The sequence below is a fragment of the Vibrio pacinii DSM 19139 genome (genome assembly GCF_000711795.1).
Taxonomy (GTDB): domain Bacteria; phylum Pseudomonadota; class Gammaproteobacteria; order Enterobacterales; family Vibrionaceae; genus Vibrio; species Vibrio pacinii.
In genome coordinates this window covers 1-57,671 of record NZ_JONH01000014.1, presented here as the reverse complement: position 1 = coordinate 57,671, position 57,671 = coordinate 1, and the positions used below count along the sequence as shown (strand labels likewise).

Genomic DNA, 57,671 nt, shown 5'->3' with positions numbered 1-57,671 from the left:
AATGGTGTCGTCGACACGGATGTAGTCTTCGGTTGAGCCGTCTTGATCAATGTCGCTGCGGCCAAATTGTGGGTAGTAAGGAATTTGACCATTGGCCGCTTTCGCATCTGACTCAACGTATAGGCGGCGCTGTGCGTTCTCGGTACTTTGCAGTTTTGCCAGTTCAGAGCCTGCGGCAAAGTTCTGGTTTGGCTGCATGCTGATACGACCTTGTGCCAATACCATGTTGTTGCGACGCGACGCGTAATCGTAGCCGAAAGTGCGAGTGACGCGCATATCAAGCGCCTCTGTCGTACGGACTAACATCCCTTCGTAGCGCTCTAATGTGCGATCAAAGTTGCTATCGGTCGCGAGCAGTTCAATATCGGTTGCGCTTGGCGCTGCTTGCTCGCCTTGCTTAAGCCATTGGTTATTTTCAGCTTTTAGCTGTGTATGATTGTAGTATTCCTGCACTTTACCTTTCACACACACCACATCACCCGCTTGTAGCTCAGAGCTCGATTGATTAGTGTGGACGAACAAACCTTCAGAGGTCTCTGGGTTGTAATCATCGGTCATTGCTTGCAGGTAGAAACCTTTGGTTAAGCCTGTTGTCACGGCACTTACGACGCCTTTAACAAAGAACTCTTGATCGGTGATGTATGGGTAACCACTGATGAAGGGCGAGGTATCCCCTGTACCTTGAATATCTTGAATTGAAGTAAAGGTTGGCGTTTGGCCATCTTGAGTACAAGCAAACGGCTCGGGCGCAGTGCCGCCATCGAGTGTGCCTAAACCTTCAATGCTGTCTTTAGCCAATGATGACCATTGCGCTAGATTGTGAGAAGAAGAAGGGCTCATCGCATCTGAATTACGCACGAGCGTGGTGTCTTTAGCGAAATCCACCCCGCCCATATCACCTAACAGGTCATGCACTGCGCCATCTTTGAGCAATGCCACCGGATCATTGCCGTTAAAACCAGCCACTGCACCATTGAGTATATCGGCCACCGCTTTGATGTCATCATTGGCGCTGGTGTGCGCTACAACCAGCACACTTTGCGCTGCCAAAACTTGACCATTGAGCGACAACTTACTGCCCCACTCACCGTTACCATTGGTCGATTTAGCCAGCTCATAGCCATCAAGAGAGACCGAGCTATCACCCGTATTGGCAATCTCAACCGCTTTGTTGTTGCTGCCACCTTCTACATATTGAGAGATGATGATGTCCGCCATTGCTGGAGACGAAAGCGCACCGGCGATCACTGCCGCGAGTAGCGTTGGAGTTAATTTTTGTTTCATGTTATCCACCCTGCATCGCTTCCAATGTTGAACAACAACCAGAAAGCGTGTTCCAAATCACTTTTCGTGTGATTACTTATTAAAAAACCATGCACAGTGTTGATGTTTTTTATGAAACTAAAAATTACATTCAGTGACAGTGAGATTTCGATCTCATAGATATGGTGAATAATTGAAGCGTGGTCAAATTTTCAACATTTGATGATAACAGAAGTATTAAATTTAAGACTATCACCTTGAATTAATTAAGCTTTAGCTAATAAATAGAGTCTTTACTCAGTCTGTGGTTTTATTCTCGCGATCAAAAAAGGCGCATACAATGCGCCTTAAATGACCAGCAGAAATTATCGACTAGTTTAAGCGGTTACGCTCATCGTCGTCTTTATCTTTATGCTCATACTCCCCTTCAAAGGTCGACCCTTGATTGGAGTTATCACGATCAAATGGGTTTTGTTCAAACGGACGTTGACCAAATTGCTCACCATGAAAGCTGCCGTGAAAACCACCACCGACCGATTTCACCACCATTTTACTCATCAAGTATTTGGCGATCGCGGCGCGAGGTGCTGGCAGTAGCACTAACATACCCAATGCATCAGTCATAAAACCTGGCGTAAGCAGTAACACACCAGCCACCGCTAACATCACGCCTTCAAAGATCTGCTGCGCGGGCAACTCCCCTTGCTGCATCCGAGTTTGTACCGACATTAAGGTTTGCAAGCCTTGGCTGCGGACCAACGACGCACCGGCAAACGCCGTGAGCAAAACTAAAGCGATGGTAGGCCACAGCCCCAAATAACCACCGACTTGAATAAATAGACCTATTTCAATGATAGGAACGAAAATAAATAGCAGAAGTAAGATAGGAAACACACGCCCTCCTTTGTTGAACTCAGTGTACGTGCTCTGGGTAATGAGCTCAAATTAAAGCGGTAAAAATTCGTGTCGACAACGCAATCATAACGTTCGACATGAGTACCACTAAAGAGTTATTTGTACCCTGTTCATAGTTTGCAAATCTTTCACTAAATAAAAGCAAAAAAGGTGATCAAGTTACTATTTTTATGCGCTAGGTACAGTATTATGTGCCACATAAGTCAGGACGGATTATACAGCCAAAAATTCTGCCGAATGGATTCTTAAACTACAGAATGGCTAGAAGCAAACCTTAATATCAGAATAAATCTCTAAGGATCCTGTATGGCTACCCTAACTGATGCCCCTAAAACGGCGAATCAAGCGACTCGTATTGAAGAAGACTTACTCGGCCAACGTCATGTCCCTGCTGACGCTTATTACGGCATTCATACGCTCCGCGCGATGGAAAACTTCAATATCTCCAACATGACCATTTCCGATGTACCGGAGTTTGTCCGCGGCATGGTCATGACCAAAAAAGCGGCTACGCTGGCAAATAACGAACTCGGCGTGATCCCAAAAGATGTCGCTCATTATATTCTTGAAGCGTGTGACCTGATGCTTGAAACAGGTAAGTGCATGGATCAGTTCCCTTCAGACGTTTTCCAAGGCGGCGCTGGTACTTCGGTCAACATGAACACCAACGAAGTCATTGCGAACCTAGCACTTGAGCTGATGGGCAAAGAAAAAGGCCAATACCAGTTCATCAACCCCAATGATCACGTCAACAAAAGTCAATCAACCAACTGTGCTTACCCAACTGGTTTCCGTATTGCGGTATACAACAGTGTCGCCACACTGATTGAAGCGATTGAATACCTTAAAGGTGCTTTCGAACTGAAAAGCCAAGAATTTAAAGGCATCTTGAAGATGGGTCGTACTCAGCTACAAGATGCTGTGCCTATGACCGTTGGCCAAGAGTTCCACGCTTGGGCGGTGACTTTAAACGAAGAGATTCGTGCCCTTGAATACACGTCAAAACTACTGCTTGAAATCAATCTAGGTGCAACAGCAATTGGTACTGGCTTGAATGCGGCGCAAGGTTACCAAGCCGCGGCCGTCAAACATCTTGCACAAGTCACTGGCTTAGATGTGGTCCCTGCAGAAGATTTGATTGAAGCGACATCAGATTGTGGCGCTTACGTAATGACCCACGGCGCACTAAAACGTCTCGCGGTAAAACTGTCTAAAATCTGTAACGACTTGCGCCTACTCTCTTCAGGTCCTCGCGCGGGTCTCAACGAACTCAACTTGCCAGAACTGCAAGCCGGTTCTTCTATCATGCCTGCCAAAGTCAACCCTGTGGTTCCTGAAGTGGTGAACCAAGTGTGCTTTAAGGTTTTGGGGAACGACAACACAATTTCATTTGCAGCTGAAGGCGGTCAGCTCCAGCTTAACGTGATGGAACCTGTCATTGCGCAAAGCATGTTTGAGTCGATCTCAATCCTATCGAACGCTTGTGTCAACTTACGTGACAAGTGTATCGACGGCATTACCGTTAACAAAGAAGTGTGCGAAAACTACGTTTACAACTCTATCGGTATCGTCACTTACCTTAACCCGTACATTGGCCACCACGAAGGTGACATTGTCGGCAAGATCTGTGCTGAAACGGGTAAGAGTGTACGTGAAGTGGTTTTAGAGCGCGGCTTACTGACGGAAGAAGAACTCGATGAGATCCTTTCCGTTGAGAACTTTATGCACCCAACCTACAAAGCGAAACGCTACGAGTAATTGTACGGCTTGGTTAAAAGGGTCCTTGCGACCCTTTTTTAAGCGCCAAGGCGATTAACCACGCTCATGACATGGCTTTAGTTTTGCCATTCCTATTATCTAACTATTTAGCTCCTGAATGGTTAGATAATCAGAATCACAATTCACATCGAGAGGTATCAATATGGTTGCAATCGAACTCATCGTCGTTCTGCTCTTTATCTATTTAGGAGCAAGAATTGGCGGCATTGGCATTGGCTTAGCAGGTGGCGCTGGGGTTATCGCCCTATCTTTGGTTTTAGGCGTACCGACTAGCCAAGCGTTTATTCCGGTAGACGTTATTCTTATCATCATGTCTGTAATTACCGCGATTGCCGCAATGCAAGTGGCCGGTGGTATGGACTGGTTAGTTCAACTGGCAGAAAACTTCTTGCGTAAGCACCCCGAGCGCATCACCTTTTATGCGCCGATTGTGACTTTCCTAATGACGTTAATGGCGGGCACAGGCCACACTGCGTTTTCAACCCTACCTGTCATAGCCGAAGTAGCAAAAGGCCAAGGCGTGCGTCCTTCTCGCCCATTGTCGATAGCGGTTGTCGCTTCACAAATCGCGATCACCGCTTCGCCGATTTCTGCCGCTGTGGTTGCTTTTGCTGCGATGCTGGCACCAATGGGTGTCGATTACTTAACCCTACTTGCCGTGTGCATCCCTACCACTTTTATCGCTTGTATGATCGGGGCCTTTGTTGCCAACTTCATGGGCGGTGAGCTTAAAAATGACCCTATCTACCAAGAACGTCTGGAACAAGGCTTAATCAAGTTAAGCACTCAAACTCAGCGTGAAATCTTACCAAGCGCAAAAACAGCGACTTACATCTTCTTAGCCGCAATCGGTTTTGTTGTCTGCTACGCGGCAGCGATTTCAGGTTCAGTCGGCCTAATTAAAGATCCCGCACTCGGTCGTAACGAAGCCATCATGACGGTAATGCTCGCCGCTGCCGCCGCGATTGTGCTATTTACCAAAATTGATGCTGCCAAAATACCATCAGCGGCGACGTTCCGTTCAGGCATGACCGCTTGTGTCTGCGTACTTGGTGTGGCTTGGTTAGGCTCAACGTTTGTCAATGCACACGTTGATAGCATCAAAGAGGTTGCAGGTGAACTACTGTCTGACTACCCGTGGATGCTCGCCATGGTGCTATTCTTTGCGTCAATGTTGCTGTACTCGCAAGGCGCAACCACCGTTGCTTTAATGCCAGCAGCACTGGCGATTGGAGTGGCTCCCCTCACTGCCGTCGCCTCGTTTGCCGCGGTCAGTGCGCTATTTGTATTACCAACTTACCCGACTCTGCTCGCCGCAGTAGAAATGGACGACACGGGATCAACTCGTATTGGCAAATACGTATTTAACCACCCATTTTTTGTTCCTGGCGTGGTCACCATCGCTTCAGCAGTCGCGCTAGGCTTTGCTTTTGGCGGCCTTTTAATCTAGTCACAAAGAGTAGTAACACAAATAAAACCTAGGGAGCTTCGGCTCCCTTTTTATTTTACCAAATTAAATAAAACCCAGCTCACAGTCTATTTTTGACTTTAATCAATAAAGTGGCCAAAAGATTTTTATGCATTTAAATTCCCGGCTTTGAATAAAATTCCGCATAATTTTCACCTGCGCGAAAATCGTGTATCAAAACCTAGTAACTAGGTATTTTTGTGGAATATTAATCCGTCTATTTCAAACAAATAATCGCTGTATTTATCACCACTACTTCTTACCTAAATCCAGTACTTATTTTTTGTGAAGATCACCAAAGTTACGTACCTCGCATTGCTTTTAAAATAGAGTCAAAGGGTGATTAAAACCCCAACAATTAATCCCTAATACCAATAACTTACTCTACAACGAGTTATTTATTTTATAACTATTAGTCGCTGATTCACTTTTATTTATTGGTATATAGATAAAAGTAAGGAGATCGCTATGACAACTCAAACTGTAACGACCGAAGAGAAAAAAGGCGGCTTCTTTGCCAACTTTAAGTTCCCTTCAGCCTACACCATTCTTTTTGTTCTGATTGCGCTAGTCGCAATGCTGACTTGGATTGTTCCCGCAGGTCAATATGACCGTGTGATGAACGAAGATCTAGGCCGTGAAGTTCCTGTAACCGGAACCTACCAACCTGTTGATGGCAACCCTCAAGGTGTTATCGATGTCCTGCTCGCCCCCATCGATGGTTTCTATGACCACAATAGCTACGAAGCCGCAGCTATTGACGTTTCACTGTTCATTTTGATTATCGGTGGCTTCCTTGGCCTAGTGACGAAAACCGGCGCTATCGATGCTGGTATCGAACGTGTCACGGATCGACTCAAAGGTCGTGAAGAGTTGATGATCCCGATTCTAATGGCGTTGTTTGCCGCCGGTGGTACCGTTTATGGTATGGCGGAAGAGTCCCTCCCTTTCTACACCTTATTAGTGCCTGTGATGATGGCGGCTCGATTTGACCCTCTGGTCGCGGCAGCAACCGTGTTACTTGGCGCAGGGATTGGTACTCTGGGCTCAACCATCAACCCATTTGCAACCGTCATTGCGGCTAACGCAGCAGGTATCCCTTTCACCGATGGTATCGTACTGCGTGTGATTGCCCTTCTGATTGGCTGGGTTATCTGTGTCGCTTACGTCATGCGCTATGCCCGCATGGTTCGTCAAGATCAATCTAAATCGGTGGTTTACGACAAGTACGAAGAGAACAAAGCGCACTTCTTGGGCAACCAAACTGGCGAACGTCTTGAGTTCACCGCAACACGCAAACTGATCCTGAGTATATTTGGCGCCTCTTTCGCTGTGATGATTTACGGTGTATCGGTTGCTGGCTGGTGGATGGCAGAAATTTCAGCCATGTTCCTCGCGTCAACCATCATCATAGGTTTAGTCGCTCGAATGAGCGAAGAAGACTTTACCAACAGCTTTATTGATGGCGCTCGCGACCTATTGGGGGTAGCACTGATCATTGGTATCGCGCGTGGTATCGTCGTGGTAATGGATCGCGGCATGATTACCGACACTATCTTGTTCTCAGCAGAGCAAATGGTTACTGGTTTATCGTCGGTGGTGTTCATCAATGTGATGTTCTTCTTAGAAGTACTGTTATCGTTCCTTGTTCCTTCAAGTTCAGGCCTAGCGGTACTGACAATGCCAATCATGGCTCCCCTCGCGGACTTTGCTGGCGTTGGTCGTGACTTAGTCGTCACAGCGTACCAATCTGCATCTGGGCTAGTGAATTTGATCACCCCGACGTCCGCTGTCGTGATGGGTGGCTTGGCTATCGCCCGCGTTCCTTACGTACGTTGGGTCAAATGGGTCGCACCGTTACTGGCTATTTTAACGCTGTTCTGTGTTGCAATGCTTAGCGTTGGTGCACTTCTCTAAAGCGATTCTTTTCCTAACCCTAGCTCACAGGAAGTGAGCCCTTTCAAAGCCGCCTAGTGCGGCTTTTTTGTGTTTAATGCATCGAGATGCGAGATGCGAGATGCGAGATGCGAGATGCGAGATGCGAGATGCGAGATGCGAGATGCGAGATGCGAGATGCGAGATTATTGTGTCTTTTTAAGGGCGTATTCTGTCAACAAAATAACGTTTTACAATGTCGATAAATAAATCAACTCCCATTCTAATTAGAAAAACTATCTTTGCTAATGAATTATATTAATCAACTCACTTTAAAATATTTAATACCGACAAATATTAATATGTGACCTAGACAACAATTATTACCAATTGTTTTGTTACCAAACGATTAATTCGCCCATCAAAATCACTTATCTAGGGAGTTTGAGTGCATATTTCCATTTTATTAAGTCTATTGTTAGTGCTTTTTTATTGAATATTCTTCCTTCGTTTTATTATTTAACTAGGCCAATGCATATTTCGCTGCATAAACTTCCACAACAAACGGCTAATTAGGGGTTTTACAGCAAAATAACAACTGCATAGATATTGTTAAAACCCTTACACAGCAAGGGCTGAGGCTTAAAAAACGTTCTGTGATTGACCTCTAAGATTCCCTCACCAACAAGCGTAATATGAATTTCAGACACAAAATAAGTGAATAAATAAATTCACGCTAATATTCCCTACAAATTAAATATTAGTTTTTTTAAAAAAATAAAACTGATTATAAAATAAGAGAGATACGATCATGAGTAAGTTATACGTAGGTTCTGAAATCGGTCAATTACGTCGCGTTCTGGTACACCGTCCTAGACGAGCTCTGACTCACCTAACCCCATCTAACTGTCACGATCTGCTATTTGATGACGTATTGGCAGTTGAACGTGCAGGCGAGGAGCACGACGTATTCACTCAAACTCTGCGCGACCAAGGTGTCGAAGTCTTACTATTAACTGACTTGTTGGCAGACACGCTCGCCGTCGCCGAAGCCAAAGATTGGCTACTTAACCAGCAAGTCTCTGATTACCGTTTGGGCAAAACGTTCGCGAACGATGTGCGTTGTTACCTAGGTGACTTACCTAACCTAGAGCTGGCTAAAATCCTTACTGGCGGTCTTTCATACGCTGAAATGCCAATGAAATCTTCTTCTATGATGCAAGGTTTACACGCTCCAACCGACTTCATCATTGAACCACTACCAAATCACCTATTTACACGTGATACCTCATGCTGGGTTTACGGTGGGGTTTCTATCAACCCAATGGCAAAAGCGGCTCGTCAACGTGAAACCAACCATGTTCGCGCTATCTACCGCTGGCACCCAAGCTTTGCTGGCCAAGACTTCATTAAGTACTTCGGTGACAACGAGCAAGTGAACTACGACAACTCAACCATCGAAGGCGGTGACGTACTGGTTATTGGTAAAGGCGCGGTTCTTATCGGTATGTCTGAGCGTACAACGGCACAAGGCGTTGAGCACTTGGCATCAGGTCTATTCAAACATGGTCAAGCCAAACAAGTGATTGCCATGGAGCTACCGAAACACCGCTCTTGCATGCACTTAGACACAGTAATGACGCACATGCGTGAAGATACTTTCTCTGTATACCCTGAAGTAGTGCGTAAAGATGTTAAATGCTGGAGCCTAACTGGCGATCAATCTGGCGCAGTCAACGTCAAAGAAGAAGGCTACTTCGTGACTGCGATTGAAAAAGCACTCGGCGTCGACAAGCTAAACCTCATCACCACTGGCGGTGACAACTTCAACGCAGAACGCGAGCAGTGGAACGATGCAAACAACGTTCTCACCGTCAAACCAGGTGTGGTTGTCGGCTACGAGGGCAACACTTACACCAACGAAAAATACGACAAAGCAGGCATCACAGTACTTCCTATCCCAGGTGATGAGCTAGGTCGCGGTCGCGGCGGCGCTCGCTGCATGAGCTGCCCAATCGAACGTGATGGTATCTAATTAAGTACTTATTAGGCTGGAGCGACCATAGTGCCTGCTCCAGCCCCTGTAGAGAGATTCAAACAATGACTAAACAAACTGTAGTTGTCGCACTAGGTGGTAACGCTTTGCTTCGCCGTGGTGAGCCACTTGAAGCTGAAGTACAACGCCAAAACATCGAAGTCGCCGTCAAAACGATTTCTGAAATCGCGAAAGAATACAACGTGGTACTGGTACACGGTAATGGTCCACAAGTTGGTTTGCTTGCCCTGCAAGGTTTGGAATACAAGAAAGTCGCGCCATACCCGCTTGATGTCCTTGGCAGCGAAACACAAGGCATGATCGGTTACATGCTGATGCAAGAGTTTAAAAACCAGATGCCAAACGTCAACGCGACTTGCATGTTGACGCAAATGACCGTCGATCCTAATGATCCCGCGTTTGCAGACCCAACCAAACCCATTGGTCCTATTTACGAAGAAGCGGAAGCTCGCGAGTTGGCAGAAAAGTACCACTGGACAATCAAGCCAGACGGCAAACACTTCCGCCGCGTGGTCCCAAGCCCACAGCCAACGGGCATCATCGAACACGATGCGATCACTAAATTAATTGATGCCGGCCACCTTGTTATCTGTACTGGCGGCGGTGGTATTCCGGTGAAACGCGAAAACGGCAAACTGGTGGGTGTTGAAGCGGTGATCGACAAAGACATGTCGGCTGCATTCCTCGCCAAACAGCTCGATGCTGATGCTCTGCTAATCCTCACTGACGCAGACGCGGTTTACCTTGATTGGGGCAAGCCAACACAGCATGCCCTGCGCAGCACAACGCCAAGCGAACTGGCGCAGTATCAGTTCGATGCAGGCTCTATGGGACCAAAAATTGAAGCGTCCTGCGAGTTTATCAAGCAAGGCGGCAAAGTTGTCGGTATCGGCTCTTTGCAAGATGGTCTGCGTATTCTGCAAGGCACAGCGGGTACCAACATCACTAAAGGTTAATGACAACGTTAAGCAATACCAATCATTCAATTTAACAGCGCTTTCTTATTTTCTTTTCCCTGCAACCAAGAAAGCGCCAAACGATAAAAAGGAAAACACCATGGCTTTTAATCTACGTAACCGTAACTTCCTAAAACTACTAGACTTTACTCCACGTGAAATTCAACACATGTTGGATCTTTCAGCGGAACTGAAAAAAGCAAAATACAACGGCTATGAGCAACCTCGTCTAAAAGGCAAAAACATTGCGCTAATTTTCGAGAAGACCTCTACTCGTACACGTTGTGCATTTGAAGTTGCGGCTTTTGACCAAGGCGCTCAAGTCTCTTACTTAGGCCCATCGGGTTCTCAAATCGGTCACAAAGAGTCAATGAAAGATACAGCACGTGTGCTTGGCCGCATGTACGATGGCATCGAATACCGCGGTTTCGGTCAAGAGATCGTAGAAGAGCTCGGCGCCTACGCTGGTGTGCCAGTGTGGAACGGTCTAACCGACGAATTCCACCCAACTCAAATCCTCGCGGACTTCCTAACCATGACCGAACACGGCCGCGGCAAACAACTACACGAAATCAAGTTTGCTTACTTAGGTGATGCGCGCAACAACATGGGTAACTCCTTGATGGTAGGCGCTGCGAAAATGGGCATGGACATCCGTCTTGTCGCACCTAAAGCGTTCTGGCCAGAAGAAGCATTAGTGGCACAATGTCGTGATATCGCCGCAGAAACTGGGGCTAAAATCACCCTAACTGAAGACGTACAAGAAGGGGTTCAAGGCTGTGATTACCTCTACACTGACGTATGGGTATCAATGGGCGAAGCGAAAGAAGCATGGGCTGAGCGTATCAATCTGATGATGCCTTACCAAGTCAACATGGACATGATCAAAGCCACAGGCAACCCAGATGTGAAATTCATGCACTGCTTGCCTGCTTTCCACGGCGAAGATACCACGGTAGGCAAACAGCTTGCGGCAGATTACCCGCAACTTAAAGATGGCGTTGAGGTAACCGATGAAGTGGTTGAATCTAAGCACTCTATCGTATTCGATGAAGCAGAAAACCGAATGCACACAATCAAAGCCGTAATGGTCGCAACACTAGGCGACTAAATTATCGAGTCTTCATGGCCATTTGCCAAACAGGAAATGGCCAACAAGATTACTCTCGATTGCCAGCACAATAAGTGACAACCGATGAGTATTTTTGCAGGGAAATGCGGGTGGCGTTCAGCGACGTACAAAAACGTACTGAATAAAGCCCGCATTTTTTTTCATCACTTAAAAGCCAAATTCATCCCTCAAACGCTCCGAAGCAAGATCTGACAACGGTTGAAAAGTCATAGCTAAAATCAGCTAAAATCGCATAAAAATCCAATTCATGGATAGTTTCCGCAAACGCTTGCGTTGGTGATTTTTGTCCGTATAATCCTCGGCAATTTGTCTAGGAGTACATCAATGTCGCAGCCATTAGCAACCTATCGTTGTTACCTAACGCGCCCTAAATCAGGGACGTTCGCTGTTTCATTTTTCTCCACCGATCCTTTACTAGCCTCCTATTTTTAGGGGGCTTTTTTTTGTCTGTCATTTACGACGAGGAATACAGCTATGGCGCATTCGTTATTTAACAAGCACATTATCTCTATCCCAGAGCTCAGCCGTGAAGAGCTTGAGCTTATTGTTGACACTTCTGCACGCTTAAAAGCAGAGCCGAATCCGGAGCTACTGAAAAATAAGGTTGTTGCCAGCTGCTTCTTCGAGCCGTCGACCCGTACTCGCCTCTCTTTCGAGACCGCAGTACAGCGTTTGGGCGGCACAGTGATTGGGTTTGATAACGGCGGCAACACATCCCTAGCGAAAAAAGGCGAAACGCTGGCCGATTCGGTTCAAGTGATCGCTTCGTACGTAGATGCATTCGTGATGCGCCACCCACAAGAAGGCGCGGCGCGCTTGGCTTCTGAATTCTCAAATGGCGTACCGATTGTCAACGGTGGAGACGGTGCAAACCAGCACCCAACTCAAACGTTGCTCGATCTGTTTTCGATCTACGAGACTCAAGGCACACTCGACAACCTCAACGTCGCCTTCGTGGGTGATCTGAAATATGGCCGCACTGTGCACTCACTCACTCAAGCGCTAGCAAAATTCAACAATGTGCGTTTCTTCTTTATCGCCCCAGAAGCCCTCGCGATGCCAGACTACATCTGCGAAGAGTTAGAAGAGGCAGGCATTGCGTTCAGCATGCACAGTAACATCGAAGAAGTCGTTCCTGAATTGGATGTTCTTTACATGACACGCGTACAGAAAGAGCGCTTTGACGAGTCAGAATATGCCCATATCAAGTCAGCGTTCATCTTAACGGCGGCAACGCTGAGCGAAGCGCGTGACAACCTCAAGGTGCTTCACCCACTTCCTCGTGTCGATGAAATCACCACTGATGTTGATAAAACCAAGCACGCTTACTACTTCGAGCAAGCGGAAAATGGCGTCTACGCACGTGAAGCGCTACTCGCCCTTGTCCTTAATGACACACTTTAATTAGCAGGAGAATCATCATGGTGAAACAAACTCAACTTCAAGTAGAAGCGATTCGTAACGGCTCTGTTATCGACCATATTCCTGCCAATATTGGGATTAAAGTGCTTAAACTGTTCAAAATGCACAAAACCAATGAGCGCATCACAATTGGTCTTAATCTGCCATCTTCCGCGCTTGGCGGCAAAGATTTGATCAAGATTGAAAATGTCTACCTGACCAAAGAACAAGCCAATCAATTGGCACTGTATGCACCCAAAGCGACGGTCAATCAGATTGAAGAGTACAAGGTAGTCAACAAGCTTAATCTTGCACTCCCAGAAACGATTGCCAGCGTATTCGAATGCCCGAACAGCAATTGTATTTCTCATGGCGAACCGGTAGAAAGCAAATTTAAGGTGCAGCAAAAGCAGGACAATGTGCAGCTAAAATGCCACTACTGTGAAAAAGTATTCTCACGCGAAATCATGACCGAAGCGCGCTAGCCCACAAGCGCTTGCGTCCCTCCTAAATCTGCAATTCATGACTGGATATTTATTCTTATTGCGGAATAAATATCCACTTTCACTCAGCATTTATATCTAACAAAACAATAGATAACTAGTTGTTTGTTTGGCGATCGCTTTCACAAAGCCACATAAGATTTGGTGTTATTATGCGAAGACTTAAAAATCACCGCAGAAGTGATACCAATTAGACCCAGTCAATACACGTTTAGATTGGTATAAGCGCTCAAAATCCCACAGCATTTATATGGAGTTATGTGCTGATAGTTACATGGACGAATCATCCTACGTCATGTTTTATTGAGGAGTTCCAATGAGTGAAACTCTAAACGCAACCACCGTTGATTATAGTGAAGACAAAACACTCACAGCGGCCTGTAAACGTCTACTGCAACAACAGAGCTTTAGCACTCAGAACGAGCTACGCGAAGCCTTGGTCAATATTGGTTTTGAAGGCATTAGTCAGTCCACCGTATCTAGATTGCTCTCGCAGCTGGGAGTGATTAAGGTACAAAACGCGTGCGGCAAAAAAGTCTACTGCATTACGGTTGAAACCGCCCCGGTGCGAGTCGGCTCTTCGATCTCGTCACAAATCGAATTTATTACCCACAATCAAGCGATGGTGGTAGTAAAAACGCACCCTGGCAGCGCCCAACTGGTTGCTCGCTTGGTCGATATCGATCCTCATACTGAGATTCTCGGCACCGTGGGCGGCAATGACACTGTGCTCGTCATCCCAAAAGATACCGACAACATCGATGCTTGCGAACGTGTCGTTCGAGCCCGTTTAGGCGTTGCTTGACCGCAGCTCATGCGCCATCTCGATACCGATTTGGAGATGGCGCCTCAGAGATAGCGAAACTCTAGGTGAACTTTCTTCGCCTAAGTTGAAACTAATTTGCCCTTTCCCCTGTCTGATTGAGTTAACATGACTCAAATTTAACTCTTGTGACGGTTCTATGCGCTTCGCCTTCTCCTTACTTCTGTTGTGTTTTAGCTTTCTCTCTGCGCCCGCGATGGCGTTGTTTGATAATAGCAATTCAACACCAAGTTTTGCCAATAACAACAATACCTTCGTTGCTGTCGATGATGCGTTTCGCTTTAACGCCTTACAACAAGGCAATCGCGTATTTCTCGATTGGCAAGTAAAAGACGGCTACTACCTCTATCAACATCGTATTTCCGTGAGCGGTGAAAATGTCACTCTTGGCGATATCGAGATGCGCGATGGTCAGCCATACAAGGACGAATTTTTCGGCGAGGTCAACATCTACACCACGCCGCTGTTTATTGAAGTGCCATTGAGCGATTATCAGCAAGGCGCTCGATTAATCGTCCAATACCAAGGGTGTGCCAAGGCAGGATTTTGCTATCCACCTGAGACGCGTGTGGTCGACATTACTCGCTTTGAGTTTGCCGACTCAACTCAGCTGACGAGCAAACAAACGGCGCAAGCAGCGCCAGTTGTCCAAACACCAGCGCCATCAACATCGTCACCGCAATCGAGCGAAGCAAACCTTGCTTCTAAACTAAGTGATAGTTGGTGGACGCCACTGCTGTTTTTAGCATTAGGCATTGGCCTTGCGTTTACTCCGTGCGTGCTACCGATGTACCCGATTTTAACCAGTATTGTCTTAGGCCGAGGAAAGCTCAGCCATGGCCGCGCACTTGGCCTAGCCTTTGTTTATGTACAAGGTATGGCGTTAACCTACACACTACTGGGTTTGGTGGTTGCGTCGGCAGGGCTGCAATTTCAAGCCGCCATGCAACACCCTTATGTTTTGATAGGCTTAAGTGTACTGTTTGTCGCACTCGCACTGTCAATGTTTGGCTTGTATACCATTCAGCTACCGAGCAGCCTGCAGACTTGGCTCAGTAACCTCAGTAATAAACAGCGAGGCGGCAGTTCGTTGGGCGTGTTTGCTATGGGGGCGATATCAGGCCTAGTTTGCTCACCATGCACCACCGCTCCCCTGTCAGGCGCGCTGCTCTACGTCGCACAAAGTGGCGATCTCCTGACGGGGGCCATCGCCTTGTACGCTCTGGCATTGGGTATGGGTATACCACTGATGTTGGTGGCCGTATTTGGTAATAAACTGCTGCCTAAAGCAGGCAATTGGATGGATCGCGTGAAAACGCTGTTTGGCTTTATTCTCCTTGCTGCGCCCATCTTCCTTCTTGAGCGTATCTTGCCAAGCCTTTGGGCTACCGGTTTATGGTCAGCGCTTGGTATTGCGGCATTTGGCTGGCTGTATCATGTCAAAAACTCACTGCCATTTGGCGGTTGGAAGCAAAGCGTGATTGGTATTATTGCCGTACTGGGATTATTCGCGTCGGCGCAACCTGCGCTGCACTACTATTTTTCGCCGCCAACTGGCCAATCACAAAGCAAAATTGAGTTCATTAAAGTCAGTAATGTGGAACAACTGAAACAGCAACTCGCTAACGCTAAGCAAGCTGGTAAGCCGGTGATGCTCGATTTCTATGCCGACTGGTGTGTAGCGTGTAAAGAGTTTGAAAAATACACCTTCCACCAGCCAGACGTCGAATTCAGGCTCAAGGACTTTGTCTTGCTCCAAGCCGATGTCACGCGCAACCAAGTGGAAGATATTGCTCTACTTAAAGAAATGCAGGTGCTCGGTTTACCTACCATTGAATTTTGGGCGCCAGATGGCTCACGAGTCGTGAACGGGCGCATCACTGGATTTATGGATGCTGCGACCTTCTTAGCGCACCTAAACGACCACAATCTGTAATACTCAGTTGGCTCAATAACACTAAACTCGCGCCATGGTCACTGACCGTGGCGCTGAGCTGGCCTCCCAGACCCACTCACTCTCTACTCACCCTGATCACTTCATTTCATGCTCAATATGTATTTATATGCAATATTGCTAATAAAACCCGATACAGTTCAGACTTTTAGCGAATAATTATTGTCCACAATCGTAAAGCTGATAATAATTCTATTAACCAAACCTTCATAAGTAGTTAACGTCATGGATTCGACCTACACCATCATCATCGCAGATGATCACCCGCTGTTTCGCAATGCTCTATTTCAATCGGTGCATATGGCGGTCAGTGGTGCGAACTTGTTAGAAGCCGACTCTCTAGACGCACTGCTGACACTGTTGAAAAAAGAGGACGAGCCTGACTTGCTGCTGCTTGACCTGAAAATGCCAGGGGCCAATGGCATGTCTGGCTTAATCCATCTGCGAGCTGAATACCCTGACTTGCCGATTGTCGTGGTCTCAGCCAGTGAAGAATCAACGGTCGTCACTCAAGTAAAAAGCCATGGTGCGTTTGGTTTTATTCCTAAGTCGAGTGATATGCGCGAGCTGGTCAGTGCGCTCAATCAAGTGCTCAATGGCGAACCTTTCTTCCCTGAAGGCTCGATCACTAACCATGCAGCTTGCAATGATTTAGCGACTAAAATTGCCACTTTAACGCCACAGCAGTACAAAGTCTTAGGAATGCTCTCTGATGGCTTGCTTAATAAGCAAATTGCTTACGAACTAAATGTATCTGAAGCAACAATAAAGGCCCATATGACGGCAATATTCCGCAAGTTAGGTGTAAAAAACCGCACTCAAGCCGTCATCTTACTTCAACAGCTTGAATCTGAAATATAATTCACCTAATCATCACATAGAACCACCCGTTTACTGCTACACTGAACAAGTCAGTTCACCACTGCGCTATCCCTCTGTTCCATTACTCTGGGAGTACCCCCTTGCTCAGCATCTTAATCACTCAATTCGTTGTTTTATGGGCCGTCATTGACCCCATCGGCTCTGTTCCTGTCTATCTGTCACAAACACAACATTTAACCGCCAAACAACGCCGGTTAGTTGCACTTAAAGCGGTCGCCATTGCGACTGGCGTGCTGTTATTTTTCCTTGTCGCTGGTCAGTTATTGCTTGAAGCGATGCAAATTCCCTTACCCGCTTTTCAAGCCGCCGGTGGCTTAGTATTACTGCTGTTTGCTTTGACGATGATTTTCGGTGAATCCAAGCCAGAGCAAGAGACGAAACTCTCTATCGATATCAGCCATTCCGATCTGGCAGACTTGGCCGTTTACCCATTGGCGATTCCCTCGATTGCCTCACCAGGTGCGATGATGGCGATCGTAATGCTGACCGACAACCATCGTTATTCATTGTTCGACCAGAGCCTAACCGCGGGTGTGATGGTGTTGGTATTAGTGATTACCCTATTGCTGCTGCTCGGAGCCACTCATATCCAAAAATGGATTGGTAATGTTGGCGCCGCCATCATCAGCCGCGTAATGGGCCTGATACTTGCTGCGGTTGCAGTGAATAATTTGCTGATGGGGATCAAAGATTTCTATCTTGGTTAATAAAAAACCACCCACTCAGTAATGAAACGTTAGACTTTAGGCTAATTTAACAGACCGTTAACATCACAGTTTTTTATCATTTACTCACTAAGCGTCCGTTATACGGACGCTTTTTGTTTTCATGCTCGCGACTAAAGTTGAAAAGAGTTCTTGCCCAACCCTTGCTAATGTAGACATTGAAACATTTTATTAACAACAAACACGTAAGGAGACGGCAATGGCGTTTGATAGTCAGGAACGAGCCAAGGCCTACTGGGATAAGAACGTAAAGCTGATGATTTCACTGTTAATCATCTGGTTTGTCGTTTCATTTGGCTGCGGCATTTTATTTGTCGATCAGCTTAACCAAATTCAAATAGGCGGTTACAAGTTAGGCTTCTGGTTTGCACAACAAGGCTCTATCTACACCTTCCTAGGTATTATTTTCTACTACGCGTGGAAGATGCGTCAGTTAGATCGCGAATTTAATGTGGACGAGTAAGGAGTAGTTCAGATGGATTTGAAAACAATCACTTATCTTGTTGTAGGTGCCACCTTTGTCCTTTACATCGGTATTGCGATTTGGGCGCGTGCCGGATCAACGAAAGAATTCTACGTAGCAGGCGGCGGGGTCCACCCGATCGCGAATGGTATGGCCACGGCGGCAGACTGGATGTCTGCGGCATCATTTATTTCTATGGCAGGCTTGATCGCCTTTATGGGTTACGGCGGCAGTGTCTTCCTTATGGGCTGGACTGGCGGTTACGTACTCCTTGCACTGCTACTTGCACCGTACTTACGCAAGTTTGGTAAATTTACCGTACCTGAGTTTGTCGGTGAGCGTTTTTACTCAAACGCTGCACGTATCGTGGCAGTTATTTGTCTTATCATCGCCTCGGTCACTTACGTTATCGGTCAGATGAAAGGCGTAGGTGTTGCCTTCGGTCGCTTCCTTGAAGTGGACTACTCAACGGGTCTTTTGATCGGTATGTGTATCGTCTTCATGTACGCAGTAATGGGCGGCATGAAAGGGATCACCTACACGCAGATAGCGCAATATTGCGTACTCATTCTTGCTTACACTATTCCAGCAATTTTTATCTCTCTGCAACTGACAGGTAACCCAATTCCGCAAATCGGCCTAGGGAGTACCATGGCCGGAACCGATGTCTACTTGCTCGACAGGCTCGACCAGGTGGTCACCGAACTCGGCTTTACCGAGTACACCACCCAAGTCCGTGGCGATACGTTAAACATGTTTGTTTATACTATGTCTCTGATGATCGGTACGGCAGGCCTACCACACGTAATTATCCGCTTCTTCACCGTACCAAAAGTACGTGATGCGCGTACTTCTGCAGGTTGGGCACTGTTCTTCATCGCGATTTTGTACACAACAGCCCCTGCCGTTTCTGCAATGGCACGTCTAAACCTAATGGATACGGTTAACCCTGCGCCAGGCCAACACCTTGCGTATGATGAACGTCCTGACTGGTTCAAGAATTGGGAAAAAACCGGTCTGCTAGGTTTTGATGATAAGAACGGCGATGGCAATATCCAGTACACATCAAATGCGGCAACCAATGAGCTCAAAGTGGACCGTGACATCATGGTACTGGCTAACCCAGAAATCGCCAAGCTACCAAACTGGGTGATTGCACTGGTTGCAGCGGGTGGTCTAGCCGCAGCGCTTTCTACCGCAGCGGGTCTGTTGCTGGCTATCTCATCGGCGATATCCCATGACTTGATAAAAGGCGTCATCAATCCAAACATCTCAGAGAAGAAAGAACTACTGGCGAGTCGGATCTCGATGGGTGTGGCGATTGCAGTGGCTGGTTATCTCGGACTCAATCCGCCAGGCTTTGCCGCAGGTACGGTTGCTCTGGCGTTCGGTCTGGCGGCATCCTCTATCTTCCCTGCGTTGATGATGGGTATCTTCAGTAAAAACATCAACAAGGAAGGCGCTATCGCCGGTATGATCGCTGGTATTACCATCACACTATTCTACGTATTCCAACACAAAGGCATTCTGTTTATTGCCGATTGGAAATACCTAGAAAGCTGGGGCAGCAACTGGTTCCTAGGCATCGAACCAAATGCATTTGGCGCTATTGGTGCACTGTTTAACTTCATCGTGGCATTCGCAGTATCAAAAGTAACGGCTGAGACACCACAAGAAGTGAAAGATTTGGTTGAACATGTCCGTGTACCTGCTGGTGCTAGTGAAGCCGTCGACCACTAATAATAATACTCAACACACAAAAGCCCCGTTCGGGGCTTTTTTATTCTCTGTTTTCAGTTACCGTAATCAAAGTCTGTTGTAGCAAGGAAGCCAAGATGTTCAAAAATAAGCACTTAATCATCGCGTTACTTATCGCACCTATCCTATCGATCATTGCCTACTTCGGCACGGATGTGGCACTAAGTGAGAAGCCACATGCCGCACAAGAGGGAAAAAGCTATAAACTAGCGGCCAAGTCTAACTGTCGTTATACCAGTGGCTTGTGTGATATGAATAACGGAGAGTTTAAAGTGCAATTTCGCTCAGAAAAGGTAACCGCACAAAGCTTAGACTTATCACTGAAGTCCGCTTTTCCGTTAGAAGGGGTCAAACTGTCTCTGGTGGCACAACAAGAACAAATCGCGCAACCGCTTGATATGCAAGCAACCGATAGCAGTGGCAAAAAATGGTTCATTTCATTGCCAACCTCTGCCTCTGAAGAGAGCTGGCTGCGCGTAGCCATTCAAGCCGACGGCGCGCTCTACTATGGCGAGACCCAAACCCCGTTTGTTAGATACGAAACGTTGTTTACCGAGTAACAAGTTGCGAGTGATTTTTTCAAGGTTGACGTTTTTACGTCAACCTCTTAATCAACAATGACAATACCGCCATTTCGAACAGCAAAGTCCATTGCTAGACCCGATTCAACACCGCTCTTAACTTAAGTGGCTTAACTGGCTTAGCAATAAAGCTAAACCCATTTGACTTAATCCCATCCAACATATCATCGGTACGATCAGCGCTGATAATGACGCCGATAAAGCGAGCGCCTAAACGCAGACGGCATTGCTGCAGCACTTCTAACCCCGTACGACCGTGGTCTAATCGGTAGTCAGACAAAATCACATCCGGAACCCAGTCGGTCTCTATCTGTTGTAAGCTTGAAACCAAATCGACCGCGGTACGAACATCACACCCCCAACGTCCAAGCAGATTTTCCATCCCGACTAAGATATCTTGCTCGTTATCGACACAAAGCACTTTGAGATGGCTAATATCAGAATGGTTGACGATCGGTGCCAGCGTTATCGGCTCAATCACTTTTTCACCGCGCGCTAAAGTAATGGAAAAAACGCTGCCTTTACCGGGCCATGAACGCATGGTGATCTGATGACCTAATACATGGGCGATCCCTTTCGAAATGGCCAACCCTAACCCCAAACCTTGATCAGAACGGACTTGACTGCCGCGATTGAATTCCTCAAAAATTTCTTGTTGTTTATCCTCATCAATACCCACACCGTTGTCCCATACATCAATGCGAGCTTGACCACCAATACGGCGCACACCGAGCACCACTTTCCCTTTAGGGTTGTAGCGAAACGCATTAGTCAGGAAGTTTTGCACTACCCGACGTAATAACTTCGGATCAGACTGGACAATCAAGTGACTCGGTATCATCGAGAACTCAACCCCTTGCTGCTTAGCCAGTGCACCAAACTCCGCATTGAGGTTCGCCAGAACATCGTTAATCGCAAAACTGTGCACCTGAACGTCTAACTTACCCGACTCTAAACGCGAGATATCGAGCAGATCACCAATCAAGTCTTCCGCCGCGCCCAAAGCACTTTCGATATATTGCGACAACTGCTTTGCCTCTGGATCTTTCGCCACTTCAGACAGAGAAGAGGCGAACAGCCGCGCAGCATTGAGCGGCTGCATCAAGTCGTGACTCACCGCTGCCAAAAAGCGTGATTTGGATTGAGATTCATGTTCAGAGCGCTGAGTCGCCGCAACGAGTTTTTTGTTCAACTGCTCAAGTTCTTGAGTTCGCGCTGTCACTCGCTCTTCAAGGGTTTCGTTCGCCTCTTTGAGTGCCTGCTCTGCATCTCGGAAGACCGTGATATCGGTAAAGCTCATGACAAACCCGCCGCCCGGCATCGGATTACCTTGCACCTCAATCACTCGGCCATCAGGTCGCACGCGAGAAGACGTATGCCGCGACCCTTGCTCAAGATGATATACCCGGCGACGTACATGCTCTTCTGGGTCACCTGGGCCACATAAGCCCTGCACGGCATTGTGTCGAATCACATCCGCAATCGGCCTGCCTACCTGAATCAATCCAGCCGGAAAAGTAAATAACTCTAAATAGCGCTGGTTCCAAGCCACCAAACGTAATTGCTTATCGACCACCGCAATGCCTTGACCAATATGTTCAATCGCCCCTTGCAGTAAGCCACGGCTAAAGTCATACAGCTCCGACGCTTCATCGACAATGGTCGCGACCTCTTCAAGCTGCATATTACGACCTTGCAAGGCCGAAGTAAGGACTAACTTAGCCGATGAAGCACCAAATACCCCAGCCAAGACCCTTTCAGTATGGCGAATCAGGGTTGATGGCGCTTGCTGGTTGGGCATTAAGGTTTCACGTTGCTGTTGCCAATACTGACGAAATGCGCTGCGTACTCGCTGGCGACCAACAAAACGCGACGCCAACATTTCTAACTCACCGACTGTGACACGGCTTTGATACAAGCTCATATTTTCACTTTCAGGCAAGGGAGTACCAATGAAGGAGGCCGACTGTAAGCGCTCACTAAGGCTAGCGCGCGTAAGCATTGAGACCACCACATAACACAAACTGTTGAGCGCAACACTCAGCACAATGCCCCAGTCGGAATTTTTGACTTCCAGCGCTTGCAGCCACTCAGGTGGCGTAATCATCCACAGAAGAAAATTGTTTTCTGCACTGCCAGCCAACATGTCGGTTTGACTCATCAAGGTGATCAGCCACAAGGTAAAGCCGACCGCTAAACCGACATAAACCCCTTTACGATTGCCTTGGCGCCAATACATACCGCCGAGCAACGCTGGTGCGAATTGCGTGATCGCCGCAAACGAGAGAAAGCCTATCGCTGACAGTGAGTGAATACTTCCTAACACTTGATAAAAGCCCCAAGCGCCAAGGAGCAGTAGCAGAATTAAGCCACGGCGAATGACGAGTAATAACCCAGAGAAATGACGATGAGTGCGTTGCGATAAGCGCATACGACGCAATAAGAGCGGCATCACCAAGTCATTGGAGACCATGATCGCCAACGCAATGGTCGACACGATCACCATGCCACTGGCGGCTGATGTGCCGCCCAAAAACGCGAGTAGAGCAATATCTGATGCGCCGACCGCCATCGGCAAGCTGATCACATAGGTATCCGGACTAACATCGGTTAATAGTGCCTGCCCCACCCAAGCAATCGGCAACACAAACAGCCCCATCAAAATCAGATAGACAGGAAATAGCCAACGCGCGGTGTGTAAATCTTGCGCACGTTCGTTTTCGACCACCATGGTATGGAACTGACGCGGCAGACAGACTATCGCAAGCATGGTTAGTACGGTATGAATCAATAAGGTCGGAAAGTTAGGCGCTTGATAGGTTTGACGCGCCACCTCAAGCAATTCGACATCACTGCGCTTTAACGCCAGAAAGAGGATAAACACACCAACAACCAGAAACGCCACCAGCTTAATGATCGATTCAAACGCAATCGCCATCATCATTCCGCGATGGTGCTCGGTGTTGTCGATGTGTCGAGTACCAAATAACATGGTGAACATGGCTAAAGCGAGCACCACAAACCAAGACACATCAAAGCCCAAACTTTTAAATTGGACCGATAAATCAGGCGCGATGATCTCGAGCCCCATGGTAATGCCGCGCAGTTGCAAAGCAATGTAGGGCAAGATGCCCGCCACCGCAATCAAGGTTACCGCAACGGCCAAACCTTGTGATTTACCATAGCGAGCTGCAATAAAATCCGCAATCGAGGTAATGTGTTCACGTTTCGCCGTCAGAATTAACCGCGCAAGAACTCGCCAACCCAAAGTAAAGACTAAAATCGGCGCGATATAGATAGGAAGGAACGACCAAAGGTTACTACTTGCTTGCCCTACCGTGCCGTAAAAGGTCCATGAGGTACAGTAAACCGCGATTGATAAGCTGTATACCCAAGGGCGCCAACTAGCTAGCCACGAAGGGCGTCTATCGCCGTACCAAGCAATAACGAACAATAAACCGAGATACAACAGCGATACGGTGATCACCAGCCAACCCTGCATCAGATATCCTTATCTTATTTTGAGTTCATGGATCGCAATAAAAAACAAACCCTCTCCAGTCGGGAGAGGGTTTATTTAACTAAGGATACGCAGTCAACTCAATCAGATAGGGTTAATTCTGTGCATTAGGCTCCGCTTTAAGCGCTTGCTTAACATTATGTGGCTGAGGATCTAAACGAATAAATAACGCTAATCCCCCCATCGCCGCCATGACCCAAAACACATTCGCTCCCCAATTCTCATAGCCCCAACCACTTAAGGTAGTCATTAGGGCAATAAAAGCCCCCAAAGGAATGGCATTGTAGAGTGCTTGCAGAGCCACCATCTTACGTTGCTCGGAATGCTGGATGTACTGGATAGCCGCAATATGAGCCATGGCAAACGTCACCCCGTGTAACAATTGGATAAGCACCAAGGCCAGTAACACAGTGGTTGATGCCGTAAGCCCCCAACGGACAATGACGCCAATCGATGCAACCATGAACAGTGCGCGCAAGCTCCATCCCGAAAACAAACGCTTGCTCAGCGCAAACACGGCAACTTCGGCGACAACCCCTAAACTCCACAAGTAACCAATAATATCTTCTGAATAACCCGCCTCTTTCCAATAGATAGAACTAAAACTGTAATAGGCAGCGTGGCTTCCCTGAATCAGAGCGGCCAAGATCAGGAATTTGATCACTGGCAACTCGCGAAGTAACTCGGTCAATTTTGGTCGTTCGGTGTTTTCTTCACTGGTTGTCACTGGCATTGGGTTGATACTGCGCAATGAAAACAACAGCGCAAACACCACCCCGGCCAACGCGGTATACAAAATCATGTCACTGCCATATTGAGCCACTAAAAAGCCCACGACCGTTGAACCCGCAATAAACGCAACCGACCCCCATAAGCGAGTACGACCATAATCGAGCATGTTAATACGCGCATAATAGTTTGCCATCGAGTCAGACAATGGCACGGCCGGACCACAGCACAAGTTAAACAATACAGTCGCCAACGCCATTAACCAGAAGCTTCCCCCGGTGAAAAAGTGAAAACCGATAAACAAAATCGAGGCGAAACTCAACCAACGCAATGCTGGCATCAAGTGTTCGACTTTATGAATGCGTGGCGTCAGGAGCATATTGGCAAGACAGCGCGTGGCAAAGCCAATACCAATTAACAAGCCGATATCCGTTGCCGATACCCCCTGCTCTTCAAACCACAACGCCCAAAATGGCAAATAGACACCATAGGCAAAAAAGAAACCGACAAAATACTGGGAAATCCAACCGTAAGGGGAAGGGGTAAACATGATGACCTCTTGAAACAAAAATGTGGGGCGACGGTATTATCGTTGGCTTGGTTTGAATTTAAAAGGGAACAATTCGCACCAATGCGTTTCCTTATTGTCAATCAGCGGCAGCAGTTCGACCAAAGTCGTCTGGCACAACGCGTCAAATGCGGCACACTGAATAGATACAGAGTTTGCATTGTGGGTTCGCTATGCCAGAAAAATTTAATATGCACTCCCCTCCATTTGATCGTCTCAATGTATCGCAACAAAAGAAATTGAGAGGATCATTGGATGTCGCTTATTTTCGCACCAGTGAGACCCTTCTAAAGCCGGGCGCTGAGAGCCAACACCTGCATATTTTGATCAAAGGTGCCGTCGAAGAGCGCTCGGAAGATAATAAAGAGATTTTTGCCCACTACGCCAATGACGATCTGTTTGATGTGCGTTCGTTGTTTGATGACACCATCAAGCACCGCTATATCGCGCTTGAAGATACCCTCTCTTATCTGCTACCTAAGTCGGTATTTCTTGAGTTGTATCATGACAATGGCCAATTTGCCGCTTACTTCGACAACAACCTCGCTCGTAGGCAAGCCCTGATCGAAACTGCGCAGCAGCAGCAAAACCTGGCCGAATTCATTTTAACCAAGGTGGATAAAGAGATTTATCATCCGCCGATGATTTTCTCGCCGGATCAACCACTTAACCAAGTAACGCAAACACTCAAAGACAACGGCCTTGACTCAGCATTGGTCAAGCTCAACGACAATGACATCAGGCTTATCGACAACCAACACGCGCTGCCTTACGGTATTATTACTCGCACCAATATGCTGCACGCGGTGATGCTCGATGACCATCCACTCGATACTCCGGTCGGCAAGATCGCCACTTTTCCCGTAGTGCACGTCGAAAACGGCGAATTTCTCTTTAATGCCATGATCAAGATGACGCGCCAGCGCATGAAGCGCGTGATGGTCTCCGATGGCAAAGAAGCCGTCGGCATGCTCGATATGACACAGATTTTAAGCGCCTTTTCAACTCACTCGCATGTACTGACCTTAAGTATTGCTCGCGCCAGTAGCATCGAAGAGCTGGCATTGGCTTCCAATCGTCAGCGCCAGTTAGTTGAAAGCCTACTCAATAACGGCATTCGTACCCGCTTTATAATGGAGCTGATTTCAGCCGTTAATGAACAGATCATCGAAAAAGCCTTTGAGCTGATTGTTCCCCCTGCCCTTCACGATCACTGCTGCTTGATCGTTTTAGGCTCTGAAGGCCGCGGGGAACAAATCCTCAAAACCGATCAAGACAATGCCTTAATCCTTAAAGATGGTTTTGAGTGGCATCAATGTGCGGCAGTGATGGATCAACTGACTCACACGCTGCAGCAGCTCGGTTACCCTCTATGTCCCGGCAACGTGATGGTCAACAACCCTAAATGGGTCAAAAACCAGCGTGACTGGAAAAAGACCATCAGTCACTGGTCAAAACCGACCTCAGCCGAGCATGTCATGGACTTGGCGATTTTTACCGATGCTCACGCGGTAGCGGGCAACAAAGCGTTACTTGAGCCCATTGGCCAACACCTTAAACAAATCATGTTAAACAACATGTTAGCGCTGCAAGACTTTTCGCGTCCGGCGCTTCAATTTGCGTTACCGTTAACCCTGTTTGGCAATGTTAAAAAAGACAAAGATGGCCTTGATGTCAAAAGTGGTGGCATCTTCCCTATCGTCCATGGCATTCGCACCTTAGCCCTTGAGTATGGCATTGAAGAGAAAAACACCTTTGAGCGCATTGAAGCACTGCGCAACAGAAAAATCCTTGAACCCGAAACGGCAGACAACCTCAGTGAGGCATTAAAACTGTTATTTAAGTTGCGCTTAAATCAGCAATTGACCCATCAACACAGCCACAACCGTATTGATATTAAGCAGATCGATCGCACCGAGCGTGACTTGCTCCGTCACGCTCTGCACGTAATTAAAAAGTTCAAGCAGTTCTTGGGCTACCATTATCAAATACGAGATTAAGGGTTTACGATGAATTGGCTTCAGCGCCGGTATTGGTTTTACAAACTCAAGGGCTCGCCCTATCAGTCTTTGTTTGACTCTGTCATGAAGGGTGAATTTGTGTCACTTGATTGCGAGACCACCAGCCTCGACCCCAACCGAGCCGAGTTAGTCACGATTGCGGCTACCAAAATCATCGACAACCGAATCATAACCAGTGCTCCATTTGAGGTGCGCTTACGGGCACCACAATCGCTCGATTCTGGCTCAGTGAAAATCCATAAGATTCGCCATCAAGACTTAGCCGATGGTATTGATGAAAAACAAGCGTTGCTCCAACTGCTTGAGTTTATCGGCAAAAGACCATTGGTCGGCTACCACATTCGCTATGACAAAAAGATCCTTGATCTGGCGTGTCGAAAACAGCTTGGTTTCCCACTGCCAAACCCTCTGATTGAGGTGAGCCAAATCTATCATGATAAGCTTGAACAGCATCTACCCAACGCCTATTTCGACCTCAGTTTGGACGCCATTTGCCGCCACTTAGACTTACCGCTGCAAGACAAACACGACGCCTTGCAAGACGCCATTGCCGCGGCGCTGGTGTTCGTTCGTCTGACAAAAGGTGATCTCCCTAGCCTAAATCTGCCCTATACCCGCTAAGCTATCCTTAGATCTAACTCTCAATTTTAAACATAGATCCTTCATTTATAAGCAGATTATTCGTTCTCATCCTAAAGTCTAATTGTCGAATCCGCGCCTGTGCCTGAAAGTTATAGCCATAGGGATTTTTACGACGTTAGGGTCAGGGGACCCGATCGTTTTAAACGGACACTTGCTCAATTCGTTACGAATTAAGCACAAGGAGATAAGCAATGAGTGAAGCCCATATCTATCCGGTGAAAGAGAACATCAAAAAAAATACCCACGCGGATATCGATACCTACCAAGCCATGTATCAACAATCGGTCACCGATCCGGTTGGTTTTTGGAGTGAACACGGCAAAATTGTTGACTGGATCAAACCTTTTAGCCAAGTAAAAAACACCTCTTTTGACACAGGCCACGTTGATATTCGTTGGTTTGAAGATGGCACACTGAATGTTTCCGCCAACTGTATTGACCGTCACCTCGCAGAACGTGGCGATGAGATCGCGATCATTTGGGAAGGGGATGACCCGAATGACGACAGCACACTCACTTTCAAAGAACTGCACAAAGAAGTGTGTGAATTTTCTAATGCCTTAAAACAGCAAGGCGTACGCAAAGGCGACGTGGTTTGTCTTTACATGCCAATGGTGACCGAAGCGGCCGTGGCCATGCTCGCATGTACCCGAATTGGTGCGGTGCATACGGTGGTCTTTGGTGGTTTCTCACCAGAAGCACTTTCTGGTCGTATTATTGATTCCGATGCCAAAGTCGTCATTACAGCAGACGAAGGTGTTCGTGGCGGTCGCGCCGTACCCCTGAAGAAAAATGTCGATGAAGCGCTAACCAACCCAGACGTCAAAACCATCGAGAAAGTCATCGTTATGAAGCGTACTGGCGGTGATATCGATTGGCATGAGCATCGTGATGTTTGGTGGCATGAAGCAACCGCGAATGTCTCTGCTGATTGTCCGCCAGAAGAGATGAACGCCGAAGACCCGTTGTTCATCCTTTACACATCAGGCTCAACGGGTAAGCCAAAAGGTGTTCTCCACACCACTGGTGGTTACCTAGTCTATGCAGCAATGACGTTCAAGTATGTGTTTGACTACCAGCCTGGTGAAACCTTCTGGTGTACTGCCGATGTCGGTTGGATTACCGGCCACACTTACCTGATATACGGGCCGCTGGCTAACGGCGCCAAAACCATTTTGTTTGAAGGTGTGCCGAACTACCCAAGCACCAACCGTATGAGCCAAGTAGTCGATAAACATCAAGTCAATATTCTTTATACCGCACCAACTGCGATTCGCGCCCTAATGGCAAAAGGCAACGAAGCAGTTGAAGGCACTTCTCGTAGCAGTTTGCGTATTATGGGGTCAGTCGGTGAGCCTATTAACCCTGAGGCATGGGAGTGGTACTACAAAACCATCGGTAATGAGAAGTCACCAATCGTCGATACTTGGTGGCAAACGGAAACCGGCGGTATTTTGATTGCGCCGCTACCAGGAGCAACCGATCTCAAACCAGGTTCAGCAACCCGACCATTTTTTGGTATACAGCCTGCTTTGGTGGATAACATGGGTAACATCATCGAAGGTGCAACCGACGGTAACCTTGTTATTCTCGATTCATGGCCTGGCCAGATGCGTACCGTTTACGGCGATCACGACCGCTTTGAGCAAACCTACTTCTCAACCTTTAAAGGGATGTACTTTACCAGTGATGGTGCTCGTCGCGACGAAGATGGTTACTACTGGATCACGGGTCGTGTTGATGACGTATTGAATGTCTCAGGTCACCGTATGGGTACGGCTGAGATTGAATCAGCGCTCGTTGCACATCACAAAATTGCCGAGGCGGCAATTGTCGGTATTCCACACGACATCAAAGGCCAAGCGATCTACGCTTACATCACCCTAAATGATGGTGAGTACCCAAGCGCAGAGCTGCACAAAGAAGTCAAAAATTGGGTACGTAAAGAGATTGGTCCAATCGCCACACCAGATGTGCTGCACTGGACAGATTCACTACCTAAAACTCGCTCAGGAAAAATCATGCGTCGTATTCTACGTAAGATTGCCACTGGTGATACCAGCAACCTAGGCGATACTTCAACGCTAGCCGACCCAAGTGTGGTTGATAAGTTGATTGCAGAGAAAGCAGAACTGGCGTAAAGCTAATGTTCTAAAACTCAAGCCACCATCTGCTCAGATGGTGGCTTGTTTTTTTAGTCACCCCAACCTATGTTTGCTGAGGTATGTACATCGATATTTATAGGTTTACATAATCGAATGTGAAGAACGGGACAGCAATCATCAGCAACGACCATACAATTAGAATGACGTGCAGAATATCGTTCTCAGAGAACCATATTTTCTTGTGTCTCCAAAGCAGATCACCAATACCTGACTTCCACCATTTATCCATGAAATAGTACGATGCGTAAATCAGAGCCCAAGAGATCATTAGCAACAGATCGTAAGTTGCACCAGTTTTGATAAAGGTTACGGTGTTGATACCGATGAAAGCGATAAAGCTTGGCAATGACGCAACACACATAAACTCAAAGGTGATCACCGATTTCGTTGCGGTTAATCCACCCCATAGTACGAGAATGGTGTAACCCACGGTCAAGATAGCGGCATACCAAATGAAGATATCAAACCAAACTGACTCCGGTGGTATTGATGAGTAAGCAATAGCAACCGTCATGGCATTCATACTCACCTGTTGGAAGATAACGTAAATCACCTCCCACCATGTGGTCCATGAACACTCTTCACGGTGTTTGGCTTTGAGTTCGTAACCTAGAGCTTGATAGCTGGTGCCGGCAATAATCGCACCGACGCCCCAAAGGATCATCGAAATACCCCACCAAAAGCGCGACATTTGACCATCTTGCATCACTAGGAATTGAACACCGACTAAGGTAACAATAACACCCAGCAGGTAGACCCAAAACGTAGACGAAGGTTGGCTAATATCGACTTCTTTGCCTAGAATATTGTAGCGAACCAACGGCTGCTCTTCACCCCAGTTTTCCTTAGTCAACGTAGGGTGCTTAATATCATGAACTTTCTCAAAAATAGACATTTTGAATTCCTCAAAATCGTCGAGGTTCGGTGAACCCCGACCCGGCTAAATTAATCTTCGTGGTTAGGAATTAGAACAAGCTTGCCAACATGTTTGCGGCTCACCAGTTCTTGTTGAGCTTCAACGATGTCTGAAAGTGGGAAGGTTTTTGAAAGAGCAGGCTTAATTTCACCTTTTTCGATAGCTTCAATCAGGCTCGGGAATACAGGCTCATCCCAACCAGTACAGCCAACAAGAGTCAAATCTCTTAGGTACATAGTGCGGAAATCTAGCTCTACGATTGGACCTGCGATTGCACCAGAAGATGCGTAACGACCACCACGCTTAAGCATTTTTAGGTTGTTGACAAAGTTCTCGCCAGCCACGTTGTCAATAATGATATCAACCGACATTTCACCCAGAACGTCTAGGGCATTTTTACCAAAGTCGATGACTTCATCAGCGCCGTAAGAACGTACACGTTCGATTTTATCTTCACCCTCTGCTGCAGCGATAACGTAAGCACCACGACGTTTTGCTAGCTGTACAACGGCAGAGCCAACGCCGCCAGAAGCACCAGCAACATACACGCGATCCCCCGCTTTTACGCCTGAGCGTTGAACCATATTTTCAGAAGTTGCGTAAGCACATGGAATCGTGCCTAGTTCTGCGTCACTCCAGTCACACTCAACTGGGAAGACTTCACTGGCTGAAATTTTCACGTATTGGGCAAATGCACCGTCAAAATCAGAAGCCATCCAGATGTTTTCACGCGACTCAAAACCTTGGTGACGAATACAAGCACGAACGAGAACACGTTTACCCACTAGGTGTTGATCGGCTTCATCTTTTGCTTCAACCACTAGGCCAGCACAGTCGGTCCCCTGGATGAATGGGAACGGAGTCGCTTCACTCCAGCCACCGTCGCCTTCTTTTGCAGCTTCGCCCTTCTCATTATCATCGTCCGACATATCATTGGTGCTTGTCGTTACTTTTGATGAGTACCAACCAAGACGAGTATTGATTTCAGTATTGTTTACACCAGCAGCCAAAACCTTAATGAGTACTTCACCTTCGCTGATGATCGGCATTGGTACATCTTTATACTCCAGCATTTCATAGCCACCGTTACCCATAGTAACCACAGCTTTCATTGTTTTTTGACCGTCTTTAATTTCAAAACGGTTCTTATCATTATTAATATTCATTTTAAACATAATATATCTCTTTATTTTTGGCATGATTAAACTCATGCTTAATTAAAATTCATTTACAGGGGAGTGTTATTTATCTTTAGCTGTCTGCTAACTGAGTATTTATTTCATTAATTTCAGTGGTACTCGCTTTTTTTTGCTCTCGCTTATAGAGCATAGTCATCGCGACACCAAATAGACCAACGATCATGCTAACAATAAAGTAAGCTTGGTATCCACCCTCGTTGCCGTATGTGTCCCATAAAATGGTATTCATTTCTGGAATAATAATATCAGGAATATAACCAACTACCGAAATAACACCAATGGCAGTACCCATGATTGCTGCGCTAATTTTTGACTGACCAAGAAGCGACCAATACGTTCCGCGAATAATATAAGAGAATAGACCAGTAACCATTACTAAAGCGGTAATTAAAAAGGCTGATGTTGAGCTTGGCACAATTACTAAACCGCCCAAACAAAGAACACCACCTAAAATACCGGCTGCGATAGTATTTGCCTGGCCAAATTTATCAGCTAGGAAACCACCAAGGACACCACCAATAGGACGCATCCAAAGTAGGCCTACCATCATAGAACCAACCGTTACAGCATCAAAACCTAGCCCTGTTTGAAGGTAGCCGCCAATATAATAACTGGTCCAAAAAATGGTATAGCCCGTAAAAATAATCATACCGTGTAGGTAGACAAATTTATTTTTAAAGACTTTACCAATATCTGAAAGGTTGATTTTACTTTCTTCACTAGAACTCGCGGCAGCGGCTGCTTCCTTATCTTCTTTGACAAAGATAATAATCAACACTGCAACAACAACCAAAGCAATAGAGTACATGTATACGACAGATTCAAGCGCAAGCTTTTTATCGCTAAAGTCAAGACTACCACCAAGCACTGAAGTAAATATCATTAGCGCGATACTTGCTAATGCAGCTTCAACTAATCCTCGACCACCATCTAAAATGCCGAAGAAACGCCCTTCTTCACCTTCTTTTGCCAACATTTTAGTTATTTTCAAATGTGCTCCCCAAAAGGTAAACACAGAAGAGAATCCCCAAATAGCAAAAATCATTAGCACGCTTGTGTAACTAGGCACTTGTGCGAACCAGAAACCACCAGCCGCTGTGCCTAATAAAGAAACCGCCAATAATTTTTTGGCCGAAAATTTATCACACAGAACACCACTCGGAAAATATCCAATCAGGAAGACAAAACCCAAGATAGTATAAATAGTGTTCATTTGTCCCATTGACATATTAAACACTTCCAAAATAGTTTCTTGGTATTGTGCTTTTAAGTACACCAACGGAAATATCGCACCACCCGCTAAAATAACCAGTGCAAACTGAAAATACCTTGCTAAGTTTTCATTTTTCATATTATTGACCTAAAACCTGCACTTTTGTTATTAGAATGCAGATTTAAATTATTCCACGTAGAGTAGGTATTGAGGTGTAATTAAAAACCACACCTCAGATCATTTACACAAACAACTATTTATATCTATTTGATGTATTTGTGTAATAAATACAGTTTAGTTTGAGAACTGGCTAAATACAGATTCTACGGCGTAGGCACCAGGATCTTTTGTGCCAGATAGGCTGTCACTGTTCAGGTAAGAAGAGCGTCCGGCCTTAGCACTGTTCATAGTAACCGTTGATTCTGCACCCGCTTTCGCTGCATCTATGGCGGCGTTAAAGTCTTGGTTTACCCAAGCTTCAAAAGCTGGATACAGTGCATCAATCATTGTACGGTCGCCTGGTTTAGCGCCGCCGTAAGCCATCATTTGACCTAGACCTTGCTGCATTGCTTTAGCAAGAGAGCCATTTTGCTCAAAGTCGCGACCTGCTGCTGTGAACATAATCGACAGTAGAACACCGGAAGAGCCACCCATTACAGATGTCAGACAATCTGCAATCGTAGTGAGTAGTTTAGCGTTGTCTTGAAGTGGTAAATTGTTTGCTTCTAGTTGCGCGAGCACTTTACGTGCACCAGCGGCAAACGTAGAACCGGTATCAGCATCACCCACGATTGAATCTAGGTGGTTGAGCTCTGCTTCAATATCAATCACTGACTGACACACTTTACGCAGTACTACGGCAACCTCTTCATCGTGAGAAGGCTCAAACACCTTTTTCTCAATCAGATTTTGACACTTAGTGATTGGCACTTCGCGTCGCGCAACCATACCCGGCCATGCATCCGCTTCAACTTCAGCGGTCAGTGCGTTGGCGATCTCATCATCAAGTTGGATAGCAGAAATTGAGAAACCTTTCATATCGATAGCCGTCACTAGAGCACCCGTTACGATAAGTTTAGTGTTGTGACCAAGCTCTGACTCCATGACTTCTTTCGTCACGATATTCATCTCGATAGGAGACAGACCACCCAAGTTATTCACAAGAATTGCGTTTTCTTTAATTGGTTTCGCTTCTACGATTTTTCTGACCATGGTAGCAACCAGTGCTTTAGCCTGTGGCAGATCGATGGTTTCGATACCAGGTTCACCGTGGATGCCTAGGCCCAATTCAGCTTTACCTTGTGCAATACGATCGTTGCTTTCACCTGGCAGTGAACAGCTAGTCAGGGCAACACCAATTGAAGCGGTCTTTTCACACGCCTTTACCGCCGCTTGTTTGACTTCTTCTAGTGAACCGCCGTTTTCAGCCACGTAACCGGCAACTTTCTGCACAAACAGCGTACCAGCGATACCGCGTGGCTGTGGGTTACCTGGGATCGAGATGTCATCGCCAACAACAATCAAGTCAACCTTGCGGCCCATCTCTTTGGCTTTTTCAACAGCGAGACCAAAGTTTAGACGATCACCGGTGTAGTTTTTAATGATAACAAGACAACCAGCCTCACCCGTTACGTGAAGAATCGCGTTAAGTACAGCGTCAACACTAGGGGCTGCAAATAGGTCACCACACACCGCGGCAGTGAGCATACCTTTACCAACGAAACCTGCGTGTGCCGGCTCGTGACCAGAGCCACCACCACAAATTAGGGCAACTTTGTCTTTGCTCCAGTCGTTGCGCGCAACCACTTTAATGTCATTGTCGAAATCGAGTAGCGTGAGGTTTTCTTTCTTCGCTGTGTACAATGTTCCATGAATTGAATCTAGAACAAATGAATCTTTAGTATTTAAAATTAAGTCAGACATCTTAAACCTTTATTAATTAGGGAGAGCGTTACAAGTTAATTCACATTAATGCGTGAGATTATTGACCTAGCTGATGCGCGGTCACAATGGCAGCGTAGACAGCATCAGCTGTTACTGGGAATGGCATGTTGTGAATGGTTTCACCTTCAGCCGTTGCACCTTCAGCCACTTCACGTAGTTTGTCGTGATTTAACTCTTTCACACCCATGTCAAATAGGTTGGTCGGAAGTCCAACTGAGCGACAGAAATCAAGAACCGTATTGATCTCTTCCATCGGAGCATTTTCAAGAACAAGTTGCGTTAGCGTACCAAATGCCACTTTTTCACCATGGTAAAGATGATGACACTCTTCGAGCTTGGTTAGACCATTATGGATAGCGTGCGCGGCTGCAAGACCGCTACTTTCAAAACCAATACCGCTTAGGTAAGTATTCGCTTCAATAATGTTTTCTAGTGCGGTGGTACTCACCCCATTCTCTGCTGCGACTTTCGCTTTAAGGCCGTCAGCAAGCAACGTTTCATAACATAACTTAGCCAAGGCTTGCGCAGAGCGAGTTGGTGCACCGCCCGCCATAGTGGCTTTGCCTGAAGTCATGTTTGCGCGAGCTTCAAAATAGGTTGATAGCGCGTCACCCATACCAGCAACAAGCAAACGCACTGGCGCTTTAGCAATGATGGCGGTGTCCATAACCACCATATTTGGATTCTGTGGGAAGAGTAGGTATTCGCTAAACTCGCCTTCTGGCGTATAAATAACGGCTAGCGCACTGGTTGGCGCATCGGTTGAAGCAATAGTAGGAACAACAACAACAGGAACTTTAGCGTAGTAAGCCACCGCTTTTGCTGTATCAAGAGTCTTACCACCACCAATACCGATGATCACATCATTTTTCTGCGTTGATGCAATATCGATAATACGGTCGATTTCTTGACGAGAACATTCGCCATTAAATAGCTCCATAGCATGAGCCATCTCATTTTGCTCGAAGCTTTGCTTTACCGTCTCGCCGACTAAACCAGTGACGAATGAATCAGCAATGGCAAGAGGGTTTTCGCCGAGTGCTTTTACATAACCAGCAATAGAACCAAGAACATTTTCACCTTGAACGTATTTGCTTGGGCTAATGATTATTTTATCCATGGGGGTGAGCCTTTTCTGTTTTGTTTCAACGTTGAGGCCACATTAAGAACAATCGCGTCATTACCAAAGAAAACTCTATTGAGTTAAGTGTGATTATTTGATTGTCTCGTCAATTCAAGCATGGCAAAGATTAAATTCTCAGCCCGAAATAGATAAAGATCACATTAAATGAAAATCAAGCCACAAAACGTTCCAAATAGAAACAAAGCAACAAAGAAGCAAGGTTCCAAAATGAAACAATCCGCTTTTTTTGATAGTTATCAATGTCTGAATTAAGATGTTCACAGTTCAACTTACTACAGAATAAAAATGAAAGGTCTTATAAACAGCGCCAATAATGTTGCCTTAGAGCAAGTAAAGGGATTGGTCGCGTCGCGTCAGGAGCTAAAGCTAAACGAGCAACCTCGCTATGTGTGGCATGAGTTATCACCTAACCAAGTAGCTCTTATCTCAGGGGGGGCTTCGGGACATGAACCTCTTCATACGGGCTTTGTTGGTAAAGGCATGCTAACCGGTGCTTGCCCTGGAGAGATTTTCACACGTGTAACCCCAGACCAAATCTACGAATGCGCAAGCAGAGTCAATACAGACCAAGGCGTTCTGTTTTTTGTGCAAAACTATATCGGTGACATCATCAACTTTAAGTTGGCAACCGAGCTACTGCATGCCGATGATATCCAAGTTGGTTATGTGTTAATCGATGATGATGTAGCGGTTTCAGACAGTTTATTCACTCGAGGACGTCGTGGCGCTGCAGGCACGGTACTACTTGAAAAGATTGTCGGCGCTGCAGCACAACAAGGCTACTCGTTAGAGGCATGTGAAGCGCTCGGACGCAGAGTTGCCAATAGCTGTCGCTCTATTGCTGTCGCATTGAAGCCATGCGCCGTTCCAGCATCAGGCATACCTACATTTACTCTTAATGACGGCGAGGTAGAATTTGGCGTGGGTATTCATGGCGAGCCAGGTTCCGAGCGATTTGATTACACCAATGCCGATGATTTGGTTGACAAGATGTTTGATGCTTTGAAAGAGAATTCAGACTTTGAGCGCAGCGTCAGTCACTGGAATCGAAAAGACGGAGTATGGGATGAGGTTGACTCTAGCATAGCGAAATTTGAACCCAATCAAGATTATATCGCCATCGTCAATGGATTAGGCAGCACTCCAGTTTCTCAGCTGTATATCGCATACAAGCAATTATTCAACAATTGCCAAAATGAAAACTACCATATCGCACGTAACATGGTCGGTAACTACTGTACGGCTATTGATATGCAAGGTTTCTCTATCACGCTGTTAAAAGCAGATAAAGAGATGATTGAGCTGTTTGATGCCCCGGTCGATACAGCAGAACTTCGTTGGTAACTACTTGTGAGCGTAAACCAAATGATGCAGATAGAAAAACAGCATATTATCGATTGGATCGAGCGTTGCGCCAAAACATATCAAGAAAACCAAGTTTACTTAGATGGGCTTGACTCCGATATTGGTGATGGAGACCATGGCTTCAATATGTCTCGTGGGTTTTCTGCGGCGGCGAAAGATCTCGAAACGCTTCATAAGCAAAGTATCTCCACCATTTTAAAAAATACCGGTTTGAGCCTGCGCATGTATCTTGGTGGTGCAAGTGGTATTTTTTACTCAACGTTTTTCTTCTGTGCCTCTCAATCTGCGGGCAGTCGGACTCACCTCTCATTAGCTCAACTCTTTGATGCGCTTAAACACGGCGCTGAAGGAATCGTCACCAGAGGCAAGGCTCAAAAAGGGGACAAAACCATGTGCGACGTTTGGCTTCCTGCCCTTGAGGTTGCCAAGTCACAAGCTGAAACTGCGCTTTCAACCGATGAGTTGCTCGATCAAATTCTCAAAGTTGCGCAAGAGGCCGCCATTAGTACGGTCGATATGCAAGCGAAGAAAGGCCGCGCTCAACAACATGGTAAAGAGAGTATCGGCTATCAAGATCCCGGAGCGACCTCGACACTACTCATGATCGAAGCACTGATCACTACGTTAAAAAATAAACTAGATTAATATCGGCACGGACGGCCTGTCTTGAATGTCTGTCCAGAGGCTCATCTGCCTCAAGATGAGCCTTTCCAGCCACTTACTTTTCTTCGAACAGTGGCAACAGTTGGTATTTTTTTATTTTGCGCCACAGCGTAGTTCTACCGATATCCAAGGCATTGGCCATGTCTTGCATTCTGCCATCAAACTCTTTCCAAGCCTGAACAATCGCACGCTTTTCCACCTCTTCCAATGTCATCGTTTTGACGACCCGAGTCACAGACTGCTCATCAATGAGGGATTTAATATGCTCGGGAATATCTTGCTCGGTAATTTTATCTTGGTTACGGTTTAATAAGATACGATTCACCACATTCTTGAGCTGTGAGACATTGCCACTCCATGCGAAGTTAACCAATAAATTCATGATTTCCCGGTCAAAACTCACTGAAACATGATGCTGTCGTTCAAATAGATTAACGAACCTCTCGACTAAACTGACAATGTCTTCTCTTCTCTCGCGCAGAGGCGGAATATACAGCTCATTGGATGACAGCGCATAATAGAGCTGACGTGAAAATAGGCCTTGTTCCATCCGCTCCCTGAGATTTTGTGAAGAACTGGTAATCAGTTGAAGGTTGATTTTGATGCTTTGCTGAGTATCACTTCTGGTCACAAAACCACTATCAATAAACTTTAATAGTGCAAGCTGGAGTTTCATGCTGAGTGACTCGATATGACTGATGTACAACGTGCCATTGTCTGCCAGTTCAAACTTAGAAGGTCGCTCTTCGCCCTCGCATACGCCGAGAAGTTGCTCGGCTAACTGATCGGCTTCGAAAGAGTTGCAATTGAAACTGACAAAGTCACCTCGGCAGTAGTGACTTTCATTGTGCATAACCAAAGACAATTGACCTTTACCTACCCCCTCTTCACCCGTAATTAACACAGGTTCACGCGCTTCGAGCAGCCTTCGAGCAACAGAGATGGCATGCTGCATTTGAGGCGAATGATAGTTAAGGCTGTCAAAAGAGTGTTGAATATCGCTCACTGCATTGCGCCTATACAGAACGTTAGTATGATCGACCGGGTGAATGAAAAGCAGGTTTGTGCCGTCAGATGAAAATTGATAGGTGACAACAGCATCAACAAATTGGTTGTCTATTTCGAACGTCGTTTGATGACGACGAACACTCTCCCCCTGCTCGATACTCCGAGTTACATCGGGCGAAAATCGTACAGCGCGGAGCATATTACGACCGAGTAAAGTATTTGCATCGACATTGAGTAAGGTACCCACTTGAGGACTGACATAAGATATGATTTGTTCACTATCCCAAGTGATAACGCCATCTTCCATATAATCAAGTGCGGCATTATGAGCCGACAACAGGCGGTTCATAATCTTCTGCTCGCTTAATATATGGAGCTGTAAACCAACCTCCTTCGCACACAACGAGGTTATCATCACGTTATCTCGGCACGCCGTATCGGCGTATCTGACCATTGCTATCGTGCCAATTAGCTTGCCGTAAGCATCGATAATCGGAGAGGCAATGGTCAACATATCATGAAGACCACGTTTGAAGTGCTCATAGCCGATGACTTCGCTCGGCATGCACGTTTCAATACAGAAACTGACCGCGTTGGTGCCGATTTTGTCTTCAGTAAGGAAGCTCCCTTCCTTAATCCCCAACTCCTTCATTTTTAGGTTTAACTCTTCATCACCAATGGCATACATCACACAACCATTATCGTCCGTCACAAACAGGACAATCTTTTCCCCTTCTAAAAGGTCGTAGTTATCTTCCAAAGCACGTATTGAACAGTTAATGATTGACTCAGAGCGACGTTTCATTGAAGCGAGCGTAAAACCTGAAGCAATGTGCGGCTTTGTCCATTCGTAAGCATTCATCAATCTTGCGCAGCGCTGCCAAGACTGAAAAACAAGAGAGTTAGAAAATTCGGGGGAAACCCATTGGTGTTTCTGAAAAAACTCCCAACGACTTTTACTATCTTCTAAGGAGTGCACGATAACGTTTCATTTTGATGTTCATCATTGTGGAAAATTACCAACAATGGACAACAACTTTCCTGATCGAAATCACATTAACCGCTTGAGTAGCATCACTGGCCAAAATACTCGATTGAAATGTGAGGTTAACCAATTCGAAATGTTTCATTATGAAACCAAGCAAAAGGCCATTACGTTCCAGTTAGAAACAAAAGATATATAAAAGGACCAAATAATGTGACAAAAGCATAGTTTTTATCAGCAGAATGGTTAAAACACCAGCCTTTTCTAATCTCGCTCAAAGTTCAGCACCCTAGTGGTTATTGAGACTAAGCCAAACCGACGCTTGGTGATAAGGTGGTCAGTAGAGAAAGCTGCGTTTATCGACATGCTTTCGATGACATAAAGAGTTCAAATTATCGCGAAATGCACTCCTACACTGTCCAAGTTATTTCATCAAAGTCAAAACCAATAACGACCACTTACTATCAACACCAACCATGACTTTCGACTTGCTTGGAAAAACATCTAAGTTAATGATATATAAAAATAAGTCTAATTGAGCATGAACAGTAAATTACGCTATAAAGTATTTATTCCTCCTTTTATGTTATTAGTTATCGCCGTACTGGCCAGTTTTTTAAACCTACCTGGTTTCTTAAAAGTCACGACAATAATCAATGATTGGATTTTAAATAGCTTTGACTGGCTGTTTTCAGCGGGCGCATTTTTTATGGTCATCACTTGTATCGCCGTGTTTATCTCTCCGCTAGGTAAAGTGGTTATCGGTGGAGAAGGTGCAAAACCTCTACTCAGCAAATGGCGCTGGGGCTCGATCACGATCTGCACCACAACCGCCGCTGGGATGTTATTTTGGGCGACAGCAGAACCATTGTTTCACCTTTATTCGCCTCCAACCTCATTAGCAATAACCCCAGGATCAAGAGAGGCGGCAGAGTTTGCTTTGTCGACCATGTATATGCACTGGACGTTCACTCCATTTGTTATTTACGCGGTTCCAGCTCTTTCATTCGCCTTAGCATTTTATAATCTCAGTCAACGTTTCTCGATCAGTGCTTCACTGCAACCTATATTAGGCCGCCGTTGCTCACATAGTATTGGCGGTATTGTCGATTCAATTGCAATGTTTGCTCTTGTTGCGGGGATGGCGTCTTCATTAGGAACCGGCGCTCTGGTACTCGCGAGCGGCGTATCTAATTTGACTGGCTTTACTAACGGCTCACTATTGTTGGGTCTTGTCATTACACTTATTGTCGTCTCTTTTGTCGCCTCATCGGTATCGGGGCTACACAAAGGGATCGCGCGACTCTCTGCGGTGAATACGGCTATTTTTATACTCATCGCCTTAGTTGCATTCTTATTCGGCCCAACAAAAACCATCGTTGTGAATGGCACGCATGCACTGGTTGACTATGCATCTGAGTTTGTCACTCGTAGCTTCTCTCTCAATTTAGATCCAAGTGATGGTTGGGCAAAAAGTTGGACTGTCTTTTATTGGGCCAACTGGTTAGCGTGGGCTCCTATTGTTGCCCTTTTCTTAGGCAAGATAGCGCGAGGACACTCAGTAAGAGCATTCATCGTGGTCAACATTATTATTCCTGCCTCCTTCTCACTGATTTGGATGGCCATCTTTTCAGGTATGATTTTGGAACTCGATCTCAGTCAAAATGGCATGTTCTACGCGCTATTGAATCAAAGTGGAGAGGGTGCGGTCGTCTTCGGGTTGTTAGAGCAGTTGCCCGCTTCAACGCTATTGATTGGTTTGTTTATCTTTATTGCATTTCTGGCTTACGTGACAGCGGCAGACTCAAACACTGAAGCGATTTCGTCATTATGCCTAGAGACACAAGCAACAGAAGAGAACGCAAGTCCACTAAAGTCAAAACTAAAAATCTTGTGGGGAACCATTATTGCGCTCATTGCTTGGTTCATGACCGCCTTCTCAGGGATTGATGGCATCAAAATGATGTCCACACTCGGCGGATTACCCGCACTGTTTGTTGTGCTGGCGATGAATCTCTCCCTTATCACTTGGTTGTTCAAAAGTTTTCGACCTTCAAACAGTAAGTCATCAGCTCTTTCATCAGGGCAAACTTACTGTCAATAACAGCTTTGATGCGGCTTGAGGGAAACTTCAAGCTCGCATTCTCGCCCTTATCCTCACTCGAAATGTTACCTTGGTTGCAAATTTCCGACGCCAAGCTGGGAGATTAGACCAGTAAATTGCTGCGATTTGCGCTGAATTAGCTATAATCTGGGTCTATTTCAAAGATTCGCTACTTTTTCAACCGAATTTAGTAGGCTGAATCCGCGATAATATGGGAATATTCCAATTCATCTCATGAAGTAGGAAGATAGCAGCACAATGACAGCAAACTCACGCATTCTTGTCTTAAATGGTCCAAATCTAAACCTATTAGGTCTACGTGAACCGGCACATTACGGTTCTTCTACCTTAGCGCAGATTATCGACACATTAACCGAACAAGCTCATGACGCAGGTGTAACGCTAAAACATCTGCAATCTAATCGTGAATATGAGTTGATCGAAGCGATTCATGCCGCCTACAACCAGGTGGATTTTATCATCATCAACCCTGCCGCTTTTACCCACACCAGTGTGGCGTTAAGAGACGCACTGCTTGGCGTTGCTATCCCATTTATCGAAGTACATTTATCCAATGTGCATGCTCGAGAGCCGTTTCGCCATCACTCTTATCTGTCTGATAAGGCACAAGGGGTGATTTGCGGTCTAGGTGCACAAGGTTACCAATTCGCTCTGTCTGCTGCGATTAAACATCTGCAAGCTCAATAGCAGCACAACAGTAAAGTACGAAACACTCTGCAGTTCAGTATTGAGCTGTCTTATTCACAAGATAAAAGAGAAAGAAAAGATGGATATCCGTAAAATCAAGAAGCTTATCGAGTTAGTCGAAGAATCTGGCATTGCTGAGCTAGAAATTTCTGAAGGTGAAGAATCGGTGCGCATCAGCCGTCACGGCGCTGCAGCTCCAGCGCCTATTCATTACGCACCAGCACCTGTCGCGGCTCCAGCAGCAGCTCCTGCTGCTCCAGCGGCAGTAGAGCCTGCAGCACCAGCGGCGCCTACAGGTCATCAGGTTCTTTCTCCAATGGTGGGGACTTTCTACCGTTCACCAAGTCCAGATTCGAAATCTTTCATTGAAGTGGGTCAAAGTGTTAAAGCTGGCGATACGCTGTGTATCGTTGAAGCAATGAAAATGATGAACCAGATTGAATCAGACAAGTCAGGCGTGGTAACGGCTATCCTAGTAGAAGACGGTCAGCCAGTTGAATTCGACCAACCACTTGTTGTTATCGAATAATAGAGGCTCTCTCTCATGCTAGATAAATTAGTCATCGCGAACCGAGGTGAAATTGCACTTCGTATTCTTCGCGCATGTAAAGAACTTGGGATTAAAACGGTCGCGGTTCACTCAACCGCTGACCGTGATCTAAAACACGTACTGCTTGCTGATGAAGCAATCTGTATTGGTCCTGCTCGTGGTATCGACAGCTACCTAAACATTCCGCGCATCATTTCAGCGGCAGAAGTGACTGGCGCAGTCGCCATCCACCCTGGTTACGGTTTCCTGTCCGAAAACGCTGACTTTGCTGAGCAAGTCGAGCGAAGCGGTTTTATTTTCGTCGGCCCGAAAGCAGACACCATCCGCATGATGGGTGATAAAGTGTCAGCAATCACGGCCATGAAAAAAGCGGGCGTACCTTGTGTACCTGGCTCTGATGGTCCACTTGACGGCGACGAAACGAAGAACAGAGCCCATGCTAAACGCATCGGTTACCCAGTCATCATCAAAGCCTCTGGTGGCGGTGGTGGTCGTGGTATGCGTGTGGTACGCAGCGAAAAAGATCTTGTTGAAGCCATCGCAATGACGCGCGCAGAAGCGAAAGCCTGTTTCAACAACGATATGGTTTACATGGAAAAATTCCTAGAAAACCCTCGTCACGTTGAAGTGCAGATCATCGCTGATGGTCAAGGCGGAGCCATCCACCTTGGTGAACGTGACTGCTCAATGCAGCGTCGTCACCAAAAGGTTGTTGAAGAGGCACCTGCGCCAGGCATCACTGAAGAAATGCGTAAATACATCGGTGAACGTTGTACGCGTGCCTGTCTTGAAATTGGCTACCGCGGCGCGGGTACGTTTGAGTTCTTGTACGAGAACGGTGAGTTCTACTTCATCGAAATGAACACGCGTATTCAGGTTGAGCACCCAGTGACCGAAATGGTGACTGGTATCGATCTCATCAAAGAACAACTGCGCGTTGCAGCGGGTCAACCTTTGTCATTCACACAAGATGACATCAAGATCCGCGGCCATGCCATCGAATGTCGTATCAACGCTGAAGACCCAGAACGTTTCTTACCTTCACCAGGTAAAATCGAACGCTTCCACTCGCCAGGTGGCATGGGGGTTCGCTGGGAATCACACATCTATGCAGGCTACACAGTGCCTCCGCATTACGACTCGATGATCGGTAAGCTGATCACTTACGGTGAGAACCGTGATGTGGCGATTGCTCGCATGAAGAATGCCCTAGGTGAAATGATTATTGAAGGCATCAAAACTAACGTGACTTTGCAAGAAAGCATCATGAATGATGAAAACTTCCAACACGGCGGTGCTAACATTCATTACCTAGAGAAGAAGCTCGGTTTACAATAATTGAGATTCAACTTACGCTAATAAAATGCTCACTTCGGTGAGCATTTTTTGTTTACGCCGCTGCGATTCGTCGATAAAAGCTGCACAATTCTGCTAAACTCTGCGCCAATTCACTTTAATCAATGTAAGAGCACAATCCCATGCCTTGGATTCAAATTAAACTCAACGCGACCAACCAAAACGCTGAACAGATTGGCGATATGTTAATGGAAGAGACAGGGGCGTTATCTGTCACCTTTCTTGATGCTCACGATACTCCGGTATTCGAGCCTCTGCCTGGTGAAACGCGTCTGTGGGGCGATACTGATATTCTTGCGCTGTATGACGCTGAAGCCGATACCAACCTCATCATCGAACAAACCAAACTAAGCGGTTTATTGCCTCAGGATTTTGCTTATAAAGTCGAGCAGTTGGAAGATAAAGATTGGGAACGCGAGTGGATGGACAACTTCCACCCTCTCAAGTTTGGTCAGCGTCTGTGGATATGCCCTAGCTGGCGTGATGTACCAGAGCCTGATGCGGTCAATGTTATGCTCGACCCTGGCTTAGCCTTTGGTACAGGCACCCACCCAACGACTGCATTATGCCTTGAATGGCTAGAGCAACTAGACCTAAGCGGTAAAACCGTCATCGACTTTGGTTGCGGCTCTGGCATCTTAGCGATCGCTGCGATCAAACTGGGCGCCGAAAAAGTCATCGGCATCGACATTGATCCTCAAGCATTGCTTGCTTCAAAAGATAATGCCGAACGTAATGGCGTCGCTGACCAACTGAATGTTTACCTTCCCCAAGATCAGCCACAGAATCTGGTCGCTGATGTGGTGGTCGCCAACATTCTTGCTGGCCCACTGCGTGAACTTTCGCCAGTCATTCAGTCATTAGTTAAGCCAAATGGCCAACTGGCGATGTCGGGTGTGCTCGATACGCAAGCCGAAGATGTTGCTAATTATTACCGTGATGCGTTTCACATTGATCCTATCAAAGAGCAGAGTGAATGGTGTCGCATCTCGGGTCGTAAGCAAGGCTAGACAAGACTTTGCGAGCTAATTGACTGATTTTTAGGCGTTTTACAAAAACAATTTGTAAATGCTCAAATATTAGTCTTTTCACGGCGCAAAAAAATGCGTAAAATGCGCGCCCTTGCTGGTTCACAGTGTGAAGACGTTTTGAAAATCGGAAATTACCAACTAAAGAATAATCTCATCGTTGCTCCTATGGCAGGTGTGACCGATAGACCGTTCCGTGAGTTGTGTCTCCGTTATGGTGCAGGAATGGCCGTCAGTGAAATGATGTCGTCAAATCCTAAGCTATGGAAAACGTCTAAATCGAAGCAACGCATGGTACATGAAGGCGAGTCAGGTATTCGCTCGGTACAAATTGCTGGAGCCGATCCACAGCTGATGGCCGACGCTGCTCAGTTTAGTGTTGAAAATGGTGCGCAAATCATCGATATCAACATGGGCTGTCCAGCAAAGAAAGTGAACAAGAAGCTTGCCGGCTCTGCATTACTACAGCACCCAGACATCATTAAACAGATTCTGCTCGCGGTAGTGAACGCAGTCGATGTTCCTGTGACATTGAAAACTCGGACAGGTTGGGACACAGACAATAAAAACTGCGTCCAAATTGCGAAATTAGCCGAAGACTGCGGCATACAAGCTTTAGCGCTCCATGGGCGTACCAAGGCTTGCATGTACAAAGGTGAGGCGGAATATGACAGCATTAAAGCGGTCAAGCAGGCAATCTCGATACCGGTTATCGCTAACGGTGATATCGATAGTCCAGAGAGAGCCAAGCATGTACTGGAGTACACCGGTGCAGACGCTTTAATGATTGGGCGCCCCGCACAGGGACGTCCGTGGATTTTTCAGGAAATCCAGCATTTTTTGGAAAACGGCACCACGATGCCTGAACTTCCGAATTCGGAAGTAAAAGACATTCTGCTCGGTCACGTTCATGCTCTCCATGAATTTTATGGTGAGTACTTAGGTCCCCGCATCGCGCGTAAGCACGTAGGTTGGTATTTAAAAGAACATGAGCAAGCGAGTGAGTTTCGCCGTACCTTCAACGCACTTGATGCAGCCGAGCTGCAAATTGAGGCATTAGAAGGTTACTTTGATTTAGCCTGAATAGTTGGCGTTTCAGCTAGGCGACAAGTAAGTTCAGCCCGATGAAGATAGAGATTCTATTTGATTAGGCAAGATTTACGCAGTCAACCACGCTGCGACGACATATATGACGGGTATAACGTTGCATCATAATTAAGAGAAGAGCTAGACCGAATATGTTCGAACAAAATCTGACTTCAGAAGCATTAACAGTAACTACAGTAACGTCACAAGACCAGATTACTCAGAAGCCTTTACGTGACTCTGTTAAAGCGTCTCTTAAAAACTACTTGGCTCAACTGAACGGTCAGGAAGTCACAGAACTATACGAATTAGTTCTCGCAGAAGTAGAACAGCCACTACTAGACACCATCATGCAATACACTCGCGGTAACCAAACTCGCGCAGCAACTATGATGGGTATCAACCGCGGTACTCTTCGCAAAAAACTTAAGAAATACGGCATGAACTAATCGTTCATTCGTTACTTATCGATAAAAGCCGGGCTCACTTTGTGAGCCCGGCTTGTTATTATCAGAAATATTGATAATAGGTCAATAATTCATCAGTTTGTGATCTCTCGCAATTGCTTATGAAAAAGTGACCGATATAATGAAAAATCACACTGATTTTTGAGCGCTCTATATGATTGATATGCAAAAGGAAGAATGGCTAAGCATGATGCTTAGAGAACTACCTGATCGCTTATTGATCGTAAATGCCGCAGGAATCATTGTCGATGGCTTTGGTGGGGCCTCTTCATCAACTAGCCTGACTCAATCCCAAACCATCAATCATCACTATCGTCAGTTGTTATCACAGCCTGTAGCAGACACGTTCACCACTCACTTAACGCAAGCACTCACTAGCGGTCAAAAACAGCAATTTCACTATGCGATGCTCGCCTGTGATCAATTGCAGATGTCGATAAAGCAATTAGAAGCTTGGGATGGGGAAGAAGAAAAGTGGTTTGAAGCCAATCTAAAACCGATTACGCTTGCTAATGGTGCTCAGTATGTGTTGTGGCAAGAGCGTGAAATCACCCAAAGCTACTTAAAACAGGTCGAATTAACTAAGCTGGCCGAAACGGACGAATTGACTGGCATATTGAATCGTCGCGCCTTTATGATCAACTTAGAGCGGGCGTTCAATCAACCTCAGCCACAAGCTCTCACCTGCTTAATGATAGATATCGACCACTTTAAAGAGATTAACGATCAGGTTGGTCATTTATCTGGTGATGAAGTCATCACTCAAGTCGCTCATCTCTGCCACAAAATGATCCGTGCCAGTGACTATATTGGCCGTTTGGGGGGAGAAGAGTTTGGTATCGTACTAACCGATATTAACGCAATACAAGCGTACGATATTGCCGAGAGAATTCGCCACGCCATTGAGTCAACACCATGTCATGTTGATGAGCACATCATTTATCCAACCGTGAGCATTGGTATCGCTGAACTGAATGGTCAAGTGTGTTCGGTAAGAGAGCTGCTAGTGCAAGCCGATAAAGCGATGTACTACTCGAAACAGACTGGGCGTAATCAAGTCACGCTATATTACGATAACCTGCCGACAATTAAGACCAACGCTAAATTGAAAGCCAAGATACTCAAAGCCTCTTAGCGTTCAATATTGCTATACCGAGTTGGGGATGGAGACTAGGCGTCGTTAGCATCCAACGCCGTCAGAATAGAGCAGTGGCTTGCATCATCATTATCATGGCCACAACAAGCATCATTGATTTTCTTTAACGCGCTGCGTATGCGTGTCAGTTCATTAATTTTTTCATCAATCACTAACAATTTAGCACTGGTGATGGCCTTCACTTCAAAGCAACTGTGCTCAGTCGCCTCCAGTTTGATTTCTAGCAACTCGCGAATCTCATCGAGACTCAAACCTAAATCCTTCGCTTTTAGAATAAAGCTGACTTGTTTTTGGTTTTCTTGGTTATACAAACGATAGCCTGACTCACTGCGACCCGCTGGCTTAAGCAGTCGATTTTTCTCATAAAAACGCAACGTGTCGGCGGTTACATTGCAGCGTTTTGCCAATTCTCCAATCTGAAACATAAACTTCCCTATTAACGCTTTCGTTACGTTTGCCATCCAAACTCGCGGTTTTTACAATTATTTTTGCGATGCCAAACGATTGCGCGAGCTTTTTTGTAATAAATTAGTTAGAATGTGCGCCATCAAACTCAGAGACTGACTTTTCATCATTGATGATGGCAAAGGTCTTTACCAAAACTGGCCAATATCTTACCTTTTCTCGATAACAAAGCGTAAGAACAAGTTCATTTTTGGCAAATATCTTTATTACGTATTAACTCTGTGACTTTGAGGAAATGGAAGCATGACTATCGCTCGTCCTATTCGCCGCGCTTTGATTAGCGTATCAGACAAAACTGGTATCGTAGAATTTGCCAAGGCTCTTGCTGAGCGTGGCGTAGATATTCTATCAACAGGTGGCACAGCCCGCCTTCTAGCGCAGCAAGGCATCTCAGTAACCGAAGTCTCTGACTACACCGGTTTCCCTGAAATGATGGACGGTCGCGTGAAAACGCTTCACCCAAAAGTTCACGGTGGTGTGCTTGGTCGTCGTGGTCAAGACGATGATGTGATGGAAAAGCATGGCATCAACCCAATCGACATGGTTGTTGTTAACCTTTACCCATTCGCAGAAACCGTTGCTAAAGAAGGTTGCACCCTTGCTGACGCGGTTGAGAACATCGACATCGGTGGCCCAACAATGGTTCGCTCTGCAGCAAAAAACCACAAAGACGTCACTATCGTCGTGAACGCACACGACTACGACCGCGTTATCACAGAGATGGATGCTAACGATAAGTCTCTAACGCTAGAAACTCGTTTCGACCTCGCTATCGCTGCATTTGAACACACTGCGTCATACGATGGCATGATCGCCAACTACTTCGGCACTATGGTTCCATCTTACGGTGCCTCCTCTGCAACAGAAAGCAAGGAAGGTGATGAAGAGAGCAAGTTCCCTCGCACGTTCAACCAGCAGTTTATCAAGAAGCAAGACATGCGCTACGGTGAGAACAGCCACCAAGATGCCGCTTTCTATGTAGAAGCCAACCCTGAAGAAGCTTCTGTATCAACGGCTCGCCAGATCCAAGGTAAAGCCCTTTCTTACAATAATATCGCCGATACTGACGCAGCACTTGAGTGCGTGAAAGAGTTCGACCAGCCAGCTTGTGTCATCGTTAAGCACGCTAACCCATGTGGTGTAGCACTCGGTAGCAACATCTTAGAAGCATACGATCGTGCATACAAAACTGACCCAACGTCTGCATTCGGCGGCATCATCGCCTTCAACCAAGAGCTAGACGCTGCAACAGCAACCGCTATTGTTGAGCGCCAGTTCGTTGAAGTGATTATCGCCCCTTCGGTTTCAGCTGAAGCGGTAGAAGTTGTAGCGGCGAAGAAAAATGTTCGTCTGCTTGAATGTGGTGAATGGTCAACCAAGACAACTGGTTTTGACCTGAAACGCGTAAATGGTGGCTTACTGGTGCAAGATCGCGACCAAGGCATGGTGAGCCTAGATGACCTTAAAGTGGTTTCTAAGCGTCAACCAACGGAAGAAGAGCTAAAAGATGCCCTATTCTGCTGGAAAGTCGCCAAATACGTAAAATCTAACGCGATTGTTTACTCAAAAGGCGACATGACGATTGGTGTTGGCGCCGGCCAAATGAGCCGTGTTTATTCAGCCAAGATCGCTGGAATCAAAGCTGCTGACGAAGGTCTGCAAGTTGAAGGTTGTGTGATGGCCTCTGACGCTTTCTTCCCATTCCGTGACGGCATTGATGCTGCAGCACAAGCAGGGATTAAGTGTGTGATTCAACCAGGCGGCTCTATGCGTGATGATGAAGTTATCGCAGCTGCAGATGAACATGGTATGGCGATGATCTTTACTGGTATGCGTCACTTCCGTCATTAGAAAAAGGTCCTAGTTCCTAGAGACGAGTTCCTAGGGATAGGAGGCGAGTTGCTAGCACCTAGCTCCTGGAGAGGACTCTCTCGGAGCTAGGCGAAATAGCAATGACTTGTCGTCATTCTGAACAGCGAGGCACGAGCGTGATTCAGAATCCATTGACGCGAATGTAATTACTAGATTCCAGATAACTCGTTCCTCGTTTCTGGAATGACAAAATTTAGTTTTAAGGAATTAGATATGCGAGTTTTAATTATTGGTGCTGGCGGTCGTGAACATGCGCTAGGTTGGAAAGCAGCACAAAACCCAAATGTTGAGACAGTCTTCATTGCACCAGGTAACGCAGGTACTGCACTTGAGCCTAAACTGGAGAACGTCAACATTGGCATTGAAGACATCGCTGGTTTAGTCGCATTTGCGCAAGAGAAGAAAATCGAACTCACCATCGTAGGCCCTGAAGCGCCATTGGTTATCGGTGTGGTTGACGCCTTCCGCGAAGTAGGCCTACCTATCTTTGGTCCAACTCAAGCGGCCGCTCAGCTTGAAGGCTCGAAAGCCTTCACTAAAGACTTTTTAGCACGTCACGATATCCCAACGGGTCACTACGCAAATTTCACTGAGATTGAGCCAGCACTGGCTTACGTTCGCGAGCAAGGTGCGCCTATCGTGGTTAAGGCCGACGGTCTGGCGGCTGGTAAAGGTGTTATCGTTGCAATGACCCTTGCAGAAGCCGAAGACGCCATTAAAGACATGTTGGCAGGTAATGCCTTTGGCGAAGCGGGCAGCCGCGTTGTTATCGAAGAGTTTCTTGAAGGCGAAGAAGCCAGCTTCATCGTTATGGTTGATGGCGCTAGCGTGCTTCCTATGGCCACCAGCCAAGACCACAAACGTGTGGGCGACAAAGATACTGGCCCCAATACTGGCGGTATGGGTGCCTACTCTCCAGCGCCAGTGGTAACACCAGAAATCCACGACCGTATTCTTGAAGAAGTCATTTATCCAACCGTTCGCGGTATGGATGCAGAAGGCGCACCCTACACTGGCTTCCTCTACGCGGGCCTGATGATCGATAAAGACGGCACACCAAAAGTGATCGAATACAACTGCCGCTTTGGTGATCCAGAGACGCAGCCTATCATGATGCGTATGGAATCGGATCTTGTTGAGCTATGTTTAATGGCGATTGACGAGAAGCTCGACGAAGCAGAATCGAAATGGGATCCACGCGCGTCTATCGGTGTTGTTCTTGCCGCTGGCGGTTACCCTGCTGATTATGCAAAAGGTGATGTTATTTCACTGCCAACAAGTGAAGTTGAAGGACAGAAAATCTTCCACGCGGGTACGACAAATAACGAGGCTGGCGATGTTGTGACAAACGGCGGTCGTGTTCTTTGTGCCACGGCACTTGGTAACACAGTTTCTGAGGCTCAGGAACGCGCCTACGCGTTAACTAAGCAAGTTAGCTGGAACGGAATGTTCCATCGCAATGACATTGGCTACCGAGCGATTGAACGCGAACAGCAGCAATAAGCCTTAAGCTTCGAGCAGCGTATAATTAAAAAGGCTTGGTCATAAGACCAAGCCTTTTTGCTGTTTGATATTTTGATTGAAGCACTCTACAACTCGTCTTCAATCAAACTAGGCTGCTCGATACAGTCATGATCATCATCAGCGAGCATCAGAAGCTGATTAACCACAATCTTGCTATTGCGTGTGGTACCCAAAAAAGCGACGTAACTGTCTAGCGTCGAAAGGCGATTCACTACAAAACTTGGCAATGTCTCATTAAATTCAACTTGGTCGTAGCTTCGTCCCGAGCAGGTCTCAAAGGTCGAACCATCCCAATAGCCCTGAATTAATTTTAATCCATTACTTGATTGGCTTTTAGTCAGCTGTGGGATATTGCGCGCTTCTTGCTGTAGCCATTGCAACTTATCATTTTTAAGCGGCAGTACCTTACCATCAAGGCGATACTGCTGATAAATCGCATCACCTTGCTTATCGAAACGCACATGAATACGGTACGGCACTAAAACGAGGTTATCTTTTAACTGCTCACCTTGGCGAATCAGCTCTCTTAGGTTGCCATCACTCCAGCGATAGTCGCTTTGATACCAACCATAGTCTCCGGCGCTGACATAGTCTCCGGCAGAATAAGGAAAGGTCGCTCGCTCGGTATACCAGTATAAGCTGGTTGCATCACCGATGGTTTGCCCCCCTGTGTAGTTGGAAAACTGCTCAAGACTAGCGGTTGTCACCTGTGATGAACAGCCAACAACAAGAGCAGTAACCAATACAGAGGTCAGTAATTTTTTCATCGTCATAAAATAAATATACGCCAAGATAGAGACTACCTTGGCGTATTATATACAGTTTGAGTTTAAAACTCTGGATTCAGTAATAAATTATTTTACTGCATCTTTAAGTGCTTTGCCTGCTACGAATGCTGGTACGTTTGCAGCAGCGATTTGAATTTCAGCACCAGTTTTTGGGTTGCGGCCAGTACGAGCTGCACGGTGGTTAACTTTGAATGTACCAAAACCAATTAGTTGAACCTGGTCACCCTCTTTAAGTGCATCAGTCACACCATCAAGAGTTGCTTCAAGAGCAGCCTTAGCTTGTGCTTTAGATAGGTCTGCTTTTTCTGCGATAAAGTCGATTAATTGGGTCTTGTTCATTAGGTTTCCCTTCTCATATGTTATCGAATTCAGCTCACTCTAAAGCATAAATGCCCCATCTGGCAAAGGTTTGTAAGCGATCTTTCGCTCTCATGACGTACTTTTAACCATAATCTGAGTATTAACTCACAATTTGTTACTCTATCAACAAACGTTAATACTTGTTTTTAACCACTTTTAGCCTTATTTATTAACCTGCAAAAGCTCAAGATGCCTGTTATTGTGGGGCTTAAAGCGAATATAAAACGCTCATATCAATAATGCACAGGTAAGAGAAGCACCCCTTCTCTTGCAAAGTTAGATGCGAGTGAACTGACATAGGACATTTATGTTTCTGCTAACTCTATACGTTTCAATTGCCATTGGCGTATCGTTTATATGCTCCGTTTTAGAAGCGGTGTTACTGAGTATTACACCAAGTTACTTAGCTCAGCTTCGCCAACAAGATCACCCTGCTGCCGATAAGCTCAGCAAGCTTAAAGCAGATATCGATCGCCCCTTAGCGTCGATTCTGACTCTGAACACCATTGCGCACACCATTGGTGCCGCCAGTGCTGGTGCTCAGGCGACTGTCGTATTTGGCAGTGAGTGGTTGGGGGTGTTCTCTGGCGTGTTAACCCTAGGTATTTTGGTGCTGTCGGAAATTGTGCCAAAGACCATTGGCGCGACTTACTGGCGTCAACTTGCTCCGGCAGCGGCAGTTGTACTGCGCTGGATGGTGTGGGCACTGACCCCGTTTGTGTGGTTTTCAGAGCAAATCACCAAACGTCTTGCTCGTGGCCATCAGCCACCGAAAATGCGTGACGAGTTATCTGCGATGGCGATCTTAGCGCGTGAAAGTGGCGAGTTTGCTGAAGGTGAATCAAAAATCCTCACCAACCTGCTCGGCATTCAAGATGTGCCGGTCACTCAAGTGATGACGCCGCGCCCGGTGGTATTTCGTGTCAATGCAGAAACAACCATTGATGATTTTCTCATTGAGCATAAAGATACCCCGTTTTCGCGCCCATTGGTGTATAGCCAATCGAAAGACAACATCCTTGGCTTCGTCCATCGACTTGAGCTGTTCAAATTGCAGCAAGCTGGTCACGGAAGCAAACCGCTTGGCACATTTATGCGCCCTCTGCATGTGTTGCTGAATACCATGAGATTGCCGAAAGCATTTGAACAGATGATGACCAACCGCCTACAGCTGGCAATGATTGTCGATGAGTACGGCACCATTCAGGGTATTTTGACATTGGAAGATGTCTTCGAGCACTTGGTCGGAGAGAAAATTGTCGATGAAGCCGACCACGCGACAGACATGCAAGAGCTCGCTTTTGAACGTTGGGAGCGCTGGAAAGAAACTCACGGCGTGATTGAGAGCCGCGATGACGATGAGGACGAAGATGAATCGGCCGCTCAAATCGAGGCCAGCCCAACAGAGGATCAACCCCTGAATCAGAGCAAAGAGCCGTAGACCCAGTGGCGAGCTTCGAGAAACTCGGAGCTCGTCGCTAATAACCTTCTAAATTTGAACCCCAATATTACTCACGCCTTCATCGCGCAACTCAGAACGCAGGTCTTTAATCAGGTCAATATCACGCTCTTCGGCTTCTCGTAACGGCCTAAAAATCGCCCACTGAACATCCCACTCAGCACAGACCGATTCATTCTGCTTTTGGTTTTCATTAGTGATCGCTTCACCGCTTTGCGCTTCTTCTAGCTGGGCAACAGTCATGACTGACTGCTGACTGACCTTATGCATGTTTTCATACAGATAATCGCGATCAAGCAGGCCGTGTAGCAAATGAGACAAAGAGACACAGGCATCAATCGCCGGGTAAACACCATAAAACTCAAAATCTTCCGAGCTTGGAATGATCTCTTCTAACTTCTCTAGCTGATGCTCAAAGTTAACCTTGGCGGTTTTTACCGTCAGTTGCTCCCAAATACTATCGATAATATCGCGATAGACTCGCGCTTGTGCAAACTGGGTGCTATCACAAAACATGGCGTAGTTTGGGTACATGCGTTCACACAGACAGGCCATAAAGGTAATCTGTTTCCAGGGTTCTAACTTCTCAAGGCGAAGTTGAAGAGGATTCTGTAGCATAGAGACTCATTGGTTGCTGAAATAGACAGCGAGAGTTTACTTGATAACCAACAGGGAAAAAAGCAAGCTGATGAACAATTTTACTCATAACCTCTACCTGATGACGGAACACAACGACAAGTACCAGCAGTTACTTGAGCAAGCCGCACTGCCCGACTTAGCGATCACCTCAGATCCAAGCCAAGCAACCATCCTACTCGCTTCACCACCCAAAGCGGCCAAGCGCATCAATGAGTTCTCGCATATTGAGTGGATACAGTCGATTTACGCTGGTGTCGATGCTCTCGTCCCCAAACTCAATCAATTTGAAGGCCAACTGACGAATGTCAAAGGCATCTTTGGCCAGCAAATTAGCGAGTATGTTCTGGGGTATTGCATCGAGCATTATCGTCACTTTAATCATTACCGCCATCAGCAGAGCCAATGTCAGTGGGCGCCCAAGCCTTATCAATCGCTAACCGGAAAAAAGATGGTGATTCTGGGCACAGGATCAATTGGCGCCTACCTTGCTCAAGCGGTCAAAACGTTGGCCATTGAACCTATCGGAGTCAATCGTAGTGGCATCCCAACGAAACACTCCCCTTTTGCTGCCACCTACCATATTCAAGAGCTCGCGACCGCCCTCGCGCAAGCCGATATTGTCGTCAACACCTTACCCAACACTCCAGAAACTCATCATATTCTGAATAGCGAGAGTTTAGCCCACTGCAACAATGTACTGCTGTTTAATGTTGGACGAGGTAATGCGATCCACCAAGCGGGGCTGCTCGAAGCGCTCAATAATGGCGCCGTCGAGCACGCCTTTGTTGATGTTTTTGAACAAGAACCTCTCGACGAGCAACACCCTTATTGGCAACAGGAGAACCTGACCATCACTCCTCACATTGCCGCCGTTAGCTTTCCAGAGCAGGTTATCGAGATCTTTGCTGACAATTACCAACGTTGGCGAGATGGCTTTAGCTTGGTCAATACTATCGATATCAATAAAGGTTACTGATGCCTTGGCAATAAGCCACCTCAATAACCGATAGAAATAGATTTAGAATATGGATAGGGAAATTCATGGATAAACAACCTTGCGTATATATATTGTCTTCGGCCAATCGCAATGTCCTTTATATAGGTGTTACTAGTCAACTTCAGCAACGAATTTGGCAACACAGAACCAGTATATCTGACTCTTTCACCTCAAAATACAATGTCAATTGCCTTGTATTCTACGAAATACATCAAACTATGGAGGCGGCTATTTACCGTGAGAAACAACTCAAAAGCTGGCGCCGAAACTGGAAAGATGAGCTAATCAAAAGTATTAATCCATATTGGCGGGACTTATATGACACTATTTAGTTACTATCACAACTGACTTCACTCCGAACCCGTAGAGTGAACCACGAAAGTCAAAGCTCGTCATCCTGAACTCGTAAAGTGAACACGAGAGCCAAGCTCGTCATTCTGAACTTTGAGGAACGAACGTGATTCAGAATCTGGGTTTACTACACTTTCGCTGCGCA

The 57,671-nt window shown here is 46.4% G+C and carries 47 protein-coding genes (1 of these 47 running past the window's edge); 33 read left to right on the top strand and 14 right to left on the bottom strand.

Annotated elements, in window-relative coordinates; genetic code table 11:
* A protein-coding gene (locus BS19_RS10285; protein WP_038175120.1) for an ExeM/NucH family extracellular endonuclease crosses the window boundary here: on the bottom strand, positions 1-1,284 show its 5' end (the start). Its footprint begins 1,314 nt before the window's first position; 1,284 of the gene's 2,598 nt are visible here — the first part of the coding sequence; the start codon lies at positions 1,282-1,284; its stop codon lies beyond the left edge, outside the window.
* Positions 1,285-1,635: 351 nt separating this feature from the next.
* Positions 1,636-2,157 carry an FxsA family protein gene (locus BS19_RS10280; protein WP_038175119.1) on the bottom strand — a complete coding sequence of 174 codons (522 nt, stop codon included), beginning with the start codon at positions 2,155-2,157 and terminating at the stop codon, positions 1,636-1,638.
* Between the two features lie 327 nt (positions 2,158-2,484).
* Between BS19_RS10280 and aspA the strand changes: the two genes are divergently transcribed.
* The 15 genes from aspA to BS19_RS10205 all read left to right on the top strand — a co-directional run bounded on the left by aspA (position 2,485) and on the right by BS19_RS10205 (position 20,513).
* Positions 2,485-3,936, top strand: a complete 1,452-nt coding sequence (gene aspA, locus BS19_RS10275; RefSeq protein ID WP_038175118.1) for an aspartate ammonia-lyase — start codon at positions 2,485-2,487, stop codon at positions 3,934-3,936.
* Between the two features lie 163 nt (positions 3,937-4,099).
* Entirely contained in the window at positions 4,100-5,407 is a 1,308-nt protein-coding gene (locus BS19_RS10270; RefSeq protein ID WP_038175117.1) for an anaerobic C4-dicarboxylate transporter, read from the top strand.
* 486 nt (positions 5,408-5,893) lie between these two features.
* The gene (locus BS19_RS10265; protein ID WP_038175116.1) at positions 5,894-7,342 is read left to right on the top strand and encodes a YfcC family protein; all 1,449 of its coding nucleotides are present in this window, start codon (positions 5,894-5,896) and stop codon (positions 7,340-7,342) included.
* A 769-nt stretch (positions 7,343-8,111) separates the two neighbouring features.
* Positions 8,112-9,335, top strand: a complete 1,224-nt coding sequence (arcA, locus tag BS19_RS10260; protein ID WP_038175115.1) for an arginine deiminase — start codon at positions 8,112-8,114, stop codon at positions 9,333-9,335.
* Between the two features lie 65 nt (positions 9,336-9,400).
* Positions 9,401-10,312 (top strand): carbamate kinase, encoded by a 912-nt coding sequence (gene arcC, locus BS19_RS10255; RefSeq protein ID WP_038175114.1) that lies wholly within the window; start codon positions 9,401-9,403, stop codon positions 10,310-10,312.
* A gap of 100 nt (positions 10,313-10,412) precedes the next feature.
* Positions 10,413-11,423: an ornithine carbamoyltransferase gene (locus tag BS19_RS10250; RefSeq protein ID WP_038175113.1), complete on the top strand. Its 1,011-nt coding sequence runs from the start codon at positions 10,413-10,415 to the stop codon at positions 11,421-11,423.
* 495 nt (positions 11,424-11,918) lie between these two features.
* Positions 11,919-12,848, top strand: coding sequence for an aspartate carbamoyltransferase (gene pyrB, locus BS19_RS10245; protein WP_038175112.1), 930 nt, complete (start codon positions 11,919-11,921; stop codon positions 12,846-12,848).
* Positions 12,849-12,865: 17 nt separating this feature from the next.
* Complete coding sequence (pyrI, locus tag BS19_RS10240) at positions 12,866-13,330, top strand: aspartate carbamoyltransferase regulatory subunit (RefSeq protein WP_038175110.1); 465 nt, start codon at positions 12,866-12,868, stop codon at positions 13,328-13,330.
* A gap of 334 nt (positions 13,331-13,664) precedes the next feature.
* Positions 13,665-14,153, top strand: a complete 489-nt coding sequence (locus BS19_RS10235) for an arginine repressor (protein ID WP_038175109.1) — start codon at positions 13,665-13,667, stop codon at positions 14,151-14,153.
* Between the two features lie 157 nt (positions 14,154-14,310).
* Positions 14,311-16,107 carry a protein-disulfide reductase DsbD gene (locus tag BS19_RS10230; protein WP_038175106.1) on the top strand — a complete coding sequence of 599 codons (1,797 nt, stop codon included), beginning with the start codon at positions 14,311-14,313 and terminating at the stop codon, positions 16,105-16,107.
* Positions 16,108-16,350: 243 nt separating this feature from the next.
* Positions 16,351-16,986, top strand: coding sequence for a response regulator transcription factor (locus tag BS19_RS10225; protein WP_038175105.1), 636 nt, complete (start codon positions 16,351-16,353; stop codon positions 16,984-16,986).
* Positions 16,987-17,087: 101 nt separating this feature from the next.
* Positions 17,088-17,714, top strand: coding sequence for a MarC family protein (locus tag BS19_RS10220; RefSeq protein ID WP_038175103.1), 627 nt, complete (start codon positions 17,088-17,090; stop codon positions 17,712-17,714).
* Positions 17,715-17,931: 217 nt separating this feature from the next.
* Positions 17,932-18,195: a DUF4212 domain-containing protein gene (locus tag BS19_RS10215; RefSeq protein ID WP_038175101.1), complete on the top strand. Its 264-nt coding sequence runs from the start codon at positions 17,932-17,934 to the stop codon at positions 18,193-18,195.
* A gap of 12 nt (positions 18,196-18,207) precedes the next feature.
* Positions 18,208-19,935 (top strand): sodium:solute symporter family protein, encoded by a 1,728-nt coding sequence (locus BS19_RS10210; RefSeq protein ID WP_038175100.1) that lies wholly within the window; start codon positions 18,208-18,210, stop codon positions 19,933-19,935.
* A gap of 95 nt (positions 19,936-20,030) precedes the next feature.
* Positions 20,031-20,513 carry a hypothetical protein gene (locus tag BS19_RS10205; protein WP_038175099.1) on the top strand — a complete coding sequence of 161 codons (483 nt, stop codon included), beginning with the start codon at positions 20,031-20,033 and terminating at the stop codon, positions 20,511-20,513.
* Positions 20,514-20,607: 94 nt separating this feature from the next.
* Here BS19_RS10205 and BS19_RS10200 read toward each other — a convergent pair whose 3' ends face one another.
* Both BS19_RS10200 and BS19_RS10195 read right to left on the bottom strand, forming a co-directional pair.
* The gene (locus BS19_RS10200; protein ID WP_038175097.1) at positions 20,608-24,036 is read right to left on the bottom strand and encodes a PAS domain-containing hybrid sensor histidine kinase/response regulator; all 3,429 of its coding nucleotides are present in this window, start codon (positions 24,034-24,036) and stop codon (positions 20,608-20,610) included.
* A 112-nt stretch (positions 24,037-24,148) separates the two neighbouring features.
* Positions 24,149-25,333, bottom strand: a complete 1,185-nt coding sequence (locus BS19_RS10195) for a 3-phenylpropionate MFS transporter (RefSeq protein ID WP_038175096.1) — start codon at positions 25,331-25,333, stop codon at positions 24,149-24,151.
* A 191-nt stretch (positions 25,334-25,524) separates the two neighbouring features.
* Between BS19_RS10195 and BS19_RS10190 the strand changes: the two genes are divergently transcribed.
* The 3 genes from BS19_RS10190 to acs all read left to right on the top strand — a co-directional run bounded on the left by BS19_RS10190 (position 25,525) and on the right by acs (position 30,155).
* Positions 25,525-27,351 carry a DUF294 nucleotidyltransferase-like domain-containing protein gene (locus tag BS19_RS10190; RefSeq protein WP_038175094.1) on the top strand — a complete coding sequence of 609 codons (1,827 nt, stop codon included), beginning with the start codon at positions 25,525-25,527 and terminating at the stop codon, positions 27,349-27,351.
* Positions 27,352-27,360: 9 nt separating this feature from the next.
* A complete protein-coding gene (locus BS19_RS10185; RefSeq protein ID WP_038175093.1) occupies positions 27,361-27,993 on the top strand; it encodes a 3'-5' exonuclease in 633 nt (210 codons plus the stop codon).
* Positions 27,994-28,205: 212 nt separating this feature from the next.
* Positions 28,206-30,155, top strand: a complete 1,950-nt coding sequence (gene acs / locus BS19_RS10180) for an acetate--CoA ligase (RefSeq protein WP_038175092.1) — start codon at positions 28,206-28,208, stop codon at positions 30,153-30,155.
* A gap of 97 nt (positions 30,156-30,252) precedes the next feature.
* Here the strand turns inward: acs and BS19_RS10175 are convergent, their stop codons facing one another.
* The 5 genes from BS19_RS10175 to BS19_RS10155 form a co-directional block, all read right to left on the bottom strand.
* Positions 30,253-31,074 (bottom strand): hypothetical protein, encoded by an 822-nt coding sequence (locus BS19_RS10175; RefSeq protein ID WP_038175090.1) that lies wholly within the window; start codon positions 31,072-31,074, stop codon positions 30,253-30,255.
* A gap of 50 nt (positions 31,075-31,124) precedes the next feature.
* A complete protein-coding gene (locus BS19_RS10170) occupies positions 31,125-32,270 on the bottom strand; it encodes a zinc-binding dehydrogenase (RefSeq protein WP_245609273.1) in 1,146 nt (381 codons plus the stop codon).
* Between the two features lie 76 nt (positions 32,271-32,346).
* Positions 32,347-33,645, bottom strand: coding sequence for an MFS transporter (locus BS19_RS10165; RefSeq protein WP_038175089.1), 1,299 nt, complete (start codon positions 33,643-33,645; stop codon positions 32,347-32,349).
* Positions 33,646-33,801: 156 nt separating this feature from the next.
* Positions 33,802-35,430, bottom strand: coding sequence for a dihydroxyacetone kinase subunit DhaK (locus BS19_RS10160; protein WP_038175088.1), 1,629 nt, complete (start codon positions 35,428-35,430; stop codon positions 33,802-33,804).
* Positions 35,431-35,488: 58 nt separating this feature from the next.
* Positions 35,489-36,571, bottom strand: coding sequence for a glycerol dehydrogenase (locus tag BS19_RS10155; RefSeq protein ID WP_038175087.1), 1,083 nt, complete (start codon positions 36,569-36,571; stop codon positions 35,489-35,491).
* A gap of 309 nt (positions 36,572-36,880) precedes the next feature.
* Between BS19_RS10155 and dhaK the strand changes: the two genes are divergently transcribed.
* On the top strand, positions 36,881-37,939 hold the full coding sequence (gene dhaK, locus BS19_RS10150; protein WP_038175085.1) for a dihydroxyacetone kinase subunit DhaK: 1,059 nt from the start codon (positions 36,881-36,883) through the stop codon (positions 37,937-37,939).
* A gap of 6 nt (positions 37,940-37,945) precedes the next feature.
* Positions 37,946-38,605 (top strand): dihydroxyacetone kinase subunit DhaL, encoded by a 660-nt coding sequence (gene dhaL, locus BS19_RS10145; RefSeq protein ID WP_245609272.1) that lies wholly within the window; start codon positions 37,946-37,948, stop codon positions 38,603-38,605.
* Between the two features lie 73 nt (positions 38,606-38,678).
* Here dhaL and dhaR read toward each other — a convergent pair whose 3' ends face one another.
* Complete coding sequence (gene dhaR, locus BS19_RS10140) at positions 38,679-40,610, bottom strand: dihydroxyacetone kinase operon transcriptional regulator DhaR (protein ID WP_038175084.1); 1,932 nt, start codon at positions 40,608-40,610, stop codon at positions 38,679-38,681.
* 547 nt (positions 40,611-41,157) lie between these two features.
* Between dhaR and BS19_RS10135 the strand changes: the two genes are divergently transcribed.
* The 8 genes from BS19_RS10135 to BS19_RS10100 all read left to right on the top strand — a co-directional run bounded on the left by BS19_RS10135 (position 41,158) and on the right by BS19_RS10100 (position 49,050).
* Complete coding sequence (locus BS19_RS10135) at positions 41,158-42,720, top strand: BCCT family transporter (protein ID WP_038175083.1); 1,563 nt, start codon at positions 41,158-41,160, stop codon at positions 42,718-42,720.
* Positions 42,721-42,978: 258 nt separating this feature from the next.
* Positions 42,979-43,428 carry a type II 3-dehydroquinate dehydratase gene (gene aroQ / locus BS19_RS10130; protein ID WP_038175082.1) on the top strand — a complete coding sequence of 150 codons (450 nt, stop codon included), beginning with the start codon at positions 42,979-42,981 and terminating at the stop codon, positions 43,426-43,428.
* Between the two features lie 79 nt (positions 43,429-43,507).
* Positions 43,508-43,957, top strand: a complete 450-nt coding sequence (gene accB / locus BS19_RS10125; RefSeq protein WP_038175081.1) for an acetyl-CoA carboxylase biotin carboxyl carrier protein — start codon at positions 43,508-43,510, stop codon at positions 43,955-43,957.
* Positions 43,958-43,972: 15 nt separating this feature from the next.
* Entirely contained in the window at positions 43,973-45,316 is a 1,344-nt protein-coding gene (accC, locus tag BS19_RS10120) for an acetyl-CoA carboxylase biotin carboxylase subunit (RefSeq protein WP_038175079.1), read from the top strand.
* 140 nt (positions 45,317-45,456) lie between these two features.
* Positions 45,457-46,344, top strand: a complete 888-nt coding sequence (gene prmA / locus BS19_RS10115) for a 50S ribosomal protein L11 methyltransferase (RefSeq protein WP_038175077.1) — start codon at positions 45,457-45,459, stop codon at positions 46,342-46,344.
* Positions 46,345-46,482: 138 nt separating this feature from the next.
* Positions 46,483-47,445 carry a tRNA dihydrouridine synthase DusB gene (gene dusB, locus BS19_RS10110; RefSeq protein WP_038175227.1) on the top strand — a complete coding sequence of 321 codons (963 nt, stop codon included), beginning with the start codon at positions 46,483-46,485 and terminating at the stop codon, positions 47,443-47,445.
* 155 nt (positions 47,446-47,600) lie between these two features.
* The gene (gene fis / locus BS19_RS10105) at positions 47,601-47,897 is read left to right on the top strand and encodes a DNA-binding transcriptional regulator Fis (protein ID WP_000462885.1); all 297 of its coding nucleotides are present in this window, start codon (positions 47,601-47,603) and stop codon (positions 47,895-47,897) included.
* Positions 47,898-48,069: 172 nt separating this feature from the next.
* Positions 48,070-49,050 carry a GGDEF domain-containing protein gene (locus BS19_RS10100; protein WP_038175075.1) on the top strand — a complete coding sequence of 327 codons (981 nt, stop codon included), beginning with the start codon at positions 48,070-48,072 and terminating at the stop codon, positions 49,048-49,050.
* Positions 49,051-49,085: 35 nt separating this feature from the next.
* Here the strand turns inward: BS19_RS10100 and zntR are convergent, their stop codons facing one another.
* Positions 49,086-49,496: a Zn(2+)-responsive transcriptional regulator gene (gene zntR, locus BS19_RS10095; protein WP_038175074.1), complete on the bottom strand. Its 411-nt coding sequence runs from the start codon at positions 49,494-49,496 to the stop codon at positions 49,086-49,088.
* Positions 49,497-49,779: 283 nt separating this feature from the next.
* On the opposite strand from zntR, the gene purH reads away from it, so the two are divergent.
* The gene (purH, locus tag BS19_RS10090; protein ID WP_038175072.1) at positions 49,780-51,387 is read left to right on the top strand and encodes a bifunctional phosphoribosylaminoimidazolecarboxamide formyltransferase/IMP cyclohydrolase; all 1,608 of its coding nucleotides are present in this window, start codon (positions 49,780-49,782) and stop codon (positions 51,385-51,387) included.
* A gap of 234 nt (positions 51,388-51,621) precedes the next feature.
* Complete coding sequence (purD, locus tag BS19_RS10085) at positions 51,622-52,911, top strand: phosphoribosylamine--glycine ligase (protein WP_038175071.1); 1,290 nt, start codon at positions 51,622-51,624, stop codon at positions 52,909-52,911.
* An 86-nt stretch (positions 52,912-52,997) separates the two neighbouring features.
* On the opposite strand, the gene BS19_RS10080 is transcribed toward purD, so the two are convergent.
* Entirely contained in the window at positions 52,998-53,699 is a 702-nt protein-coding gene (locus BS19_RS10080; RefSeq protein WP_038175226.1) for a DUF1481 domain-containing protein, read from the bottom strand.
* Positions 53,700-53,786: 87 nt separating this feature from the next.
* Positions 53,787-54,059 carry a nucleoid-associated protein HU-alpha gene (hupA, locus tag BS19_RS10075; RefSeq protein WP_021707210.1) on the bottom strand — a complete coding sequence of 91 codons (273 nt, stop codon included), beginning with the start codon at positions 54,057-54,059 and terminating at the stop codon, positions 53,787-53,789.
* Between the two features lie 328 nt (positions 54,060-54,387).
* Between hupA and BS19_RS10070 the strand changes: the two genes are divergently transcribed.
* Complete coding sequence (locus tag BS19_RS10070) at positions 54,388-55,521, top strand: CNNM domain-containing protein (RefSeq protein WP_038175069.1); 1,134 nt, start codon at positions 54,388-54,390, stop codon at positions 55,519-55,521.
* A 48-nt stretch (positions 55,522-55,569) separates the two neighbouring features.
* On the opposite strand, the gene BS19_RS10065 is transcribed toward BS19_RS10070, so the two are convergent.
* Positions 55,570-56,157, bottom strand: coding sequence for a YjaG family protein (locus tag BS19_RS10065; RefSeq protein ID WP_038175067.1), 588 nt, complete (start codon positions 56,155-56,157; stop codon positions 55,570-55,572).
* 70 nt (positions 56,158-56,227) lie between these two features.
* On the opposite strand from BS19_RS10065, the gene BS19_RS10060 reads away from it, so the two are divergent.
* Both BS19_RS10060 and BS19_RS10055 read left to right on the top strand, forming a co-directional pair.
* Positions 56,228-57,154 (top strand): D-2-hydroxyacid dehydrogenase, encoded by a 927-nt coding sequence (locus BS19_RS10060; RefSeq protein ID WP_038175065.1) that lies wholly within the window; start codon positions 56,228-56,230, stop codon positions 57,152-57,154.
* 65 nt (positions 57,155-57,219) lie between these two features.
* Positions 57,220-57,507, top strand: coding sequence for a GIY-YIG nuclease family protein (locus BS19_RS10055; protein ID WP_038175064.1), 288 nt, complete (start codon positions 57,220-57,222; stop codon positions 57,505-57,507).
* Positions 57,508-57,671 lie beyond the last annotated feature (164 nt).

Bases quoted from the DNA above. Each gene is read 5' to 3' on its own strand.
- BS19_RS10250 (WP_038175113.1), top strand. From the start codon at position 10,413: ATGGCTTTTAATCTACGTAACCGTAACTTCCTAAAACTACTAGACTTT.
- purH (WP_038175072.1), top strand. From the start codon at position 49,780: ATGACTATCGCTCGTCCTATTCGCCGCGCTTTGATTAGCGTATCAGAC.
- acs (WP_038175092.1), top strand. From the start codon at position 28,206: ATGAGTGAAGCCCATATCTATCCGGTGAAAGAGAACATCAAAAAAAAT.
- aspA (WP_038175118.1), top strand. From the start codon at position 2,485: ATGGCTACCCTAACTGATGCCCCTAAAACGGCGAATCAAGCGACTCGT.
- BS19_RS10160 (WP_038175088.1), bottom strand. From the start codon at position 35,430: ATGTCTGACTTAATTTTAAATACTAAAGATTCATTTGTTCTAGATTCA.
- BS19_RS10170 (WP_245609273.1), bottom strand. From the start codon at position 32,270: ATGTTTAAAATGAATATTAATAATGATAAGAACCGTTTTGAAATTAAA.
- prmA (WP_038175077.1), top strand. From the start codon at position 45,457: ATGCCTTGGATTCAAATTAAACTCAACGCGACCAACCAAAACGCTGAA.
- BS19_RS10205 (WP_038175099.1), top strand. From the start codon at position 20,031: ATGTTCAAAAATAAGCACTTAATCATCGCGTTACTTATCGCACCTATC.
- aroQ (WP_038175082.1), top strand. From the start codon at position 42,979: ATGACAGCAAACTCACGCATTCTTGTCTTAAATGGTCCAAATCTAAAC.
- BS19_RS10200 (WP_038175097.1), bottom strand. From the start codon at position 24,036: ATGCAGGGTTGGCTGGTGATCACCGTATCGCTGTTGTATCTCGGTTTA.
- pyrI (WP_038175110.1), top strand. From the start codon at position 12,866: ATGGTGAAACAAACTCAACTTCAAGTAGAAGCGATTCGTAACGGCTCT.
- BS19_RS10060 (WP_038175065.1), top strand. From the start codon at position 56,228: ATGAACAATTTTACTCATAACCTCTACCTGATGACGGAACACAACGAC.
- BS19_RS10135 (WP_038175083.1), top strand. From the start codon at position 41,158: ATGAACAGTAAATTACGCTATAAAGTATTTATTCCTCCTTTTATGTTA.
- arcA (WP_038175115.1), top strand. From the start codon at position 8,112: ATGAGTAAGTTATACGTAGGTTCTGAAATCGGTCAATTACGTCGCGTT.
- dhaK (WP_038175085.1), top strand. From the start codon at position 36,881: ATGAAAGGTCTTATAAACAGCGCCAATAATGTTGCCTTAGAGCAAGTA.
- BS19_RS10175 (WP_038175090.1), bottom strand. From the start codon at position 31,074: ATGTCTATTTTTGAGAAAGTTCATGATATTAAGCACCCTACGTTGACT.
- BS19_RS10195 (WP_038175096.1), bottom strand. From the start codon at position 25,333: ATGTTTACCCCTTCCCCTTACGGTTGGATTTCCCAGTATTTTGTCGGT.
- BS19_RS10215 (WP_038175101.1), top strand. From the start codon at position 17,932: ATGGCGTTTGATAGTCAGGAACGAGCCAAGGCCTACTGGGATAAGAAC.
- accB (WP_038175081.1), top strand. From the start codon at position 43,508: ATGGATATCCGTAAAATCAAGAAGCTTATCGAGTTAGTCGAAGAATCT.
- BS19_RS10155 (WP_038175087.1), bottom strand. From the start codon at position 36,571: ATGGATAAAATAATCATTAGCCCAAGCAAATACGTTCAAGGTGAAAAT.
- BS19_RS10265 (WP_038175116.1), top strand. From the start codon at position 5,894: ATGACAACTCAAACTGTAACGACCGAAGAGAAAAAAGGCGGCTTCTTT.
- BS19_RS10235 (WP_038175109.1), top strand. From the start codon at position 13,665: ATGAGTGAAACTCTAAACGCAACCACCGTTGATTATAGTGAAGACAAA.
- zntR (WP_038175074.1), bottom strand. From the start codon at position 49,496: ATGTTTCAGATTGGAGAATTGGCAAAACGCTGCAATGTAACCGCCGAC.
- BS19_RS10070 (WP_038175069.1), top strand. From the start codon at position 54,388: ATGTTTCTGCTAACTCTATACGTTTCAATTGCCATTGGCGTATCGTTT.
- BS19_RS10230 (WP_038175106.1), top strand. From the start codon at position 14,311: ATGCGCTTCGCCTTCTCCTTACTTCTGTTGTGTTTTAGCTTTCTCTCT.
- BS19_RS10225 (WP_038175105.1), top strand. From the start codon at position 16,351: ATGGATTCGACCTACACCATCATCATCGCAGATGATCACCCGCTGTTT.
- BS19_RS10185 (WP_038175093.1), top strand. From the start codon at position 27,361: ATGAATTGGCTTCAGCGCCGGTATTGGTTTTACAAACTCAAGGGCTCG.
- BS19_RS10210 (WP_038175100.1), top strand. From the start codon at position 18,208: ATGGATTTGAAAACAATCACTTATCTTGTTGTAGGTGCCACCTTTGTC.
- accC (WP_038175079.1), top strand. From the start codon at position 43,973: ATGCTAGATAAATTAGTCATCGCGAACCGAGGTGAAATTGCACTTCGT.
- fis (WP_000462885.1), top strand. From the start codon at position 47,601: ATGTTCGAACAAAATCTGACTTCAGAAGCATTAACAGTAACTACAGTA.
- arcC (WP_038175114.1), top strand. From the start codon at position 9,401: ATGACTAAACAAACTGTAGTTGTCGCACTAGGTGGTAACGCTTTGCTT.
- BS19_RS10080 (WP_038175226.1), bottom strand. From the start codon at position 53,699: ATGAAAAAATTACTGACCTCTGTATTGGTTACTGCTCTTGTTGTTGGC.
- BS19_RS10190 (WP_038175094.1), top strand. From the start codon at position 25,525: ATGCCAGAAAAATTTAATATGCACTCCCCTCCATTTGATCGTCTCAAT.
- BS19_RS10055 (WP_038175064.1), top strand. From the start codon at position 57,220: ATGGATAAACAACCTTGCGTATATATATTGTCTTCGGCCAATCGCAAT.
- BS19_RS10165 (WP_038175089.1), bottom strand. From the start codon at position 33,645: ATGAAAAATGAAAACTTAGCAAGGTATTTTCAGTTTGCACTGGTTATT.
- hupA (WP_021707210.1), bottom strand. From the start codon at position 54,059: ATGAACAAGACCCAATTAATCGACTTTATCGCAGAAAAAGCAGACCTA.
- BS19_RS10065 (WP_038175067.1), bottom strand. From the start codon at position 56,157: ATGCTACAGAATCCTCTTCAACTTCGCCTTGAGAAGTTAGAACCCTGG.
- BS19_RS10270 (WP_038175117.1), top strand. From the start codon at position 4,100: ATGGTTGCAATCGAACTCATCGTCGTTCTGCTCTTTATCTATTTAGGA.
- BS19_RS10100 (WP_038175075.1), top strand. From the start codon at position 48,070: ATGATTGATATGCAAAAGGAAGAATGGCTAAGCATGATGCTTAGAGAA.
- purD (WP_038175071.1), top strand. From the start codon at position 51,622: ATGCGAGTTTTAATTATTGGTGCTGGCGGTCGTGAACATGCGCTAGGT.
- pyrB (WP_038175112.1), top strand. From the start codon at position 11,919: ATGGCGCATTCGTTATTTAACAAGCACATTATCTCTATCCCAGAGCTC.